This window comes from Streptomyces sp. NBC_01497 (assembly GCF_036250695.1).
GTDB lineage: Bacteria > Actinomycetota > Actinomycetes > Streptomycetales > Streptomycetaceae > Streptomyces.
In genome coordinates, this window is record NZ_CP109428.1 from 403701 (window position 1) to 461371 (window position 57671).

The 57671-nt window shown below is 66.4% G+C and carries 41 protein-coding genes and 11 pseudogenes (2 of these 52 cut by a window edge); 34 read left to right on the forward strand and 18 right to left on the reverse strand.

The genetic code is table 11. From position 1 onward, the window contains the following. Together OG310_RS37805 and OG310_RS38820 are read right to left on the reverse strand one after the other, a co-directional pair. Positions 1–532 carry the 5' portion of an NB-ARC domain-containing protein gene (locus OG310_RS37805; protein WP_329460717.1) on the reverse strand. The gene continues 461 nt to the left of window position 1, outside the view, so 532 of the gene's 993 nt are visible here — the first part of the coding sequence; it begins with the start codon at positions 530–532; the stop codon falls past the left edge of the window. Between the two features lie 210 nt (positions 533–742). Beyond that, positions 743–1468 (reverse strand): annotated as a pseudogene (locus OG310_RS38820) (AfsR/SARP family transcriptional regulator); the annotation flags it as partial. Between the two features lie 548 nt (positions 1469–2016). Here OG310_RS38820 and OG310_RS37810 point away from each other — a divergent pair. The 4 genes and pseudogenes from OG310_RS37810 (at position 2017) to OG310_RS37825 (ending at position 6682) form a co-directional block, all read left to right on the forward strand. Then, positions 2017–2749, forward strand: a pseudogene (locus tag OG310_RS37810) (transposase family protein). Between the two features lie 61 nt (positions 2750–2810). Then, positions 2811–3759 (forward strand): annotated as a pseudogene (locus OG310_RS37815) (IS30 family transposase); the annotation flags it as partial. Between the two features lie 1172 nt (positions 3760–4931). Continuing rightward, positions 4932–5333 carry a DUF1622 domain-containing protein gene (locus OG310_RS37820; protein WP_329460718.1) on the forward strand — a complete coding sequence of 134 codons (402 nt, stop codon included), beginning with the start codon at positions 4932–4934 and terminating at the stop codon, positions 5331–5333. An 809-nt stretch (positions 5334–6142) separates the two neighbouring features. Beyond that, a complete protein-coding gene (locus OG310_RS37825) occupies positions 6143–6682 on the forward strand; it encodes a tautomerase family protein (protein ID WP_329460719.1) in 540 nt (179 codons plus the stop codon). A gap of 697 nt (positions 6683–7379) precedes the next feature. Here the strand turns inward: OG310_RS37825 and OG310_RS37830 are convergent. After that, complete coding sequence (locus tag OG310_RS37830; protein WP_329460720.1) at positions 7380–7760, reverse strand: DUF3152 domain-containing protein; 381 nt, start codon at positions 7758–7760, stop codon at positions 7380–7382. Between OG310_RS37830 and OG310_RS37835 the strand changes: the two are divergent. The 14 genes and pseudogenes from OG310_RS37835 to OG310_RS37895 all read left to right on the forward strand — a co-directional run bounded on the left by OG310_RS37835 (position 7734) and on the right by OG310_RS37895 (position 25677). Next, positions 7734–8653 (forward strand): annotated as a pseudogene (locus OG310_RS37835) (transposase family protein). The gene OG310_RS37830 and the pseudogene OG310_RS37835 overlap by 27 nt on opposite strands. A 688-nt stretch (positions 8654–9341) precedes the next feature. Then, positions 9342–9920 (forward strand): response regulator transcription factor, encoded by a 579-nt coding sequence (locus OG310_RS37840; RefSeq protein ID WP_329460721.1) that lies wholly within the window; start codon positions 9342–9344, stop codon positions 9918–9920. A 65-nt stretch (positions 9921–9985) separates the two neighbouring features. After that, the gene (locus OG310_RS37845; protein ID WP_329460824.1) at positions 9986–11539 is read left to right on the forward strand and encodes a HAMP domain-containing sensor histidine kinase; all 1554 of its coding nucleotides are present in this window, start codon (positions 9986–9988) and stop codon (positions 11537–11539) included. Positions 11540–12547: 1008 nt separating this feature from the next. Continuing rightward, the gene (locus OG310_RS37850; RefSeq protein WP_329460722.1) at positions 12548–13315 is read left to right on the forward strand and encodes a transposase family protein; all 768 of its coding nucleotides are present in this window, start codon (positions 12548–12550) and stop codon (positions 13313–13315) included. A 1000-nt stretch (positions 13316–14315) separates the two neighbouring features. Next, complete coding sequence (locus OG310_RS37855) at positions 14316–14495, forward strand: hypothetical protein (protein ID WP_329460232.1); 180 nt, start codon at positions 14316–14318, stop codon at positions 14493–14495. Next, positions 14492–15133, forward strand: a complete 642-nt coding sequence (locus tag OG310_RS37860) for an aminodeoxychorismate/anthranilate synthase component II (protein WP_329456850.1) — start codon at positions 14492–14494, stop codon at positions 15131–15133. The genes OG310_RS37855 and OG310_RS37860 overlap by 4 nt, the downstream gene beginning before the upstream one ends. Before the next feature lie 494 nt (positions 15134–15627). Then, positions 15628–16806 (forward strand): class E sortase, encoded by a 1179-nt coding sequence (locus tag OG310_RS37865; RefSeq protein WP_329460825.1) that lies wholly within the window; start codon positions 15628–15630, stop codon positions 16804–16806. A 368-nt stretch (positions 16807–17174) separates the two neighbouring features. Next, positions 17175–17648: pseudogene (locus OG310_RS37870) on the forward strand (transposase); the annotation flags it as partial. A 1417-nt stretch (positions 17649–19065) separates the two neighbouring features. Further along, on the forward strand, positions 19066–19197 hold the full coding sequence (locus tag OG310_RS37875; RefSeq protein ID WP_329460831.1) for a hypothetical protein: 132 nt from the start codon (positions 19066–19068) through the stop codon (positions 19195–19197). A 201-nt stretch (positions 19198–19398) separates the two neighbouring features. Beyond that, the gene (gene pknB, locus OG310_RS37880; RefSeq protein ID WP_329460723.1) at positions 19399–21408 is read left to right on the forward strand and encodes a Stk1 family PASTA domain-containing Ser/Thr kinase; all 2010 of its coding nucleotides are present in this window, start codon (positions 19399–19401) and stop codon (positions 21406–21408) included. Between the two features lie 1058 nt (positions 21409–22466). Continuing rightward, a complete protein-coding gene (locus OG310_RS37885) occupies positions 22467–23105 on the forward strand; it encodes an RNA polymerase sigma factor (protein ID WP_329460725.1) in 639 nt (212 codons plus the stop codon). Further along, positions 23102–24169 (forward strand): CU044_5270 family protein, encoded by a 1068-nt coding sequence (locus tag OG310_RS37890; RefSeq protein ID WP_329460726.1) that lies wholly within the window; start codon positions 23102–23104, stop codon positions 24167–24169. The genes OG310_RS37885 and OG310_RS37890 overlap by 4 nt, the downstream gene beginning before the upstream one ends. A gap of 379 nt (positions 24170–24548) precedes the next feature. Continuing rightward, positions 24549–24980 (forward strand): annotated as a pseudogene (locus tag OG310_RS38825) (transposase); the annotation flags it as partial. Beyond that, on the forward strand, positions 24898–25677 hold the full coding sequence (locus OG310_RS37895; protein ID WP_329460826.1) for an RNA-guided endonuclease InsQ/TnpB family protein: 780 nt from the start codon (positions 24898–24900) through the stop codon (positions 25675–25677). The pseudogene OG310_RS38825 and the gene OG310_RS37895, both read left to right, overlap by 83 nt. Here the strand turns inward: OG310_RS37895 and OG310_RS37900 are convergent. Then, on the reverse strand, positions 25559–25960 hold the full coding sequence (locus tag OG310_RS37900; protein WP_329460727.1) for a hypothetical protein: 402 nt from the start codon (positions 25958–25960) through the stop codon (positions 25559–25561). The genes OG310_RS37895 and OG310_RS37900 overlap by 119 nt on opposite strands. On the opposite strand from OG310_RS37900, the gene OG310_RS37905 reads away from it, so the two are divergent. Together OG310_RS37905 and OG310_RS37910 are read left to right on the forward strand one after the other, a co-directional pair. Beyond that, the gene (locus OG310_RS37905) at positions 25953–26051 is read left to right on the forward strand and encodes a hypothetical protein (RefSeq protein WP_329460728.1); all 99 of its coding nucleotides are present in this window, start codon (positions 25953–25955) and stop codon (positions 26049–26051) included. The two genes, OG310_RS37900 and OG310_RS37905, sit on opposite strands and share 8 nt — an antisense overlap. 238 nt (positions 26052–26289) lie before the next feature. Further along, complete coding sequence (locus tag OG310_RS37910; RefSeq protein ID WP_329460729.1) at positions 26290–26874, forward strand: nucleosidase; 585 nt, start codon at positions 26290–26292, stop codon at positions 26872–26874. 183 nt (positions 26875–27057) lie between these two features. Here OG310_RS37910 and OG310_RS37915 read toward each other — a convergent pair whose 3' ends face one another. Beyond that, the gene (locus OG310_RS37915; RefSeq protein WP_329460730.1) at positions 27058–29391 is read right to left on the reverse strand and encodes an ATP-binding SpoIIE family protein phosphatase; all 2334 of its coding nucleotides are present in this window, start codon (positions 29389–29391) and stop codon (positions 27058–27060) included. A gap of 1268 nt (positions 29392–30659) precedes the next feature. Then, positions 30660–31124, reverse strand: coding sequence for a peptide-methionine (R)-S-oxide reductase MsrB (gene msrB, locus OG310_RS37920; RefSeq protein WP_329460827.1), 465 nt, complete (start codon positions 31122–31124; stop codon positions 30660–30662). 943 nt (positions 31125–32067) lie between these two features. Between msrB and OG310_RS37925 the strand changes: the two genes are divergently transcribed. Continuing rightward, positions 32068–32235 carry a hypothetical protein gene (locus OG310_RS37925; RefSeq protein ID WP_329460731.1) on the forward strand — a complete coding sequence of 56 codons (168 nt, stop codon included), beginning with the start codon at positions 32068–32070 and terminating at the stop codon, positions 32233–32235. Positions 32236–32294: 59 nt separating this feature from the next. Then, positions 32295–32636, forward strand: coding sequence for a hypothetical protein (locus OG310_RS37930; RefSeq protein WP_329460732.1), 342 nt, complete (start codon positions 32295–32297; stop codon positions 32634–32636). 1188 nt (positions 32637–33824) lie between these two features. Here the strand turns inward: OG310_RS37930 and OG310_RS37940 are convergent. Further along, positions 33825–34230 (reverse strand): annotated as a pseudogene (locus tag OG310_RS37940) (transposase); the annotation flags it as partial. Between the two features lie 83 nt (positions 34231–34313). Between OG310_RS37940 and OG310_RS37945 the strand changes: the two are divergent. The 3 genes and pseudogenes from OG310_RS37945 to OG310_RS37955 form a co-directional block, all read left to right on the forward strand. After that, a pseudogene (locus OG310_RS37945) lies at positions 34314–34685 on the forward strand (transposase); the annotation flags it as partial. A gap of 153 nt (positions 34686–34838) precedes the next feature. Further along, a complete protein-coding gene (locus OG310_RS37950; RefSeq protein ID WP_443078964.1) occupies positions 34839–36440 on the forward strand; it encodes an ISL3 family transposase in 1602 nt (533 codons plus the stop codon). A 30-nt stretch (positions 36441–36470) separates the two neighbouring features. Continuing rightward, complete coding sequence (locus tag OG310_RS37955) at positions 36471–37052, forward strand: hypothetical protein (RefSeq protein ID WP_329460733.1); 582 nt, start codon at positions 36471–36473, stop codon at positions 37050–37052. Between the two features lie 1398 nt (positions 37053–38450). Here OG310_RS37955 and OG310_RS37960 read toward each other — a convergent pair. Continuing rightward, positions 38451–38528: pseudogene (locus tag OG310_RS37960) on the reverse strand (DUF5131 family protein); the annotation flags it as partial. Positions 38529–39396: 868 nt separating this feature from the next. Between OG310_RS37960 and OG310_RS37965 the strand changes: the two are divergent. Beyond that, positions 39397–40665 carry a hypothetical protein gene (locus OG310_RS37965; protein ID WP_329460734.1) on the forward strand — a complete coding sequence of 423 codons (1269 nt, stop codon included), beginning with the start codon at positions 39397–39399 and terminating at the stop codon, positions 40663–40665. A gap of 375 nt (positions 40666–41040) precedes the next feature. After that, positions 41041–41774: pseudogene (locus tag OG310_RS37970) on the forward strand (transposase); the annotation flags it as partial. Positions 41775–42337: 563 nt separating this feature from the next. On the opposite strand, the gene OG310_RS37975 reads toward OG310_RS37970, so the two are convergent. From OG310_RS37975 to OG310_RS37995, 4 genes and pseudogenes are all read right to left on the reverse strand, one after another. Next, on the reverse strand, positions 42338–43318 hold the full coding sequence (locus OG310_RS37975; RefSeq protein WP_329460735.1) for a DUF4331 family protein: 981 nt from the start codon (positions 43316–43318) through the stop codon (positions 42338–42340). A gap of 827 nt (positions 43319–44145) precedes the next feature. Beyond that, complete coding sequence (locus OG310_RS37980; RefSeq protein ID WP_443078952.1) at positions 44146–45306, reverse strand: IS701 family transposase; 1161 nt, start codon at positions 45304–45306, stop codon at positions 44146–44148. Between the two features lie 63 nt (positions 45307–45369). Beyond that, on the reverse strand, positions 45370–46185 hold the full coding sequence (locus tag OG310_RS37985) for an IS5 family transposase (protein WP_329460736.1): 816 nt from the start codon (positions 46183–46185) through the stop codon (positions 45370–45372). Positions 46186–47845: 1660 nt separating this feature from the next. Continuing rightward, positions 47846–48016: pseudogene (locus OG310_RS37995) on the reverse strand (Imm21 family immunity protein); the annotation flags it as partial. A gap of 438 nt (positions 48017–48454) precedes the next feature. On the opposite strand from OG310_RS37995, the gene OG310_RS38000 reads away from it, so the two are divergent. Both OG310_RS38000 and OG310_RS38005 read left to right on the forward strand, forming a co-directional pair. Then, positions 48455–48718: a hypothetical protein gene (locus tag OG310_RS38000; protein ID WP_329460737.1), complete on the forward strand. Its 264-nt coding sequence runs from the start codon at positions 48455–48457 to the stop codon at positions 48716–48718. Beyond that, entirely contained in the window at positions 48715–49080 is a 366-nt protein-coding gene (locus OG310_RS38005; protein ID WP_329460738.1) for a hypothetical protein, read from the forward strand. Before OG310_RS38000 ends, OG310_RS38005 begins: the two co-directional genes overlap by 4 nt. Positions 49081–49564: 484 nt before the next feature. Here the strand turns inward: OG310_RS38005 and OG310_RS38010 are convergent, their stop codons facing one another. Both OG310_RS38010 and OG310_RS38015 read right to left on the reverse strand, forming a co-directional pair. Then, the gene (locus OG310_RS38010; RefSeq protein WP_329460739.1) at positions 49565–49951 is read right to left on the reverse strand and encodes a hypothetical protein; all 387 of its coding nucleotides are present in this window, start codon (positions 49949–49951) and stop codon (positions 49565–49567) included. Continuing rightward, on the reverse strand, positions 49948–50211 hold the full coding sequence (locus OG310_RS38015; RefSeq protein WP_329460740.1) for a hypothetical protein: 264 nt from the start codon (positions 50209–50211) through the stop codon (positions 49948–49950). Before OG310_RS38015 ends, OG310_RS38010 begins: the two co-directional genes overlap by 4 nt. Before the next feature lie 194 nt (positions 50212–50405). Here OG310_RS38015 and OG310_RS38020 point away from each other — a divergent pair, with 194 nt between their 5' ends. Next, positions 50406–50741 (forward strand): transposase, encoded by a 336-nt coding sequence (locus tag OG310_RS38020; RefSeq protein WP_329460741.1) that lies wholly within the window; start codon positions 50406–50408, stop codon positions 50739–50741. On the opposite strand, the gene OG310_RS38025 is transcribed toward OG310_RS38020, so the two are convergent. Then, positions 50699–51850 (reverse strand): IS30 family transposase, encoded by a 1152-nt coding sequence (locus OG310_RS38025; RefSeq protein ID WP_329460742.1) that lies wholly within the window; start codon positions 51848–51850, stop codon positions 50699–50701. The genes OG310_RS38020 and OG310_RS38025 overlap by 43 nt on opposite strands. A gap of 86 nt (positions 51851–51936) precedes the next feature. Between OG310_RS38025 and OG310_RS38030 the strand changes: the two genes are divergently transcribed. Both OG310_RS38030 and OG310_RS38035 read left to right on the forward strand, forming a co-directional pair. After that, positions 51937–52593, forward strand: coding sequence for an IS3 family transposase (locus OG310_RS38030; RefSeq protein ID WP_329460743.1), 657 nt, complete (start codon positions 51937–51939; stop codon positions 52591–52593). A 3-nt stretch (positions 52594–52596) separates the two neighbouring features. Then, positions 52597–52881, forward strand: coding sequence for an IS3 family transposase (locus OG310_RS38035; RefSeq protein ID WP_329460744.1), 285 nt, complete (start codon positions 52597–52599; stop codon positions 52879–52881). 317 nt (positions 52882–53198) lie between these two features. Here OG310_RS38035 and OG310_RS38040 read toward each other — a convergent pair whose 3' ends face one another. Next, entirely contained in the window at positions 53199–54074 is an 876-nt protein-coding gene (locus OG310_RS38040; RefSeq protein ID WP_329460745.1) for an SAM-dependent methyltransferase, read from the reverse strand. Between the two features lie 567 nt (positions 54075–54641). Next, positions 54642–55187 carry a peptidoglycan-binding domain-containing protein gene (locus OG310_RS38045; protein ID WP_329460746.1) on the reverse strand — a complete coding sequence of 182 codons (546 nt, stop codon included), beginning with the start codon at positions 55185–55187 and terminating at the stop codon, positions 54642–54644. Positions 55188–55535: 348 nt separating this feature from the next. Between OG310_RS38045 and OG310_RS38050 the strand changes: the two genes are divergently transcribed. Both OG310_RS38050 and OG310_RS38055 read left to right on the forward strand, forming a co-directional pair. Next, the gene (locus OG310_RS38050) at positions 55536–56309 is read left to right on the forward strand and encodes a peptidoglycan-binding protein (RefSeq protein ID WP_329460747.1); all 774 of its coding nucleotides are present in this window, start codon (positions 55536–55538) and stop codon (positions 56307–56309) included. Further along, the gene (locus OG310_RS38055; protein ID WP_329460748.1) at positions 56306–57127 is read left to right on the forward strand and encodes a helix-turn-helix domain-containing protein; all 822 of its coding nucleotides are present in this window, start codon (positions 56306–56308) and stop codon (positions 57125–57127) included. The genes OG310_RS38050 and OG310_RS38055 overlap by 4 nt, the downstream gene beginning before the upstream one ends. Before the next feature lie 382 nt (positions 57128–57509). On the opposite strand, the gene OG310_RS38060 is transcribed toward OG310_RS38055, so the two are convergent. Further along, positions 57510–57671: the 3' portion of a hypothetical protein gene (locus OG310_RS38060; RefSeq protein ID WP_329460749.1), read on the reverse strand. It continues 288 nt past the right edge of the window; 162 of the gene's 450 nt are visible here — the last part of the coding sequence; its start codon lies beyond the right edge, outside the window; it ends in the stop codon at positions 57510–57512.

Consider the following 57671-nt stretch of genomic DNA (forward strand, 5'->3'; position numbering starts at 1 on the left):
CTACCGTCGAGAGCGCAAGAGGGAGCTTGTCGCATAGCGAAGCGATCTCGGCCAGAAGTGGGATGTCCTGTCTGTGAACGGCTCGCTCGACGAGTCTCTTCGAAAGGTAATCCTGTGCCTCGCCGTTGGTGAAGGTGCTTAGTGGAAGCGGGAGGGCTTGGTACGTCGTAATCAGCCCTGTCAGACGGTTGCGACTGGTGATGATGGCGAGGCAGGTCTCTTCACCCGGCATGAAGGGGCGCACCTGTTCCAAGGTTTGGACGTTGTCTAGGACAATGATCATTTTTTTATCTGCTATGAGCCCTCGGAACAGCATGGAGCGGGCGTCCAAGCCTTCCGGAACATCATTGCGGTGGACTCCTAGGGTCGCGATTAGGTCGCCAATTACATTTACTGGATCACGAGGTTGACTGACGGCAGAGAAGCCGCCCAAGTCGACGAAGAATTGACCGTCCGGGTAATAAGGGGTCAGGGTCCGTGCCGCGTGAACGGCCAACGCCGTTTTTCCTACACCCGCCTGCCCGCTGACCATGACAACAGGGGGGGTCCCGGCGGTGGATTGGGGTGTCGCGAACACCGCGAGGGAGTCCATCTCCATTTGACGACCGGTAAACCCGCGTACTCCTGGGGGGAGTTGGCGGGGTATGGCTGGAAAGCCGGGGCGCCACACGACCCGCCTCGTGCCAGGCCGCCCATCCTCGACAGCGGAAGCTGATGGGAGACGGTTCGACAGGACAAGCTGGTGAGTTCTCTCTAGGGCCGCGGATGGGTTCACACCCAACGTCTCACGAAGAAGCCGCCGGGTTGATTGGAAAGCCTCGAGTGCCTCGGACTGTCGCCCCGACCCGTAAAGTGCGACCATCCTCAACTCGACCAATCGCTCACGGAGGGGGTATTTGCTCGTAAGTTCACTCAGCCGTGCCGCGGCGTCAGCACACCTGCCTCGATCGATTTCGCATCTGACTTGATCTTCGACAATTGTCAGACGAAGCTCCTCCAGCAGTTCCCTCTGGTGTTGAGCGTGGGGTCCCGGTACTCCAGCCATGGCTGTTCCCTTCCAAAGGTCAAGCGCACGGGAGAAGGTGCTTGAGGCTGCATCGAGGGCGCCTGTTGAGTGCGCGTGCCTGGCCTGGGCGACCAATCGACGGAAAACATTGACGTCGAGATCCCCAGGTGTGAAATGAAGCGCATAGCCACCATCCGTCGACCTAAGGCAGCAAGCGCCACTTTCATCGCGCACTACCTGGCGCAGCCTGTAGATGTATGTCCGAACAGATCCTGCCGCTGAGTTAGGGGCGCTATCTCCCCACACGTCATTCACCAGTTCGGGCACACTGGCAGAGGCCCCGTGCCTCATTAGAAGTGAAACGAGCACCGCGCGTTGTCGAGGCTGGCCCACCTCAATTCGATCCTGGCCGACACGAACACGGAGGGGGCCCAGAACGTCAAATCCAAATTCGGTGGGCATGAGGGGAGTCTTTTCTGTATGTGTAGATTTGGCGACGCAACCTCCTACCCTCCGACTGCATACAGAGGGCTGGTACGCCACTTGTACTTCCTTCGGTCGTCCACGTCAGGGACGTGGACACGTCAACGAGCGCGGTCCCTTCAGGTGACGAGACCTTCCAAGGCACCTCCCTCCTTGCGGGGCAGCGAGTCCATCCCTCGGACATCGGTTGAAACGCCACAGAGGCCGTCTTTTCGACCTGTACCTTCATGCATGCAGATATTGCGCCGTGAAAACATGACGTCTTACGCCGCATGAGGTGACGGAAGGGAATGCCCCTGCCTCGGCATCGCACCCGCCTTTGGGAGTCTCCCCGGGCACTCGCGGCGAGCTCCCCGCTGCGGGTGCGCCGACAGCTGGTGAAGACAAGACGGTGAGCCTTTTCCAACCTGATGGTGTGGACAGGTGGTTGGCGGGCTGTACGAACTGATGAAGCTCCTGGAAGACGGGTTCACGACCAGGATCACCCGTGCTGACCAGGAGCTTCGTGTGCTTGTCTACCCGTCGGCATCGGTCTGTCCAGCACGCACGTGGGTGAGCTGGCCCAGCACCTGACTGTTCGCCGTCGCGAGATCGGCACTCGGTGGCGGCGCATCACGTCGGGCCGCTAGGCCCTGCTGGTCCTGGCCCACCTGCACTGCGTCGACACCTGAGCCCAACTCACCGCCGGGTTCGGCATCGGGATCGCGACGGTCTACCGCTGCATCCGCGAGGCGATAGATGCCCCGGCCGCCATCGCCCCGAGCCCGGCCGAGGTCACGCAGACCGCGCGCCGGCTGGCTTTCGTGATCCTCGACGGAACGCTCCTGCCGTTCGACCGGATCGCCGCAGACACCCCTTACTACTCTGGCAAACACAAACGCCGCGGCATGAATGCCCAGGTCCTGACCGACCCGTTTGATCGGCTGCCGCAGGCCTCGCCCGCGCTTCCAGGTTCCACGCACGATCTGACCTCCGCGCGTATTCGTGGCATCGTCGACGCATTCACCGATGCGGGGCTCAAGTGCCGGGGAGACAAGGTGTACCAAGGAGCCGGCACACCCGTCCGGGTCCCGTTCCGGGGCCGCCGCCTGAAGAGATGGAAGCGCCATCACCACAGAAGCCACGCCAGGATCCGCTGCCTCGGCGAACAGGCCATGGTGACTCCCAAGGGCTGGCGCCCCTGCAGAAACCCCACTGCAGCACCAACCGATCACCGACATCGCGAAGGCCGTCCCCGTCCTTCATCACGCATCAAAATGAGGTTGGAGAAGACTCAGGGCCTCGTGTGTTCAACATCAGGGGTCAAGGCCCGTTCCGCTAGTTCCGGCGCGCTGGCTGCGTGAATCTGTGTCGTCCTGATGAGGCGTCCCGGCGTTACCTGTCGTTTCCCGAACGGGAGAACATCGCTGTCTGGCATGCCCAGGGCGCAGGCGTTTGCGAGATCGCACACAGGCTCGGACGGGCGCCGTCGAAGGCATCCCGTGAGTTGCGGCGAAAAGCCTCTATCCGGACCTACAAGCTGGACCGCGGGGCCTCGACCGCGCGGTGACACGCTGAACGCTGGGCCGGGCACCTGAAGATGGCCAAACTCGTTGACAATCCGAGGCTGCGAGCCTATTTCCAGGCCCGACTGTCGGAGGACGTCACCGATGCCCGAGGCAACCGTGTGGGTCGGAGGGCCCGGCCTGGAAGGGGCGCAGCCAGCCGCACCGCGGTGACAGGGGCTGGGTGACAGCATGGAGCCTGGAGCAGATCGCGCGACGCCTGCCGGTCGAGTTCCCTGACGATGAGGGCATGCGCATCAATCGTGAGGCGGTCTATCAGGCGCTCTATGTCGAGGGAGGTGTGGGCTGAAACGCGAGTTGGCGGCCTGCCTGCGCACCGGAGGGGCGCTGCACGCTCCCCGGGCACGCAGCCGGCACAAGGCGTGGGCCCACGTCCTCATCGAGCGTCCCGCCGAGGCCGAGGACCGCGCTGTTCCCGGGCATTGGGAGGGCGGCGTTGTTATCGGGCTGAAACGCTCGGCGATCGGGACTCTCGTCGAGCGCCGAGGAGGGCTACGGGGTGGTCTCGCGCAGGAAGAACGGACCCGCTCTGGCCGGCTACGGCGCCACCAAGATGAAGGACGCCCTGGCCAGACGATGACCACACGGCCTGAGCAACTTCGGCGGTGTCCCGCCTGGGACCGCGGCAAGGAGTTGTCCGCGCACGCGGCCTTCACTGTCGAGACCGGCATCCATGTGCTGTGGGCTGTGTTGCGCGACAACTGGACCTTCACCTCCGCCCCGCCGGGTTGACTCAATCATTGAGACTCCTTCGCGCAGAAATCTGTAGCCTGCTGGAGGACCTACACGTCCTCGCGCAGTCGGCGGTTCTCCCACCGCGGCGCGGCGAGCCCGTCACGTTCGCTGCTGGTCAAGCCTTCCGCTCGCTGGCGTCGACTTCTGCTTGTCTCACCCAGTCATGCACCCGGGTCTCGACCAGGTCGAAGTCCTTGGCGACCTGGCCGATCGAACGGTCGCCAAGGCGGCACACCTCAACGATCTCGGCCTTGAACTACGGCGTGAATGACCGGCGAGCGCGACGGGGCTTCTTCTCCATGCTCTCCATGATGGACACCCCGGGGACGAACCCCTGATCTCGAATGCCCGCCAAACCCGGGCGAGCTCACTCGCCCGGCAGTGCGGCACCGAAGCCAGTCTGGAAGCGGAAGCGTCCGGCGTCTTGGTGAGGGCGCTTCCTGCCTGGGGGGAAGCGAGCCGGACCTGCGGTCTCGCAGTACAGTCTTCCTCTCAAGTCCACGTCGTTGAAGAGGTCCAGGACTGGGTGACAGAAGCGGCCTGGCCGGCCAAGCTATCGCCAGTAGATGTTTGGTGGATGCGCGTCGTGTTCGCTTAAAACAGGTACTTCCCGAAGCGAGGAGTGACACATGCGTATTCACATGCGGTCCGTGATAGCCAGCCTCGGCGCTGTAGCGATCATGCTCCTCTCAGGCGTCGGCGTCGCGCAAGCGACACCCTGGCAAGCACCACCACTCCCGAGTGTGACAAGTGGTTGCTGCCATGCGGGGTGTGGCTCTAACCCCTGCGACTAATTCTCGGTGGGCCCGTCTGAAGGACGACGCTCTCAGGGCACGCAGCCGCGACGCCCGCAGCTCACGCTCCAACAACATCATCGGATCATCAGATCACCGCTGCGTGTCGGATCGATTCGGGCTGAGAGCCTCAGTCTATAAAAGCGGTCGTCGCCTCGGCGGAAAACATCGTGACGCTCACCTGAGCCCGAGGACAGACAAGTCTCCACGGACAACGGCGCAGCGAAGGGTTCATGCGAGGCCGGCCCCGCGCTCGCGCTGTGTAGGATCGCTGTCCCCCGTTGGCACGGGTAGTCGGTACGGGCGTGGCGTGCAGCAGGCGCCTGGTGCGATGAGTAACAATCGAGCATGAGCGCAGAGGAGACGGTATCCGGCGCAGTCGGTGTGCTGGTTACTGTAGTCGAAGCATGCGGTGCGTCTGTTATTGGCGTTGGCGCTTTGTGGGCATTCTTGCGACTCATCATTGTAAGTTCCCAAAGTCGACGCACCGAGGACATTATTCCCGTGCGTATCGGGCTAGGGCGCGCCCTCACGATAGGTCTTGAGTTTCAGTTGGCTGCTGACGTACTGCGCAGTGCAGTAGCCCCCAGCTTCCGCGACATTGGGCAGCTTGCTGCGATTGCGGCGATCCGAACTGTCCTGAATTACTTCCTGAATCGCGAAATTAAGGAAGAACGCCGACAAGTCGCTGAAGACCGCGGAAAATCGGACACCTCGCCGCCGTCGCGCAATGGACCAACACTGTCGTGAAGGTCTCGTCGCTAGTCGATATAGGAAGCGCTGCGGTGGTAGGACTGGCCATCCTGGCCTCGGGTGCGGTCCTTGCGAGATTCAGACGCCGCGACGTCGCCTTGCCGGTCCTGCTGGATTTCCTCTCAGCCGCAGGGTTGCTCCACCTCGCAGCAGACCCCAACTTCATGCGTGCGGCCTCGGCGGCCGCTGTGTTGGCCGTCCGACGACTTGCCCTATGGAGCCTTGCGGGCAGGGTACGTGGAGTGAGAGCGCGCTAGAGCCCTGGAGCCGGGACAGCCGACGTCTATCCGTCGGGTTGCCGACCACGTCGATGCGCGTTCTACTGAAAGTGAACTCGAGATGATGCTGTCACGGTACAGGAGAAGCGGCCGAGGGCCCGCGCTCGGAGCGGCGTTCTTGGGTTTTGCGGTGGAGTCTCCGAAAGGCTATTCCGTGTAAGTGAAGTTGAGAGCTGCGACCTAACGGGGCGAGCATGCGGGACTTCAGGCGGCCTGTACGGCCTTCAGGTCAATTATAGACTTTTTCCCCTCCAGATTCGGTCCAGCTTCAGCCTCTCCCGCAATACGAGCGGATGCGGGCGTCAGCGGCCCGGCGCACGTCGAGTACAGCGGCACTTTAAAGGACCTTGTGGTCCCGTCCTTCATGCTGCTAGCTTGTTAAGGCGGCCGCTTTCCTGGTCGTCTCGGCCGCCGTCGGCCTGTACCCGTCGGCGGCCAGCTACAACTCTCAACACCCTCACCCCTCCGCATCAACGAGGGAGTGATTAACCCCCATTCCAATAAACGCAGTAGGGAAAGGAAACCAGCATGCCTTTCATCCGCGTCACACACCCCGCCGGCGCCCTCACAGCCGGGCAGAAGAAAGAGCTCGCATCAACGCTCGCGTACGAGGTCATGGCTCAGGAGCTCGATCCCGTGACGGATGACAGCCTGTCCATGGCTCCCGTATTTTTCCAGGAGATTGACCCGGAGAACTACTTTCCGGGCGGAAAGCCCATGTCGGAAAACTTCGGAAAGACCCGATGGATTGTAGAAGTAGTTGTCGCAGCGGCCTTCTTCAACCAGTCCAGGCGTGACGCGCTCCAGGATACGGTCGGCAAGGCGTTCGTCAAGCTCTTCGGCGATGACGGGTCTGAGATTGTCCGCGGAAAGCTGCGGATTAGTCCCGCCTATTTGTTGCAGCTGCACACGGTGATCGTTGAGATCCCTGAGGGGAACTGGGGATCGGGCGGTCGCACAATCGAGATTGACGAAATCGGCGAGATTCTCGGCTCCTACGAGGGGCAGGAGCGGCTTCAGGAAGCCCGTGAGAACTCGGCCAAGCTGAAGGCTGCCCGCGTCTCCTGACGTCCGCCCGTTATTCGCAGGCGAGCTCTCTCCATGCGTTTGAATCCTGCCCAAAGTAAGTTTCTGCCTCCAGGTGATGCCCTAATCGATCACTGAAACGTTTCTTCAACGAGCGCTACGGACTAGGCCGATACTGCGGCAAGGGCTGGCAGGCTGGCATGGCAGGAGCTGTGCCGTACTCAACGTGATAGAGGTAGCTGTTGTCGGCGTTGGTCGACCTCTGCGTCACCAGCGGTTCAAGAGTGCAGCCTGTGCCATATAAATTGTGGCGCAGGCTGCAAGTGGCTTGGTTTGTACGTTCGGGAGTCGTCCGATTCAGGTAGCTATTGGAACGCGACTGTCGGATGACGCCTGGGCCTCCTCAGCCTGGCCGCCGCCCTCTGCTACAGACGGCTCGTCTGCCTGGTCACTTGGGACACGCGCTTTAGTGGCGGCTCTTATGGATCTGCTGCATCATCACGGGGCTGCCCTGGGCCTGGGCGCGACTCATGTTGGTGTCCGAGGAAGTCCCCCATCCCGTGATCGGTGATCTATGCCCGTTAGTCCTGGATCGAACCATTGAACATGGGCGAGCCCTTAATCCAGCGTTTGAGGTTCACCACTACGCCCCTCGGAATTTCGCAGTTGTACTCGCTGCCGGTGTCCTGGTGAATTTCTGCCCAGCACAAGGCGTCCGCCGTTCCTGGTGTCGCGATCTTTACATCGAGGTCGTAAGGCTGGCCCCACTCACCAACTGAAACGACGACACACCGTTGCGGGTCCAGCCCTGGGGAGCGGTGAGTATGTCGGCGATCTGGTCTGTAGCGTCGATGAGTGAGAGATCGATCCCGTTCTCGACCTCCACTCTGTAGCGCAAGACCTTCGTACCGTGACCGACTTTCCAGCCGCTGGCCTGTGCGGTGGAGAAAGTACCCCGGCCTGTCGCGAGGACTTCGGTCGCGGCGGACGGGGGTGACGGAGGCGTCGGCTTGGAGGTAGGTCTTTCGAGTTGGTGGGTGATTGCGCGTGTGGTGTTCTCGCTGGTGGGTGGCGTGATCCGGATGTGGTGATCGTGGTCAGTCGGACGGTTCTCGCGCATCAGGCGTTCGTGGGGGTCTCTCGGGGGCATCTCGCCTCGGTGGTTGAGGAGTTGCCTGGCCCGTGGCAGACCGTGGTCGAGGGGCGTCGTTATGAGGCTCGCGGCGGGGCCAGGTAGCGCGAGGCAGGAGCGGGTGTCCGGCATCGGCTGGTGTTCGTCGACCGGCTCGTGGCCAGGCTGATTCACTGGCGGCACGACGTGCCGCAGGCGGCGTTGGGGCTGCTGTTCGGCGTCGACCGCTCCACCATCACCCGTGCGATCGGCGAGATACGAGGCTGGCTCGCCGAGCGGGGATGCGCGGTCCCAGACCGGCCCGGCCTGCGGCTGCGGCTGCGGCTGCGGATCCTGGCGGATGTGTTCGCCTACGCCCAGGCCGAAGGCGTCCAACTCCGGTTGGACGCCACCGAAGTCCAGGTTCGCCGGCCCCCGGCGGCGGCAGGCGGGCGTTCGTCTCAGGCAAGAAGAAACAGAACACGATGAAGGCCACCGCCGTCGCCGGCCATCAGGGCCGCACGCCCTGGACCGATGCCCTGCGACCAGGGCGAACGCCTGACACTACCGCCGCACGCAACGAAAGCATCCCTCCCTGCCTCCACCACTTTCGCGACGCGGAAGTCCTCTTGGACGACCGCCGCCCCGGACTCCGTCACAATCATCCGGGCCAAGCGGTGACCCCGCCCCGGAAGGCAAACAAGATCAGTCCGCCCGAGGTCCCCGACGCCCGCCCACAACCGCGACACCAGCACCCCTCGAAGCGCATCACCGTCGAACACGCCCCCGCCGATCACAAACGCTGGAAGCAACCGATCCACCAGACCCACCGACGAGAAAACCCGCCCGCCACCTACCGGGCCAACGCCGGCCCCGACTCCAACCGCAACACCACCGACTGACACAAACCCCCAGGTCAGAGACCCACGCCTCCAACACAATCACGCACCGGCTCGTAAGCGTCGAAGGGGCAGTGTGGGGAACCCTGATCTGTGCCGTTGCCGTCGGCGGATGCGGCGCACTGCCCGGCATCTCACCGGGCTCGCCGCCCGGGAGGAAGGCCGTGGAACCGAGCACGCCGGTGATTACCAGGGCACCGAGCAACAAACCCATGTGCCGACGGACCGGGCGGCCGCGCCGGTGTAAAGTCCGCAGGTGAGGGGCATGGCCTTGTAGCGTTACGCGGGTAGCGGCGGGAGGGGCGGGTTGTCGCTGCCGAGCGGAGCACATAGCAGGGCAGGCGGCCTGTAATACGTAATGGACATTAGCCCAATGTGTCACGAAATGATAACTCGTCGCTTCGCGCCAGGGCCCATCGTTGCGGACCGGATCGCTGGGCCTCTCACCCGGTCACGGCTTCCGAGACGCTCAGGCACGTCAGCCAGGACCTAGGTATCCCTCTAGAGTCCCGCCCTTCAAGGGGCTCGAAGGCCGGCCCCCTGGACCGTATACAGGTTTGGCTCACGCATACTGTCGACATGCCTCGAGTCCTACTCGTCGAAGACCACCCCGCTGTCCGCATGAGCGGGCAACCGGCATTGCGCCGCCAAGGCTCACCACGTCCTTGCCGCAGGAACGGGTGACCAGGCAATGGAACAGCTGCAACCCCCCACGCCGACGCCGTCGTGTTCGGCCCCATGCATGCCTCATGCGTCCGGCCTCGACTTGTGCTGTCGAATACAGCATCACGACGATGTACGGATCACCATGGTGACTGCAAAAGATGAAGGCACCGACGTCGGCAAGGAGCTGGAGGCAAGCGCCGACGACTACGTGTTCAAACCTACGCGTGCCTGGGCGCTCGATGCACGGAAACGGGCGATCCTGCGCACACAGGACCGGAAGGTCTCCGATGCCGCCTGCCCCAGGGCAGAGCCCCACGCGGAACTATCCATAGAGCGGGCCCGACGCAGAGTGACCCACCCAGGTGGACGGGCCACAGTGACCTCCTCCGAGCTTCGGCTACTGCAAACCCTGTTGGCCTCGCCCCGCCTGGTGTTCAGCCACCTGCAGCCACTGGAAGCCGTCGGCAAGCACAGCCGCCACGGCGACGTGCGGCTGACGGGCGCCTCCGCCAATCGATTCCGGAGCAAGCTGAGCGGGCTGGGCGAGGGCCTGCAGTGCATCCAGACCCTACGCGGCACCGGTTACCGCTTCTGTTCCCTGTGAGCGCCGCGAGAGCAGTACGGGCTCAGGAAGCCGTACGAGAACACAAGGCCGAGGTGGCTGCAGAGATGCGCGGGGCTGGCGCAGCGGGCCGGGGTCCCGGGCCGATTCGCCTCTTCCGGAAACTCCTGGCGAAGACCCCGCTTCCGCTGCGAGGCCTGCGCGCCCGCCTCGTCACGGCCTTCGCCTTGATTGCCGTGATCAGCGCCCTGAGCACCGGGACCCTCGCCTTCCGGGAGGCGCGTACGGGAGTACTCCAGGAGAGCCAGGACACCGTCATCCAACGGTTCAGGACCAGCGTCGACACCGCCGCCGGAGGCCTCCCCGTGACACCGAGTCGGGCGCAGTTGCAGAATGCAGTGGGCGAAGTAGTCAGCACCAACCAGGCACAGAGCTGGCAGGTGCTGGCCACGTACGGCAACCTCCGCGCGAGCAACGCGCCGAACAACGTCTTCGGCCTGCTGGGCGCGGATCTGCGCCGGTCCGTGCGGACTAAACGCGCCGCCGTGTTCCAGCGAGTGAACGCTGACGGGCGTCCTTACCTTGTTGTTGGTCTGCCGGTCACGTCCAACGGGGGTGAGGGCAAAGAGGCCGAACTTTCCGGCGTCGTAATGTATCTGGTGGTTCCTCAGAACACCGAACAGGCCTACGTCAAGTCGATGGTCAATGCCATCAGGCACGCCACCTTGGTGGCGCTGTGCCTTGCCGTCCTCATGGCGTTGCTCGCCGCAAGCGCAGTACTCCGTCCGGTACGGGCACTGCGCCAGGCCACTCGCCGGATGGCCGAGGGACACCTCGACGTCCGCTTGGCCGTCAACGGATCCGATGAACTAGCCGACCTGTCACGTTCGTTCAATGACACCGCGGCCGCACTGGAGCGGTCCGTAGCCGAACTACGCCGCCTGGAAGCCCAGGCACGCCGCTTCGTCGCAGACGTCTCCCACGAACTGCGGACGCCGCTTGCCGCGATGACCGCAGTCACCGAAATCCTGGACGAGGGTGCCTTGCGTCTCGACCCGGAGACCAGCGAAGTTCTGCGGCTCATCAGCGAGGAAACCAACCGGCTGGGGAGTCTGGTGAATGACTTGATGGAGATCTCCCGCTTCGACGCCGGCGTGGCGGAACTACACCTGGATGAGATTGACTTGGCTGAATCCATACAGCGCACCCTCGCCTCTCGTGGCTGGCAGAGCCGGGTTGATACCCGCCTGACGGCTCCAGACGCGCTTAGAGCACGCGTGGATCCGCGTCGAATCGACGTGGTGGTGGCTAACCTCGTCGGCAACGCTCTGCGGCACGGCGCGCCGCCAGTGCGGCTGGCCGTGAGTATGCGAGAGGAGCCGCCGGGTTTCGCATGGGCCGTCATTGAAGTGACCGACCGAGGATCAGGCATCACCGAAGAGGCAATGCCGCACATTTTCGAACGCTTCTACAAGGCGAATACGACACGGGGCAGGAGCGAGAGCAGCGGACTGGGCCTGGCCATCACCGCGGAGAATGTGTACTTGCACGGAGGACGCATCAGCGCGGCGAACCTGACTGCGGGCGGCGCGGCCTTCACGGTCGAACTCCCACTCATACGCGAGGGGACCTCCGACAACGCTGCCACGGACGCCTGGTGAAGGGCTCGCGCCTGGTAGCGCTCCTGGTGGGCCTCACCATCACGCTCATGCTGGGGGCGTGCGGGGTATCCCCGTCCGGCGTTATCGAAGCCGGCGCCCCCGCGAGCGGCATTGTATCGCCCCCTGCGCTCCTTCCGGCACCGACCAGCATCTCCCTTTACTTTTTGCATGACGGCGAGCCAGCACCGTACACACGCGAGTTCAACGGTGACGTCGCCCTGCGCACTATCCTGGGCATGCTGTTCGACGGGCCGATCGCGAACGAGGCCGAAACGGCCACCACGCAATTGCCCCACTTGGCGGTTGGGCCAGAGGTCAGGATCGGCAGCGACAAGACCATCATCATCCATCTTGGCGAAGGAACACCTCCCCTCAGCCACCTCGCCATGCGGCAGCTGCAGTGCACAGTGGCGGACGTACCCAGGGCGGAGCAATCCCGGTCGCCGGTAGTCACGGGTAACGCTGCGACCGCAAAGGGCAGCCCAACACGTGGTCCGTCCGACGCCGCGCGTGTGACGATCCAAGTTCTCGGTGACGGATGGAAATCGACGCAGGCGGGGGGATCGTGCCCGAGGCCACTCCGACCGTAGTCACCACGAGCCGACTGGCACGAGGTCTCGAGACCTGAGCAAGGATGTCTCAATGCTCCGCTAGCACTTCTCGTTTTGCTTGATAGTCAATGCGACGTAACAATTGACTGGCTTGGCTGACCCTGACGAGTTCGGACGCGTGGGGGGATAGCCTCATCCAGACCACGCGCAATTTACCCGTCGCCGAGCAGAGCGGAGCAACGGCCTCCTGTTCACCCCACTGGTTGGAGATCAGGGAGGAGACAGGGGCGCTCATAGCCGACTGGCAGCAGGGCGCCGTAGGCCCTGCCGCGGTCTCGACCCGACACTGAGCCTTTTCCAACCTGCCTCAGCAGTCTGCCGGTTGGGCTGACAACAGGGTGAAGCCCCTGGTAGATGGGTTTTCGTCCAAGAGAACCGTCTCCACCAGAGGCTTCGCATGCTTGTCTACCCGCCGGGCGTCAACGTGTCCAGCTCCACCCTGCGCTTCCTCGCGCAACAACTGCGACGGCACCGCCGTGCGATCGGGTCCAGATGGCGGCGGCTGAGCGCGGGTCGCCAAGCCCTTCTCGCACTCGCCCACCTGCGCGTGGGACACACCTACGCCCAGCTCGCTGCCGGATTCCGCGTCGGGACCACGACCGCCTACCGCTACGTTGCCGAGGCCGTCGACCTCCTGGCCGACCCCGCGCCCACCCTGGCCGACGCCGCCCGCACCGCGTCGATGAAAGCCTTCGTCCTACTGGACGGCACCCTGCTGCCGATCGACCGCATCGCGGCGGACCGCCCCTACTACTCCGGCAAACACAAGAAACACGGCATGAACGTCCAGGTCCTCACCCATCCCTTCGGCCGACCCCTGCGGGTCTCGCCGACCCTGCCGGGCGCCCTCCACGACGTCCACGCGGCCCGGGAACACGGCATCATCGACGCCCCCGCCCAAGCCGACACCCCCTGCTGGGCGGACAAAGGCTACCCAGGAGCCGCCGGCACCGTCCGCATCCCGTACTGGGGGCGACGGGACAACCTTTCAGCAGGTCAACAGGCAGCGAACCGCTCTCACGCCAAGATTCGCGCACTCGTCGAACACGCCATGGCCACCCTCAAGTCGTGGCGGCTCCTCCGCAAGCTGCGGTGCTCCACCACCCGGATCACCGCCTTCGTGCAAGCCGTCCTCACCCTGCATCTGGCCAGCTCAGAGCGATGATGGAAAAGGCTCACTGGTAGTAGGGCAATTGAATTCCCCCTCAGCGTCCGAGAGCCGGGTGTGATGACGAGTCGCACCCCAATTTCTCGAACACAAGGTTGAACCGAAGGTCATGCATGTATGAACCCGAGGCTTCTGGAGTGGCCTGGCGCCGACAGCGACGCTCCGGCCTGGGTCCTGGGTCCTGGGCTCGGGCGTGAGCAAGGTCCGGCCACGCCCCCAGCGGGCCCGGCCAGCTGCCTGACCCGCCTGCCACCGACTGCTTGTGCGCCTCTCTCTGATGGGAGAAATGCGTTTGGCACACTGACCCTGATGAGAACGGGGCAACATACTTCGGAGGTCACCTTGTTGCTCTGGCCAAGAGTCTGCCGTCGCGTCGCCTCTGCCGGCCGTAACGTCGTGCTGTACACCCACCGCGACACTCTGGCCTGCGACCTGCAGGCCGGTCTGCCGGCTGTGCCCGGCGTCGAGGTCGACCTACTACTACCCCACCGGTGAAGGACTCAGCATCGGCGATACTGGCGACGTTTTCCCCCGGACGACGGCCGAAGACATGCCGGCTTGGCATGCGTTGGCTGGCGCGGCGCCCTCGCAACCACCACCGTCCTCGTCTGCCACACTGCCCTCGCGGGACTCCTCTTTGCCGGGCCCTGAAAGCGCGGTCGGGACCATCAAGTGGGCTCCTGTTCAACTGGCCAGATAGCCACGGCAATGGCTTCGTCACCCTCGTCGGTGGCCAGCTCACACCTACGCCGCCCACCGGACTGGACATCGAACTCGTGCCTGCATCAGCCCCAACCGCATGACGTCAGTGCCTGTGCTGTTTTCACCCTCGACAGGCAATGCTGAAGAGAGCCATTGTGACGAAGCACAAACGCAAACCCCCCGGGCAGCTCACCCATGCGCTGCCCACGCGCCGCCGCCGACGTTTAGTCTGGTGCGAGCGGAACGCGGGCGCTACGCCCGGGGCGGCAGGGACCGAAGGGGCGGCGAGCGCGGCATGTACGGGTGGTTCTGGCGGCATCTGCCGGGCAACACGTGGGTGCGTGCGGCCCTCTCGATCGTTCTCGCACTGATCGTCGTGTATCTGCTGTTCCAGTACGTCTTCCCGTGGGCGGAGCCGCTGTTGCCCTTCAACGACGTCACGGTCGACGGCGGATCGGGAGGTGCGGCCGGATGAGCGCGCGCATTCTTGTCGTCGACAACTACGACAGCTTCGTCTTCAACCTCGTCCAGTACCTCTACCAGCTGGGTGCCGAGTGCGAGGTGCTGCGCAACGACGAGGTGACGACGGCCCACGCGCAGGACGGCTTCGACGGCGTCCTGCTCTCACCGGGCCCCGGCACCCCCGAACAGGCGGGCGTCTGCGTCGAGATGGTGCACCACTGCGCGGCGACGGGCGTGCCCGTCTTCGGCGTCTGCCTCGGCATGCAGTCGATGGCCGTCGCGTACGGCGGTGTCGTCGACCGCGCCCCCGAACTGCTGCACGGCAAGACCTCGCCGGTCCAGCACGGCGGGCAGGGCGTGTTCGCGGGGCTGCCGTCACCGTTCACGGCGACGCGGTACCACTCGCTCGCCGCCGAACCCACGACGGTCCCACCGGAGCTGGAGGTCACCGCCACCACGGCCGACGGCATCGTGATGGGGCTGCGGCACCGCGAACTTCCCGTCGAGGGCGTGCAGTTCCACCCGGAGTCGGTGCTCACGGAACACGGCCACCTGATGCTCGCCAACTGGCTGGCCCAGTGCGGTGACCCGGAGGCGGTGGCCCGGTCGGCGGGGCTGGCGCCGGTGGTGGGGAAGGCTGTCGTCGCGTGACCGCACTGCGCCCCGAGCACGAAGGCGAGATCGGCGCCTCGTACAAGCCACAGGGGACGTACGAGGGACGCGACGACGATGACGACGCGTTCGAGGCGGTCGTCGGCGGCCTCGCCGATCCGCTGACGGACCCGATCCCCGCCACCGCACGCGCGGTCCGGCGCGAGGACGGCGAGGCCCCGCCGCCGCCCGCCCCGACGCGGGCGGGCGACCGGGCCGCGGACACGGCACGGGCACAGAACCGCGACGCGGACCGGCCGCGGGAGGCGCGGAGCACCGCGTCCGGGGAGCGGACCGGCGACGCGGGCACGGGTCGCCGCGCCCGGACCGGGCCACCGGCGTCGGCGATTCCCCCGTCCGGGGCGCAGGATCACGCCGGGATGCCGGACCTGGGCCTTGCGCCCGTGCCGGGCCCCGAGGCCACGGCGTATCTCCGCAGGACCCCGCCCGCACCGGCGCCCAGGCCCGGGCCGGACGCGGACGCGACCGCCTTCCTGCCGAAGACGCCGCCCGCACCGGCGTCCACCGCGCCCGCGTTCTCCGACGCCGAGCAGACGCTCATATCGCTGCCTCTCGGGGCTTCCGGGGGCACCGCCCGGAACCGGCCCCCGGCACCGGCCGGTCCCGTGCGGCAGCCGCCCCAGGCGCAACAGGAGCCGCGCCAGCCGAAACAGCATCCGCGACAACAGGCGCGGCAGCAGCCGCAGCCTCAGGCGCCGCCCGTACCGGACGTCCCGACGGCCGCCGTGCCGACGGGCGTCGGCGCGGTCGATCAGGAGACCGTGGCCCTGCGGACCGCCGACGTACGCCGTGCCGTCGACGGCGACACCGAGGCCGCCACCCCGGCCGGGGGCCGTGCCGAGCGCCGCAAGGCCGCCAAGGCGGGCACCCGTGGCCGCAAGAAGGCCCCGACGGCTCCCGCGGCGGCCCAGCAGCGGCCGCCGGGCCGCCCCCTCACGCGCATCGAGGCGCGCCAGGCGGCGCGCGCCCTCAAGGACAGCCCGGGGGTCGTCGTCAGCCGGGCCGTGGGCGAACTGTTCATCACCTTCGGCGTGCTGATGCTGCTGTTCGTGACGTACCAGCTGTGGTGGACCAACGTCAGGGCCGACAACTTCGCCAACAACGAGGCCAGCAAGATCCAGAGCACCTGGAAGAGCAACAAGGGCCCCGCCGCGGGGGCCTTCGAGCCTGGTCAGGGCTTCGCGATCATCCACATCCCCAAGCTGGACGTGGTCGCGCCGATCGCGCAGGGCGTCAGCAAGGAGAAGGTCCTCGACCACGGTGAGGTCGGCCACTACTCCGAGGGCGGGCTCAAGACGGCCATGCCCGAGGACAAGACCGGCAACTTCGCGCTCGCCGGTCACCGCAACACCCACGGCGAGCCGTTCCGCTACATCAACCAGCTCGTGCCCGGGGACAAGGTCGTCGTCGAGACGCAGGACGAGTACTACACGTACGAGATGACGCGGACCCTCCCGCAGACCTCCCCCTCCAACGTCGGCGTGATCTCGCCGATCCCGCAGGGATCCGGGTTCACCACGCCGGGCCGGTACATCACGCTGACCACGTGCACGCCGGAGTTCAGGAACACCTACCGGCTCATCGTCTGGGGCAAGATGGTCAGCGAACAGCCGCGCAGCCAGGGGCTTCCCGCCGCCCTCCAGCACCACTGACGGGCGCCGCGCACACGCAGGACGAGATCGACAACTGGAACGGGGCGAACAGGGGTGGCATCCACGACCGGCGGACGGGAAACGAACGGTCGTTGCTGTCGTGATTTCGCCTCGCTCTACGTCCCCGCTCGGCGGGACGTAGGGCTAAAGAAGGCGGCAAGTCTGCCTCCGGCCCGCGGTGTCCCGCACTGCCCGCCCGGTGTGGTTGTTCCAGGTAACCGGCCGTCCGCCACGCGATCTGTGGTTCTTGCGGTGGGTAGCCTGATCTTTCTCCCGGACGATGGTCGCTTTGAGCCAGCGTTGGCACGGGTGGGAACCCATCCCTGCTGGGCGAGCATGCCTTACCGTCGGTGACTGCCCGTCGTGGTCCTGGGCACCGCACGCTCGATGTCGTGATCCTATCCGTGGCCCGCTCGCTCGCAGCTGTCCATGAACGGCGACGAGGCCTCGAAGCGCAGATCGGCCGGCTGCTCGAAGCTCACCCTCTCTCCGCGTCCCTGACCTCGATTCCACGAGTTACGGCCAGGACCGCCGCCACCTTGCTGGTCACCGTCGGCGGCGGCACCAGCTTCCCTACTACCGCCCGCCCGACCTCCTACGCAGGCCCCCCATGACCAAGTCACCGGACACCTCGATCCGCAGCGAACACGCCCCCGACCCGAGGCGGAAATCGGTCACTCAAACGCGTTGATGGTCCTCTTCGCATTCGCAGCCCTGCACGATCCCGCCTCCCGAAGCTACCCCAGCCCCGGCGGAAAAATCACACCGAAGCACACCTCCGCCTCGCTCGACAACGTATCAACGTCCTCCGCGACGGCACATGCTACGAACCAAAAACCCCAGGACTGGCTTGTGTAGTCAGGGGGCCATCCTCGCGTGCAGGACTGCGGCTTCTTTCCACGCGTGCCGGAAGCGGTATCTGCTGGCAGAGGTCATGCGAGGCGCGCAATGCTTGTTCTCTGCGCTCATAGGGGTTCCCCGGCCAGTAGATACGCTACAGAGATCGCTAAGCGTTGTCCCGTAACCCAGGGCAGAGGTCGGTAGGTCACCACAAGCAGATCTGATTGTCCGGTTGCGCCCCGTATCGCGGCCTAAACGGGATCCTAACCAGGTAGGTCGAACCGGACATCGGCAAGCGATACCCAGAGTTACGGGACAGCCCTTAGGCTGATCTCATCGTCCCGAGGGCGCCACGCGTTGTTCGAACCGTGAGGCCGCCCAGCGGCCCGTGGTGATGGTCCCGGAAGAAGAGGGAAAGAGGAGTGATCCCCCCGCTTCCCGCGCATGCGGGGATCACCCCACGCGTCGTTTGGACCGTGAAGCGGTTGCTCTCTGCTCCTCGCGCCTGCGGGGATGACCCTGGCCGTCAGTGGACGTGTGCTGTCAACGCACACTGCTCCCCGCACTTGCGGGTTGGTCCCCGAGGTGGCACTGACCTGCCGACGAGCTGCCCCTGCGCCTGACGGCCCCTTCACTTCCTGGGGCGGGCGGGCGCGAAGCTTCGCTTTCCGACTCACTGAACCTGCGGACGCTACGCCCTGCGGGTGGAGGCGAGCGGTCAGCATGTCACGCCGGGACGCGTGGGATACCACCAGTGGTCACTGGACGGAGTGAAGCCGGGGCAGTGAGCAACTTGTTTGAGCTTGTTGAAGATGCATGTATCGTGAGGTGGGGTGAGGCTAGGCCAACTTGGCAGGTCCTTGAGGTGGTTGCAGTGCAGGACGACTGCTGTCTCGGTTACATGTGCACAGGGGAATGCGACCCAGACTGTGAGGGCTTTTTCGAGAGGGATGCCGACTCGCCCATTGACGGCAGTGTTGTGGATCCCTCAATGAATGGGTTCTTGGCTGCAGATTGTCCGATCGTCCCCATGCAACGTCGCTCCGTTCTACCCAACCCTCCTTATGACCAATAACGACCCGTTGCCCACCTATTTATTAAGGTCCAGGCGGTCGTCTCGGGGGGCGCTCTACGAGTCAGTTTTCCTCAGGGCAAGACAAACCGTGCGTGGAGGGGCCCAGGGTGCGGCGTGTCCCGGCGCAGCCACGGCTTGGTTGGCGAGCCAACTCGGTGCATCCCACCCTTCCTCCGAGGCCTGTTGTCGCTGCGATACGTACCAACGTTCCGTTGCTCATATGTCACCGAGACCCTCCCGCCACGCAGGGGTATCCGCACCGCGCCTACGGCTGCCTGCAGCAGGATCGTCAGCGCCGGGAGTTGGGCTCGGCAAGGGCGAGATGGCGGACGAGGCCAAGGATTATGGCTTCAACGAAGGGCAGTTCGTCCCCGGTAGAGGTAGAAGCAGCGACCAGCGACGACATCTCGGGCGGCGGCCTCGCGGGCCCCATCGCGCATGACGTGATGAAGGCCGTGATCGACAGTGGCAAGTGAGCCGCACGGGATCGCGCACAGGGTGCGGTCACAGCCGCGCGTCCGGATACCGAGGGGGGAAGCCTCCTCCGTACCGGTCGTGTATCAGCTCGTCCGCCCCGGCGAATCCGGCTCGGCGAGCTCGGTAGCCTTTGCGCGGGCAGCACACCGCCGGACCACACGCAGGTGCGGTCGGTACTGACGGAGAGGGCCGGAACAGACATGGATGAGCCGCGTCGCCTCGGCGGCCGGTACGAGCTGGGCTCGGTGCTCGGCCGTGGTGGCATGGCCGAGGTCTACCTCGCGCATGACACCAGGCTCGGCCGGACCGTCGCTGTGAAGACGCTTCGCGCGGATCTCGCGCGCGACCCGTCCTTCCAGGCCCGGTTCCGCCGGGAAGCCCAGTCCGCCGCCTCGCTCAACCACCCGGCGATCGTCGCGGTCTACGACACCGGCGAGGACTACGTCGACGGGGTCTCCATCCCGTACATCGTCATGGAGTACGTCGACGGCTCCACGCTGCGTGAGCTGCTGCACTCGGGCCGCAAGCTGCTGCCGGAGCGCACGCTGGAGATGACGGTCGGCATCCTCCAGGCGCTGGAGTACTCGCACCGCAGCAACATCGTCCACCGCGACATCAAGCCGGCGAACGTCATGCTGACGCGCACCGGCCAGGTCAAGGTCATGGACTTCGGCATCGCGCGCAACATGGGCGACGTCGGTATGACGATGACGCAGACGGCGGCCGTGATCGGCACCGCGCAGTACCTCTCCCCCGAGCAGGCCAAGGGCGAGAGCGTCGACGCCCGCTCGGACCTGTACTCCACCGGCTGTCTGCTGTACGAGCTGCTCACCGTCCGTCCGCCGTTCGTGGGCGACTCCCCGGTGGCCGTCGCGTACCAGCACGTACGGGAGGAGCCGCAGACTCCCAGCGTCTTCGACCCGGAGATCACGCCCGACATGGACGCGATCGTCCTCAAGGCGCTGGTCAAGGACCCCGACTACCGCTACCAGTCCGCGGACGAGATGCGCGCCGACATCGAGGCGTGCCTCGACGGCCAGCCCGTCGCGGCGGCGGCCGCCCTCGGCGCCGTCGGATACGGCGGCGGCTACGGCGCGCAGGACCAGCCCACGACGGCCCTGCGCCAGCAGGACCCGGGCGGCCATACGTCGATGCTCCCGCCAATGAACCCCGACGACGGGGGCTACTCCGGTCACGCTGGTTACGACGACCGGTCGGGCGGCCGGCGGCGGCAGCAGAAGAAGTCCAACACCGGCACGATCCTCATCGTGATCGCCGCTGTCTGTGTGCTGGTCGGCGCGATCCTCATCGGCAAGTCCATCTTCACCGGCGGGGGCGCGGGCTCCCAGCAGACGGATGTCCCCTCGCTCGTGGGCCAGACGATGGCACAGGCGAGGCAGCTCGCGACCAACGCGGACGTCAAGGTCTCCCAGTCCGGCACCGGCCGCTGCGCGCAGCCCAAGGGCTCCATCTGCAGCCAGACACCCGCGGACGGCCGGATGGACACCGGCGCCACGATCTCCGTGGTCGTCTCGGCGGGCGCGCCGAAGGTCGACGTGCCGGAGGAGAAGGGCGAGGACCAGGACTCCGCGACCCAGGAACTGCAGGGCAAGGGCTTCAAGGTCGACGTGAAGACCGTCGAGTCCGAGCAGGACGAGGGCACGGTCATCGACCAGAACCCGGCGGGCGGCTCGCAGGCGGCCAAGGGCGCGACGGTCACCTTGAAGATCGCGAAGGCGGCGAAGGTCAACGTTCCGCCGGTGACGGGCCAGCAGCTCCAGCAGGCCCAGGCGCAGCTGGAGAAGAACGGTTTCGTGGTCGACGTCGAGCAGGTCGACAACGACGCGCCGGCCAACACGGTCGTCACGCAGAGCCCTCAGGCCAACGTGTCGGCGGCCCTGCACAGCCACGTGAAGCTCCAGGTCTCCAAGGGCCCGGCGAAGCCGCAGGTCGCGGTTCCTGGTGACCTTGCCGGCAAGAAGCTCGGCGACGCGCAGAACGAACTCCACGGCCTCGGGATCACTCCGGCACTCGCCACTGGATCGCCGAATGACCCGAACAACTCGTTCGTGTCTTCCGTGCAACCGGGCGCCGGCACCGCGGTCGATCAAGGCAGCACCGTCACCCTGACCACGGTCGGCCCGCCGTCCGGCAACGGCGGCAACCAGAACGGCGGCCTCCAGAGCGGCAACTTCAAAGGGCACCACTGACGTTCCGCGGCAAAGACGGCCGGTGCGGCCGCCACTACGGTCAGAGCCGCGCCTTCGGCCACGAGTCTGTAGCGGCTGCGCCATCGTGGTCTCACAGGTCGTCACCTAACTTTCGAATCGATTTTCTGGACGAGACACGGCATCTGGTTGTCCAAGGGGCCCGCCTCCCGAACATGCGGGGCTCGTAGTGTGCGAGGTGCGCGGTCGACGGCGTTATCGCAGGCGCGACCGGCGTCGACGCCTACGAGTTTCCAGGCTCCGAAGGCCTGCTCCGCAATGGGTCGGGTTGAGGCCTGAGACCGGCGTCAACTGGCGTGGGGCTTCTCCGCCCGAGTGCCTGAGCCGGTGGGGTCGTGCCGGGCGGGAGGTTGCACCTGTTTGGCGACCGGGAGGCGGCAGAGCGTTTTTGCGGTGGTGGGCGCGGTCCCTTGTTGCGGCTTGTGATTCACGGCCCTGTCCCCGCTGCGGCGGTGATCCTGACGCACCATCCGTGAACTCCGCCAATTCACACCGGAGTCAGCGGACGTCCCCCAGATAGCAGGGGGCCTCATGCCGATGGGCTCACTTATTGAGCGGTTGCCACGCCGGCCCTGTCCTTGGATGGTGATCCTGGCAGAGGTTCGGGTTCCTCTCCGACCCTCTGTGTCAGCCGTGCCCCCTCACCGGTCGTTGCTACGCGAGACATGGTGCGCACAAAATGTTCACGAACATATAGGGTGTTCGCATAATCGCGCGGTTCTGCACGTGGGACTACAGAGGTGTGCCCTGAAGATCGGCCCCGCCATACCTCTGCAGCAGTGGATCGGTCAGGTGGTGACTGGTGTGATCGCGGTATCGGGGCTCCCAGGTGGGCCCTTCCCCGTGTTGAGCGCACGCCGCTTCGGTAGGCCCGTGACCGTAGTGCGCCGAGAGGGCGGGGGCGAACCACGTGAGGTCGAAGCAAGGAACCCGTTGCTGGAGGACCGAGTGCTCCTGACCGCGACTCGCTGGCACACGATGCGAACGCTGGTGTGGTGTGAATCACGGGAACTGCACGCTGTCGCCCGACAGGTATCTGTGTGACGCAATCTCTGCGAGCCCGCATCAGGGCGAGTGATCCAGAAGCCTTCCGGGAGCTTTACCAGGACATGTCCCAGGCTGTCTACGCCCATGCCTTCCGTGCGACCGCCGACTGGTCGGCTGCCGAAGACGTCGTTTCCTTGACGTTCCTCGAGGTCTGGCGACTGCGGGAGCGCTTGGAGGACAGCGACGAGAGCGTTCGCCCCTGGGTATACGGGATCGCCACCAACGTGCTCCGGAACCGATGGAGAACAGCCCTCAGACACCAGGAGACGTTTAAGAAGCTCCGTCCGCCCCCCGATATCCCCGACTTCTCGGACGACGTGGTGGAGCGCCTGGATGGGACGGACAGGCTGAAGGCCGCGCGTCGGGCGCTCGGGAAACTGCGACGCAGTGATCGCGAGGTCTTCATGCTGTGTGTGTGGTCCGACCTGAGCTACTCCGCCGCAGCGGACGCGTTGGGCATCCCAGTCGGCACGGTGCGCTCACGGCTTTCCCGCGCTCGCGCTCGCCTCCAGAAGCTCACGAAGCAGGAGTTCGAAAACGCGAGAGAAAAACGGGAACCGCGGGACGGCTCCGTACAGATACAGGGTGACCGCACATCAGCGGTCCGGTCCATGGAAGGGAGAGCACGATGAACGCTCCGAATGACGGTGAAGCTGCCGAGCGTCGCGAGCTGTCCGAACTGCTGCCGGCCGCCGGTATCTCAGGTTTCTCTTCCGCCCGATCCCAACGTCTTGAGGACTGTTTGATGCAGGAAATACATCAGGCGAAGAACGATTCGCCGCCGCGAGCAGCGCGTACGACCCGGCCTCGATGGGCGCTGGTTGCCGCGCCGGTAGCCGTCCTCGCGGTCGCTGCAGGCGTCGTCGTCACCGTGTCTGCGAACTCTGGTTCTAAGGCCGACAGCGTCGCTATCGCGCCGACCGTTAAGGTCGAGCCCGCCTCAGCCAAGGGCGCGACGGCCTTCCTCCAGCAGGTCGCCGACGCAGCCGCCAAGCAGAAAGCCCCGACTGCCCAGGCCGATCAGTTCGTCTTCGTGCGCAGCAAGGTCGGTTTCACCCGGCAGGTCAAGCAGCGTACGACGGACGGCCTGGCCAAGCTTGACGCGGTGCACGACCGCGAAGTGTGGCTGGCCCAGAACCCCTCCAAGGATGGACTCATCCGTGAGGGCGGGGACGATATGACCCTGCACGCCCTCGGCGACAACGCACAGGTGGACGGCAAGGCGGTCAAGAACGACGAAGCGGAAGTGGGCACCGAGAGCGCGGCGCGGATCGCCGAGCTTCCCACAGACCCGGGTACGCTCCTGAAGAAGATCTACGCCGACACCAAGGGCGACGCCCCCGGCAAGGACGCCGCCGCCTTCAACTGGATCGGAGAGGCAGTCGGCGAGCAGATCGTTCCGTCGGACGTCGCTGCGGCGATCTGGAAGACGGCTGCCGAGATTCCAGGTGTCGTCCTCGTCAAGGACTCCACGGACGCGGCTGGCCGACACGGCGAGGCTATCGCCTACGTGTCCAACGGCGAGCGGACGGAGTACATCTTCGACGCGACCACCCACCTTTACCTGGGCGAGCGCAGCTACCTCGTGAAGGACACGGCGCAGGGCAAGGCCGGGATGCTCACGGGCACCACCGCCGTCCTCTCGCGCGGTGTGGTCGACAAGATCGGTACCGAGCCGGACGGCAAGACGGCCTAGCGCTTGTCCGCTCGATCTTGTGACTGTCTGACTTCTGACTCGGTGTCCTGGGCATGAGGCAGGGTGACTTGACGGATGCGGAGTGGGAACGGCTGCGGCCGTTCCTGCCGGTCAGCAACAACCGTTGTGGCCGGTGACGGGGTCACCGGCAGGTGATCGACGGGATTCTGCACCGGGTGTGAACCCGCGTCACTGGCGTGACCTTCCGGCAAGGTTCGGGCCGTGGAAGACGGTTTACGAACGTCGTCAGCAGTGGTCGGCGGACAGGACAGGGAACGCCTGTTGCAGCAGGTCCAGGCTGAGGCCGCCGCGGCTGGTGACATCGACTGGGACATTGCGGTCGACTCCACGATCGTGCGCGGGCATCAACACGCGGCTGGTGCCCGCGCGGCTCCGCCGCCGGCCCCTTCAGGGGAGGTCTCGAACAGGCAGAACACCAGGAGGAGACGCCTTGGCAGAGCCTGCACGGCCGGCCGGCCGACCGGCTGGTGGAGGTGAGGGCCCGGGCCGCTCGCGGGGCGGGTTCACCACCAAGCTCCACCTGAGCGCGGACGGCCGCTGCCGCCCGCTGTCCCTGATCGTCACTCCGGGACAGCGGGCGGACTGCCCGCAGTTCAAGCCCGTGCTGGAGAAGATTCGCATCCCTCGGACCGGGCCGGGCAGGCCGCGCAAGAAACCCGACAGCGTCGCGGCGGACAAGGCTTACAGCAACGGCCCGTGCCACGAGTATCTGCGGCGACGGGGCATCCGGCACACGATCCCGGAGAAGACCGACAGCCAGGCCGCCCGCCAGCGTAAAGGCTCACGCGGCGGACGCCCACCCGCCTTCGACACCGAGCGGCACAAGGTGGGCCGAGGCCCGGGTCAGGGTTGCGCGTGCCCACGAACGGACGGCCGATGCGCGGCGTGAGTTCCACCACCAGCTCTCCACCAAACTGATCCGCGAAAACCAAGCGGTCGCCGTGGAAGACCTGGCGGTCAAAGGACTCGCCCGCACCGGCCTGGCCAAGTCCGCACACGACGCCGGATGGCAGGCGTTCACCACGATGCTGGAGTACAAAGCCGCCCTGTGCGGGCGGGCCTTCCACCGCATCGGACGCTTCGAGCCGACGTCCCAGGTGTGCTCGCAGTGCGGCGTCAAGGACAGCCCCAAGCCCCTGCACGTCCGCACGTGGACATGCAGGGCCTGCGGCGCCCACCTGGACCGGGACATCAACGCGGCGGTCAACGTCGCCAAGGCCGCCGGACTGGCCGTATCAGCCTGTCGAGCGCGGGTAAGACCGGTACTCGTACCGGCGCAGCGCGAAGAAACAGGAACCCAGCCGAAGCCCCAGCCGGCGACCACCAGCAGGCAGACGGGAATCTCCCTCCTTCAGGGCGGAGAGGATGTCAATGGCCGAACGATCCGAAGGCGGACAGTCGGCTGTGGTTTTTGCGCCCCCGCCCAGAGAAGCGGACGCACCACATCACCGCCGAGCTCCGGGATGAGGGTGAGCGGCACACCATAAACGGGTCGCCCGTGTGATGCACCAGGCCGGCCTGGCGGGTCTGCGCCAGCGGCGCAGGCAACGCACCGCGGTGGCGGACCCGGACCGGGCCGCGGCGAAGGCCACGGCCTTGATCGGCCGCGACGTCACCGCAAGTGAACCGAACACGAAGTACGTCGTCGACCTCGCCTCGCGCCGCCTCGTCGGCTGGGCGGTCGCGGATCACATGCGAACCGATCTCGCCCAGTGCGATCGGCAGCCCGGCGGACAACGCACTTGCCGAGTCGTTCAACGCGATGTTCATGCGGGAGACGCTTCACGGCCGAAAGAGCCGGCGCAGCGAGCACGAAGCCCGTCTCAACGCGTTCCGCTGGCTGCACCACTACAACACCTGATGCGATCACTCCCGCTTCGGACACCGCAGCCCCGATCGCCTACGAGACCCCGTCCCGAGCAACATCAACTACGCTGACAACAGCCGCATCACCCGCGTCCAAAATTCGAGGTCAAGGCCCGGGCTGTCCTCGCCCGGGCTCCAGTCAGGACAGGCACCTCGGCCGTGACGAGATCCCCGATATCTGGTAGCCAAACCCACAGTCTCACGCGGGCTTCCGGGCCCGTACGCTGAACGCCATGCAACTTACGGGAAAGATCACCAGTACCCGGCCCTTGCTCGTGCTCGCGGTCAAGGAAGAGGCCAAGTTCCTCGACACGGGCCTACCTGTCCTCCTGACGGGAATGGGCAAAGTCAACGCGTCCACCGCACTAGCCTCCGCACTCGCTGGCGGTCCATTGCCGTCGGGCGTCATCAACCTCGGGACCGCCGGGGCCCTGCGTCCAGGGTGGACGGGAACCTTCCCCATTGGGACGGTCATCCAGCACGATCTGGACAGCGAGACCCTGCGTGCCCTGACTGGCGAGACTTATGGCGCACCCCTGATAGTCGGGAGTCCGGATGGCCCCACCCTGGCCACAGGGGACTCCTTCATCGACGACGAGGCCGCTCGTGCCCGCCTGGCAACAACCGCATCCCTAGTCGACATGGAGGGGTATGCGCTCGCGGCGGCTGCGCACCAGTTCGGTATGCCACTGCAGATCGTGAAGCACGTCAGTGATGACGCTGCTGAGGGAGCCGCCGGAACCTGGCGAGAGGGTATTGCCGCATGCGCACGTGCCCTCGCGGACTGGGCCGCCCAAAACATCTCCAGCTATTCCTGAGGGTTCTCACTTCAGGAAGGCCTGCACGACGGCGCTCCTCTGGGGCCCGGCCCCGAGGCCGGTAGCCCAGCTGTCGCAAGCCGACTCCGTAGGCGGGGATGCACTGCGCCGAACCGGGAACAACAGTAGCGAGCCCCACCAACGTAAGCAGTGCTCACAGATAAAGGAGCGCTGCCCGCGAGGTCAGTGGTCGACGAGCTCCTGTTCTGTCCAGATAGTTTTGCCCATCGGCTCGTGTCGCACCCCCCATCGCGAAACCGTCTCCGCGACGATGAGCAAACCCCGTCCCCCCTCGTCGGCGGGCAGAGCGTGCTGCAGGTGAGGGGCCGCCGTACTCCCGTCCGACACCTCGCAGGTCAATGTGTCCTGCCGGATGAGCCGCAGCCCGATCGGGGCCGATGCGTGGCGCACTGCGTTGGTGACGAGCTCACTGACGATCAGCACGGTCACGAACTTAACGTCCTCCGCGAGGCCCCAAGCATCAATCTGTCGCTCCACGAGGGCACGCGCGGTCCCGACGATGGCGATATCCCTCGCGAGAGTCCACATCGCTGTCTGTTCCGCGCCGAGTTGACCAGTGCGCGCAAGGACAAGTGGTGCGGAAGCAGGCCGTGATTGATCTAGGGAGCGCGCTGCAGCCTCAAAGTGCGCGTCCAGGTCCTGATCCGGTCGGCTGAGGGCACTCTGCAGCGTAGTGGGAGACGTACTGGGGGAGGCAAGGCCGACCAAAGCGAGCAAGGTACCCGGTTCGGCGTCGAGCTGGCTCTCGGCGTACTTCTGTTGAGGTTGTCCAAGTCCCGGTCCCTGCGCTCCGTGCAGTGCCTGAGCGTCCGCACCCGGGATAGCGGTGACTGGTAGGCGGTGGCCGGCACTGGCGTAGGTGATGCTGGCTTGGGCCGGGTCATAGACGAGGTACAGACAAGTGCTGCGGCGTGATCCCTCGCCATCCGGGGCTGCCTCAAGGTCCGCGTCGAGGTCAACCGCAAGGTCGTTGAGCCGGGTCAGCAACTCCTGGGGCGGTACTTCTACGCCTGCTAGAGCCCGCACCGCAGTACGCAGACGAGTAGCCACCACGGCGGCGGACGCACCGAAGTCGGTGGCCTCCCCCACAACGAGCGCGGTCCGGGCACTAGGGAGGCGTATGACGTCATACCAACGACCGCCGAGGTCAGCCTGGTCGTAGCCGTGCCGTATCTGGAGCGCGGGGGTCCGCGGAACCGAGCGAGGTGATGTAGCACGACGCAAGGCCACTGCCGTGTTGCGTACGCTCGTAAAGGCACAAGCGTTCTCCATTGCTGTGGCAGCGCGGCTCGCTAGTTCCCGGACAAGACCCACCTCGCCCCCCGCAAAGGGTCGGTGGGGCTGACGCCAGCGGTAGATCGTCAGCAGACCGAAACCAGATACGCTCCCCAGCGGCACCACGGCTGCCGAATAGATACCCAGGTCACTTACGTACTGCGAGTTTCGCACGTCATAACCGAAGATCCGGCTGAACCGCTCGTCCAACGGACTGAAAGTGCGCGCCGTCCCGGTCATCGGCGTATCGGCACTGGGAAGCGGGGGACATCGCAGCCCGTCCCCGTGCCGGCCACCGAACGAGGCGTCAGGCCTCGGCCCTATCGCGGAGGCGACACGGCGCAAGGCCCGTCCAGCCCCCGATTCTGTGTCTCCTGTGACGACCCGGTTGAGGACATCGACAGTAGCGGCGTCGGCCAGATGCGACACCAGTAGGTCGGCTAGGGCCTGCGCTGTGGGCACCAAGTCCAAAGTCGTGCCCAGTACAGCACCTGATTCCGCCAGCAACGTGAGGCGTTCTTGTGCGTCGCGGTCTGTGTGCCGCTGGGATGGCTCCAGCGTCCCGAGATCACGAGAAACCCCGTCCGACCGACGAGCAGCCCTGTGGTCACTCGTCACGTTGATGCGCAACAACCGTGCGCCCTGGGGCAGTTCGTGCTCCTGCTCAAAGGCCTGCGCATCGCGGCGGCTTCGCCATGACAGCACCACGGCGGTTTCGCTGTGATCGCTCACTGCCTCGAAGACCTCCCACGCAAGCAGGCCTGCCGCTTCCGCGTCCAAACCGAGGCTCTCGGCGCGTCGCCGTGCGCTATCGGAACCACTCTGGAGCAGAGACTCCGTTCCGCTCAGCACCGTAACCACCGCGTCGTCCCCATCGACGTCCGCGGCGTGAGCCGGGCCTTCCCTCCCTTCTAGGAAAGATGTGTCGCGGTCGACCTCGCCCGCCCTGAGGCGGTAGTCCAACATCACCGCGTCGACCCCTTCGCGCCTAACGGCATTCGAGGCCCTGGCGCCCACATCCCGCCCGTCAGCCGCCCGAGCGAGGGCTCCGTCCCAGACGGAGAAGGAAAGAAGCCAACCCTCACGGGTCACACTGCGGTACTCAGCGTGCTCGACGGGCTCGCTGCCGCCCCCAATCGCTCGCCGCAGCGAGGTGATATAGCCGCGGTAGTCGATGCACCGGCCCGGTTCCGGGCGCGCCTCGTACAACACCGTGAGCATGTGGGGCTCCATCAGATCGATGCTGCTGCCCGAGCGGGGTAAGAGCCATCGGCGGGCGCCCTCGCCCCGACACTTTTCGGCGTGTCCCCCCCGTGACGGACGGCGCCGTTCCCTCCCAGTTTAGTGCGCCCGCACCCAAACGCACGCTGAAGGTTGTGTCTGAGCACCCCAAAGTGTCCGTGCAAGCACAGTCAGCAGGCCGGTGCAATCGGCGGTGCTGATCTGCCAGCGCCAGCGCCAGAGCCAGGGCCAGGGCAAGCAAGCAAGATGCGGGGCCGACCGCCGTTGGCGGCTCGTCCGGCACGCTGTCGGGATGCGGGGCCAGGGTGTAGCCGTACTCCCACCGGTAACTGGCCGTCCCGCGTTCCGCACGGCGCCGTGGTGCCGTGCGGAACGGCGATGTACAGGGCAGGCCTGTCGCCGCCATGATCGCGCCGGGCTGAACAGGTTCGCGGCGAGGCCTGTGGGGGCGGCGCCTACCCAGGTGCTTCGTGTCACACCGCGGACGACCATCGCCATCGGGCGCGGCCGGCGACCGTGCGTATCGTGGAGGCAGGCTGAGGATTCCGCGGTTTTCCGGGGGTACTCGGACGAGGTCGTTCCGGGAAGCGCGCGACGCGGGGCGGAATCGCCCCGCGTCTCTCATTGGAGGTGACGTGACGCGGCGCCAGTTCTTCCACGGCGGTCTCGACACTGAATAACCCGATCTCCAAGACAAGGTTGTCCGGGTTGGGGTCGACGTCGAGGCTCACGCCCGCAGCATGCAACCAGCGGCTGAGGCCCCGCGCGAGGCCCGGGCCGAGCCGCCCGTGAACCCAGATGGGTTACATCCCCCGCCTCAGCGTCGATCACGATGATCAAGGACTCCGATTGCCGGCGCGAAGCTGAGCTGTCAGCCGCACCACCCGCTCGGCCGAGGCGATGTTGCGGGTAAACAGCACGACCGATGGCGGCCTGTCATGCACCGTGCACAGACTCCACTCCGACGATTGGCTCGCCACGAAGCCCGGCTGGAGGACCGAGAGCGCCAGCTTGGTTACGCTTGCCGAAGCCTCAACCGTGCTATGCGGGGCCAGGGTGTGACACGTCGGGCGGCAGGTGCACCTCGCAATTGCCGGGGCAGGCACGTGGAAGTCCTTCCGGGGGCTTCCGTCCCCTGGTACATCACTCCTCGCGCCGCAACCGCCTCCACGAAGAGCCGAGGCTAGGTAACCAGCCCGGCCTTCGCTCCTACGTTGACGCGCATTGCGGCGTCCTCAGGAAAACCCTCAGGCCCCGACCCCTCCCTCGGAGGCGTCGAACTGGCCCAGAAACTGGCCGTAGCCCTCCTTCTCAAGGTCCTCAACGGGGATGAAGCGCAAGGATGCTGAGTTGATGCAGTACCGAAGGCCGCCCCGGTCGGTGGGCCCGTCGGGGAACAAGTGCCCCAAGTGGCTGTCCCCCGACACCGACCGAACCTCGACGCGGGTCATGCCATGGCTGGTGTCGCGCCTCTCGACGAGGTTGCCGGCCTCGAGGGGTTTTGTGAAACTGGGCCACCCGCTACGGCTGTCGAACTTGTCCGACGAGGCAAACAGGGGCTCCCCCGACACGACATCCACATAGATTCCGGGTGTCTTGTTGTCCCAGTAAGCGTTGTCAAATGCGGACTCTGTCTCATCATTCTGAGTTACGCGGTACTGCTGGTCCGTGAGCTGCGAAAGACGCTCCGGGCTCTTACGGTACTCCGGCATCTCGGCCTCCTCGAAGGTGCTGGCATGCATCGTTCCTTCAGGGCATCTGCGTCGCTGGTCGCCGTATTCTTACCGACCGGGACCCTGTCCTTCCGCCTCGCTGGCAACGCCGTCGCAGGATGGGCGGCGCTTTCCTTAGGCCGCGGGGACCACCGGATATGACTGGCCTTGCGAACGCACCGCCTCAGCCGTCTCAATGAACCACTGAGGCTGCGGCCCCGAGCAACGACAAAGCGGCGCTGGCACGGTCCAGCCACCCCAAGCCCGCTCGGGTCCGGCCCCTACATCCGCAAACAATTCTGCATCCAGTGTGAGGCCTCTCAGGCAGTAGCGCACGTAGGCGTAGCCCCAGCTCGGGTGATCGGGGGTTCGGGGCGCGACAAAACGTTGGTTAGTCGTGCGTGTACCAGCGGATTTGTGCGGTCCAGGTCCGGGTTTGTTCGACGGTCCGGCAAGTGGTCTGCGAGAGGTCCCGTTGTGCCGCTGCCCGCGTTCCAAAGACGATGCACGAGGGTGCGGGTGGTTGCCCGGCTTGCCGGAACCGGACGCGATGATCTGGCCGGAGGGAGGTCACCACTGACAGGGCAGCGACCGGTGTCGGCAACGAGTCGGCGGTAGCCGAGGGCGAGCAGGGCCAGTTCCCGCGGCCAGGGCGCGGTTGCTGCAGACCGAGCATCCAGGCTCAATGGAACGAGTCAGGGGCTTGGTCCAGAAGCCCCGCCACTGCCTTGTCCACCCGCCCGACCGGCGCGTGCCGCCCTCGGCTCGGACAAGCGGCAAGGACGGGCATGACCAGCAAGACGCATGACGGCCCGGAGCTCACCGACGGAGTCGACACCCACGGCGTGACCCACCACGCGGCCATGATCGACTCCATCGATAGGACCTCGCCGACCGGGAGTTTCCCACCACGATCCGCGGCTACCGCGACCTGCTGGACTGGATGCGTGGCCACGGCGCACTAGTCGCGGTCGGTGTCGAGGGCACCGGCGCCTACGGGGCCGAGCTGGCCCAGGTCCTCGCGGCGGCCGGGGTCGCGGTCGTCGACGTCGACCGCTTGGACCGCAAGACCCGCCGGATGAAGGGTAAGTCCGATCCGATCGACGCCTAGGCCGACGCGACGGCCGCGCTCTCGGACGCGCCACCGGCACCCCGAAGAGCCGGGACGGCGTGGTCGAGGCGGTACGCGTGCTGCGGGTCGCACGCCGCAGCGCGGTCAAGGCCCGCACCCAAGCCATGAACCAGATTCGTGGCCTGCTCGTCTCCGCGCCCGCGATGCTGCGCGAGCAGACCGCCGGGTTGGAGCGGGCCACACGATACGGACTCTGGCCCGGCTCCGGCCCGGTGACGACCTATTCCGTCCGCCGCCTGCCGCGCGTGCGGCCCTGCGCCGTCTGGCCCGCCGCCACCAGGCGATGGACGAGGAGGTCAACCGAGCTGGATGCCGAGCTCGGGCTGCTGACCCGGCGGGCAGCCCTGGCACTGCTGGGGACGAAGCCGGATTCTCGATGACGCCCCCGACCTCCCGCACCTGGGGCAGGCGCGGACCCACCTCGGTCATCCGGACCCGAGGCCGTTCCCAGCTCCATAGCAGCCCTGAGCTGCTACAAACCGGGTGAACACTCCCCCCTGATCTACCGTCTCGAACGGCATACCGGCCACAAGAGCCGCGGCCGCGGGAGCTTCGCCTGGACCGAGTACCGCGACCTCCTCATCGCCACCCACGAGCAGCCGGAGGGGCCCATCGTCCTCATCCGGGACAACTCAAACGTCCACAATGACCACCATCCGGGCCCTCATCGACCCGCACGCCCGGCCCACCCCCCACCCCGACCGGACCTGTACCCACGACACCACGCCCACAACGTCAGTAACAGCAGTCTCGACTACCGCAACCCCGTCGACTACGAGCCCGCATTCGCAGCCTGACCAGCGCACCAAAGCTGTCCGTCACAGCGGAACAAGCTCAGACGGCCTGAACCGACCGTACGACGGCGGGCTGTGGTGTCGCCCGCTGTGTTCTCCGGGTGGCCGCATCCATCCCAACCGCCGTCGTATCCGGCGGGGCGGTGTCCCTGCCCGGCGACGCGCTTGTGCGGAAGGGCGCCGGGCTGTCCTGGGCAAGCCCCGGGTGGGCCCGGGTAAGCCCTGGGTGGTGCCGCGTAAACCAACAAGGGTTGCCCTCGCAACTTGCGGCAGCTGGCGCCGTCTGCATAGGCAGGATCCTTTGCTGGCACCCCCGCTGCCGTGCCAGGATCGCTCGATCCGGCCGCAGTAGATTCAGTCCTATAAACAACGTCATGGTTGCATTGTCGGCGGAATTGGCGGACATTCGAGCAGGAAGGAGAATTCAAGCTGATATGCCGCACGGGGAGCCCCCGTCCTCTCGCTAGAATACCCAGAATGCTCCCGTTCAGAGCAGCAAGAGGGCGACGCCTCGCGGCCGTTTACCTCCCTACATACAACCGGGTCTTCAGCGAACCGTCACAAAAGGATAAAACGCTCGACAGCTCGGACCGGACCAGTTCAGCACAGACGGCGTTGATGCAAATGAACAGGGAAGGCCTCCAATGCGATGAAGCGGTCTGGAGACTGCACCGCATGGAGGCCTTCCGCACCAGACTAGGCCCGGCTGACCGTTTGCGCTCGCTGGGCAGCGATCGCGTAGGTTTCCGGATACCCCATCCCCTCAGAGCCACCGTCGTGGCGGTTTCCGCTGGTCAGCGAGACGGCCAAAGGGGTGCGGCGCCGGTCGGTGATCAGGTGGTGCTTGCTGCCCGGACGTGCGCGGTCGACTGGCGACGGTCCGGTGTGAGCCCCCCTTGAGGGCCCGGACGTGAGAGCCGTCGATCGCTGCGTCATCCATGTCCAGCAAGCCCGTCGCCCGCAGTTCTGCCAGCAGGATCTCGTGCAGACGGGGCCACACACCAGCCTCGGTCCAGTCCCGCAAACGCCGGCAGGCCGTCACACCGCTGCAGCCGATCGGCTCCGTGGGCACATCCGCCCATCTCACACCCTTGCGCAGCACGTAAACGATCCCACGCAAGGCAGCCTGGTCATCCGTCGGCAGCCGCCCGGGATACCTCCGGAGCCTCGGAGGACGCGGCGTGTCAGGTCGTCGGGGGCGGTTTCGACCCGTTCGATGAGACGCTGCACGGGGCGGGTCTCCTCCTGGGGGACGTGGCCTAGATGCCCGGTGTCGGCGTCAGGACCGCCGCAGTCCTGCTATCCACCGTCGGTGACGGCACCAGCTTCCCCACTGCCGCCCATCTCGCCTCCTACGCTGGACTCACCCCCACCACCAGACAGTCCGGGACCCTGATCCATGGGGAACACGTACCCCGAGGCGGAAACCGGCAGCTCAAACGCCCTACGCTCCTCTCCGCCTTTGCCTGCATGAACGCTGACACAGCCTCTCGCACCTACTACGGCAAACGACGCGCCGGCGGAAGAACCCACACCCAAGCCCTCCTCCGTCTCGCTCGCCAACGCACCAGCATCCTGTTCGCCAGGCTCCGCGACGGCACCTTCTACCAACCCAGGACCCCACGGCTCGCTTGACGAAGGGCATAGTGGCTCTGTTGATGACAAGGGGTTCTGGCCCGCTTTCCGTGAAGCGCGCACGCTGAGTGACGGCTGGTGCTCCGTTCAGGCTCGGGGAAGTTGCCTGGAAATGACCAGGGCCGATCTTGGTGTGGTCGACACTGCGGCGTCGTGGAAGAGACGTCGCCCCGCCTGGAGGACCTGCTGTTTCCGTCCATCGCGGACGTGTCGGTGCTGTCGCTGGACGTGAGTCACGAGGCGATACGCATCGACGTGTGCAGTGCGACGGCCGGGGCGGCATGCCCGGACTGTGGGAGCGAGTCGACCCGGGTGCACAGCTCCTATCTGCGGTGTCCTGCGGACGTGCCGAGTGGGGGACGTCTGGTGGTCCTACAACTGGGAGTTCGGCGGTTCTTCTGTCCGGAGTCTTCGTGTGCTCGGCGGACGTTCGCTGAGCAGATGCCGGGACTGACCCGGCGGCACAGCAGGTGGACGGAGCGCTTGCGGTCGACTCTCGCCGCGGTGGGTCTGGCCCTCGCCGGCCGGGCTGGCGCCCGGTTGGCACGGGCCTTCGGGGTTTCCATCAGTCGCAGCGCGGTGTTGCGGCTGCTCGATGTGTTGCCCGAACCAGAGGTCCCAGCGCCGCGGGTGGTTGGCGTTGATGAGTACGCCACACGCAAGGGACGGGTCTACGGCACGGTACTCGTCGACGTCGAGACCCGTCGGCCGGTGGATCTGCTGCCTGACCGGGAGGCGTCCAGCTTGGCCGCATGGCTGGCGAAGCGACCCGGGGTCGAGATCGTCTGCCGGGACCGCGCGCCGTTCTTCGCCGAGGGCGCCACAGCCGGGGCACCCCAGGCGACGCAGGTCGCCGACCGCTGGCATTTGTGGCACAACCGCGGGGAGGCTGCTGAGCGGGCTGTCGCCCGACACCGCCAGTGCCTTCGCATCCTGGTCCCTGATCGCGTGGGGAAGGTCAACCTACCGGCGCTGTCCGAGGAGAAGGCTGACTCTCCCTGGCGGAGCGAGCGGTTCGCCAACCGTGTCCGAGCCCGGCACGCCACGGTCCACGCGCTGCTGGAAGCCGGCCACAGCCGCCGCTCCATCGGGCGCCAGCTGAACATGACCCACCGCACGGTCAAGAGCCTCGCCGACGCCGCGAAGCCCGAAGACCTCTTCCGCGGCCAGTGGCAGCACAACAGGACCTCCGTCCTCGACGAGTACAAGCCCTACCTGGACGAACGCTGGGACGAGGGCTGCACCATCGCCTGGAAGCTCTGGGAGGAGATCGTTCCATTGGGCTATCGAGGCAGCTACGGCCGAGTCAGCGCCTACCTGCGAGAGAAACGGACCTCGCCGCGGCCGGTGACCGCGCAGCCGCCGGCACCCCGCGTGGTGACGAGATGGATCCTGAGCCGACCCGAGACGCTGACCGAGATCGAACAGGTCCGGCTCAAGGCCGTCCTGGCCAACTGCCCCGAACTCGATGCCCTGACCGGTCACGTCCGGTTCTTCGCCCAGATGCTCACCGAGCGCCAGGGCGAACGGCTCCCGCAGTGGCTCGACGCCGTCCGCCAGGACGACCTGCCCAGCCTCCACACTCTCGCGGCGGGCATCGACCGAGACCGCGACGCGGTCATCGCCGGCCTGACGCTGCCCTGGAACTCCGGCGTCGTCGAAGGACACGTCAACCGGATCAAGATGCTCAAGCGCCAGATGTTCGGCCGGGCTGGCTTCGCACTGCTCCGCAAGCGAGTCCTGTTGGCTCACTGAGATGTCAGGCGCGCGCGATAGCTTCCCGACATGGGTGTGTATTTGGTGAGCGTCGGCGCGGAGGAATGGTTCGGTGATGAGGAAGATGGATGGGGTGAAGTTGCTTCAGCGCTCAACGCTGAACTCAGGCGGTGGGGCCTGCCGCCCTACGAGGACGTACCCCCGGAGGTGGACTTCGCACCGGGATCAGGGCAAGCCTTCGAGGAGAAGCTGACCCCCTCCATGACCGGGTTCCTCGCCTTGTGCCAGACACACCTGTCACGAGAGGAATCGGAGACCCTGTCCGGCTGGACCGTGCTCGTGCCCTTCTCGCTCGACGAGGAGATCTGGTTGCCCGTCGAATCCCGCGACTACGACTCCATGGTCGCCGGCGCTCCGCAGGTACTACCGCTCGCCGAGAAGCTCGCGGCAGCCATCGATCTGCCACCCGAAACCCCGGCGACATGCGACAACCTCGACCTGAGCATGTGGTTCAGGCACCAAGCAAAGGAACTGGCCACTACTCGAACAGGACCGTGGAGCAAGGACCTGAACACAGCCTTCTACGTCGCGCTGTTCCTGCGCGCTGCCCAGCACTCGATCCGACGCGGCTGCCCCATCGTCTGCACCTGAGACTCATTTTCGGTCCCACTGGTCTCCCAGCGGAGATCACTCATCGTGCACGCGTCACGGAAAGCGAGCCAGAACCTGACAAGGAGCAGCGTTTCTCAGGCAGTTCGGGAGGCGTTTCCCGCGTCGTCTATCGATGGCTTTGGACAGCAGCTCGGTGTCGAGCGGCAAGAGGCCGTCTGCCGCTCCTCTGAGGCCCGGGGCAAAAGCGCTCGCTACGGGCGCAGGTGACGGCCGTCGTCCCGCCGTTGCCGAGTGCCCGCGGGTGACTCCCGCTCTCGTCGACATCGAAATCCGGGCCCGGCGAGCGCCGACCGAGGCCGTCGACAACTGCTGTCGCGTGACGTCGAGAAAACCAGCTGCTGCCCTCGGCAGCTCCAAGATTCCCAGCAGCGTCAAGTTAGGAGGAGGGCTGTAGGGGAGGTGCGGGGGAGAGGCGTGGGTCAGAGACCGTGAATACTCAGAGATCTGCCATGACGATCCGTCCCGCTGACTGCCGCAACGGGCCAGCGTGCCTACAGAGGCGGGTGGGGCCGCCCGGAGCACAGAGCGGAGCGGGAACGATGAAAGCCACGCCCGCCCCCCTTACGCTCCCCCTGTCCAGCAAGGCGGACGGCCCTGGCCGGGCGCACCTCCTTCGTGGCTCCCCGCCCGGCCACCACCACCCGGCCCAGCCCAGCGACGAATCACTGAACCGCCAGCGTCGGCATATCAACCATCGGGCGTCCGGCTCCGAACCCCTGTTGCCTGACGTCTTTGCGTTCCACAGCCTGGGCGCGGGCGACGACGGGCGTTCGGACCCTCCCGCACGGTCGCGAGAGCAACCTTCCGCTGTGGGCCTGCCCAGCATTACGCCCCCTCGGGGGCTCGCTTACCCGGGACAGTAGGCAACCCTCCGCACCGGCACACCTCCGGGCGAGGACACCGCGCTGTCCGCCAGATACGGGCGGGGTGGATGCGGCCACTTGACGGACACAGCGAGCGGCAACACGCCTGCCCTCGTACGGTCGTCTTAGCCGTCGGTGGTGGACGGCTCTGGCCGGGCGGGGCGTCTCCTCTGTGGCCCCCGCCCGGCCGCCACTTGCCGCGCCGGTGATGGCATATTCCCTCCGCGGTCACCCAACTGGGGGTCGGATAGATGCCCAGAAACCTGAGGTCACACCAGCGAAGGGACTGAACCAGCCGCGCGGGCATCCGCGACCTGCTCGTGGGAGTTCTGGTCCCGCACCGCCTCGTCACACATGAAGCCGTGATGAGCCCTGCCCCAGCCAGCGGGGGCGCAGTTCATCGGAGGGAACTGGAGGACGGGCCTGCAACGCGACACACGGGTACGGAAGTCAGTTCCCTCACAGACATCGAGGACCTTGGTTGGTCTCGAAGTCCTGACAGGCCGCTTCCTCAGCCGGGGGAGACCCGGTCGCAGCCGGTCGTGGGGTTCCAGGTGGCCTCGGTCCACTCGATCGTGCTGCGGTCACTCATCGTGCCACCGCTTTGCCATTCGCGAACTCGACTGCGCCGTCATGTCGTCCGCCAATCTAGCTGGAGGCCTCATTTCATCACTAGCTGCCCTTGGGCCACGACCGAAGGCCATGGATAGAACGCGCGTTCAGTTTTTCCGTGCATACTTGTCCGTGGTTCTGCTGTCGGGCAGTCAGACTCGTGGGCGGGCGAGTCGTGGCTGTGGCCCACCGTTTCGATGCCGTCGCGTGGACGCTGGCTGCGGAGCGTGGGTCGGCTCTGGCCCCGGCGTAGAGCGCAGACCGTACCGCGTTCGTTTGTCGTCAGCGTTCGTTGAACGAGTCCGCCGTCGGGCGGGCAGTTCATTGGGAAACGCACGTGGTCGCGGGCAAGGGTGGCCACCCATTTCAGGTAGCCCTACAAGAGTCGCTGTTCGCAAGCTGGCAACGTATCGAGCTGGAATGCCGTTGTGCGTGGGTGGCCGGCCGCTATCCCCGATGATAGAGGCCAGCGGAGCGACAGATCGAGTAAGGCTGGGAGCACATACATGGCAGTGGTGGACCGCACACAGCAGGAGGAGCGTGTTTCAGGCCGGGTGTGGACGGTGCGTCTGGACCCTGACGGCCGTCCCGCCGCTGGTATGGTGAAGCTTTCCTGCTCCCGTTCTGTCTGCGCTGATCAGCGCTTCTCCAATGCTGTCGAAGGACGCAAGGCTGCAGTCGGCCACGTGAACATGCACCTGGCTCGCATCCGTACGGGTGGTGGGCCGCGCGGCGAGGCTAGGTGCGCCTGCCGCGCCGTCGAGTGCGGGTGGCACACTCCCGACCCCGACGCCAGGCGATACGGAGGGCCGCGCCCGGCGGCAGGGGTGGTGCGATGCGCTGGCCAGGTGGTCCTGACGGTGTACGCGGACCGTGCCACACGGCTGTGGCGCATCGCGGAGACCTGCGCGCGGTGCGCTGCTTCCACCTTCAACTGCCGGATCCTGGACACGGCCTCACCGTCGCGCCCCGGCCAGACTGGGCCGGCCCAGCCGGAAAAGACCCCGGCAGGTGAACGAGTGACCGCTCCCTGCGCGGCCGGGCACGCGACGGCGATGTTCTCTGACCGCAGCGCCTATCTCCCTCCTGGCGCCCCCTCTTCCCCGGCCTCCAGCGTCACACCGCTCCCCGATGAGCGCAGCGCCGCACCGACCACGAAATCCGGGCGGTTGAAGCGGTGGGGGAAAATCGCCCAGCGGACCGTGCCACATGACCTTAAGCCCGAGTCCCTGCGCGCAGAACTCGTCGACTTGGGGGACGCCTACCGCGCCTACCAGCAGCTCCCCGAGTCCGACCTCGCCTTCTTGGCCGACCTCCACGCACGCAAGGCCCGCGCCTTTCGCCTGTGGGCCGACGTCACCGGCGACGACTCCCTGCGCCAGGAGGCGAGGCGCGCCGAGAAGGCCGTGGACACCACCCACGGCATGCACGTTAGTCGCGGAGACGGTCCTGTTGGGGAACGGGTGCTGACTGCAAGTCAGGCCGACCATGCCCGCGCCATACTCGACTACGTAGCCTCCCACGCCCCACACTCCGAAGCTGAAGTCCACCTTGCCGTTCTCATGCTCACTTTGCGGGCCGCACGTGCCGGCACTGGACACGTCACCGGCCAGGACCTCATCGGCTGGCTCCAAGGCGATACTGAACAGGTACTTGAGCGCTTGGTCGCCGTGGACTGGCTGCGGCTGCCGGACACCGTCGCCGCGCTGATGGCTTCCAGCCCGGAGGATCCCACTGCCATCACCGTCCCCGCACTACTAGCCGAGCAGTCCCGCCCCTTCGGTTTCGGCAAGACGACACGCGCCAGAATCTCCGGCTGGGCCCAGAAGACCGTGGGCGACCGCAAGATTCGTAGGAAGAAACTGGGGGCTGCTATCCCCCTCCTGGCCTTGTACACCGCTGCCCACAGTCGCCCCGATGGCTGCCTCGGACACCCCGAGGACGACGGACTGGACCTACGCAAGGTCGCGGCGTTCTGCGCCCTACGTCCGGAGCAGATTGCCGAACATGCTGAAGTGCTCATGAGCGCCGATTGGCTCACCGAAGCTGACATCAGCGCAGGAAGAATGCGAGGGCAGCTCGCTGAGCGGGTCTTGCCCCTAGGAGCACCACTGTAATAGGCCGGACCAGGCCAGGCGGCGCAGCCAGGACTGCGGTGCTCCCTTTCCCAATCGCCGTTGTCAGAGGGCGGTTTGTGATTCTTAGATGCGTTCTGTCGTCGCCTGATGGTGTGGGTGCGAGAGGAATCTGCTGGTCCGCGGCTGGTGGTCTGCTGGGGTGTCGGAGTGAGTGAACGCACGCCTTACCCAAGCGACGTGCCGGACTAAGGGTTGTCCCGTAACTGGTTCGACGTCTTGCGCGCGTCCGGTTCGACCTGATTCGCGGCGATGTCGTCGAGCCTCGAAACTCAGGCCAGAAGCGGACAACCCGTCCGAGTGACGATGACCGTCCGCCCCTCCAGTGACTTACGGGACAGCCCTTAGCAGTGGTCATTGGTCGAGCCGCTGATCACGGCCGGGAAGGACCGGCACCGTTCGCTCAGCGGCCACTAGGGCTCCTGCGCGACGCGAGAGATCGTGAACGCGACCCGCTACCAGGGCCGGACCGGCTGCCAGCAGACGTACCTCCCGCACGATCTGCCGCGGAAGAGCGCGACGTACTACTGCTACTACGCGTGGCGCGACGACGGAACCGACCAGGTCATCCATGAACTCCTGCGCTGCCAGGTCCGCGAGAAGGCCCACCGATTAGAGAACCCGACCCTGTTGGTGCTGGACACGCAGAGTGTCCACGTCACCGCCGGGGTCCCCGCCTCCACGACCGGCCGAGACGCCGGAAACGGATGCCGGGCCGCAAGCGGGGCGTGGCCGTGGACGTGCTCGGCCCGGTGATCGCCGTCAGCGTCCTTGCCGCGAGCGCGCACGACAACGCCGCGGTTATCCCTATGCTGGACCAGGCTGCCCACCACGCCGGCGGCAGCGTCCGCAAGGCTCTGGTCGACCGCGGCTTCAAGAACCAGGTCGTCCTGCACGGCGTCGGCCTGGGGATCGAGATCGAGATGGTCCAACGCAACGCGCAGGACAAGGGGTTCGTCCCGCGGCCGATCCGCTGGAGGGTCGAGCAGACCTACGGAATCCTGATAGTGCATCGGCGCCTGGTCCGTGACTACGAACACCACCCGTCCTCATCCCGCGTCTTCTGGGCGATGTCCCACTCCGCAACCCGCTACACTCCAGCCGCCCAGCGAAACCCACAGGTCAGACACCGAAATCCTGCTGGAGTACTAGGGGGTCCGGATGACTGGCCTGCCAAGCACCGAATTGCGCCGGTTGCCCCCTCACGAGGCGATGTACGGCCGCGCGCCGTGCAGCCCCAGCCCCACCACCGACAGCCCAGGAGCAGTCCACAGGATCAAGTGCGCTTTTAGAGGGGCTCGACTAGAACGCCACGTCCGAGCAGACTTACCTGGCCTATGGCCGCACCACGAGAGCGGGTCTCTGAATTGGGCTTTCGCCCGTCAGAGACCTGTCGCTCGTACCTTTTGGCACCGGCACCGGCACCGGCACCGGCACCGGCACCGGCACCGGCACCGGCACCGGCACCGACACCGGCACCGGCTGTGGTGCCAGTCGACGAGGGACGCCCCGCACGCTTGTGGGCGGGGCGGACCGCACCTCGCGGTCCATGCCCCGCCGTCAGGACGCCCATCTCCTCACCGCTGCTGGGCACAGTCGCCGACCTGATCGCACCGGGCCGTCCGTTGAACCGTGAAGGGAGGCCGCGTGGTGATCACCGGTTCGGCGGCCCGAGGTGGGGAAACTCGGGCAGCAGATCGTCATGCGGCGACAGACCATCCGGGGTGGCGCCTCCATTGGTCAGGAAGGCCATGCGGGTGCTGAAGACGTCATCGGTGGGGGTCCGGCCGTTGGGGTAAGTGGCTGGCAGGCCTCGGTCGTAGCGCAGGATGTCAGGCAGCACGGTGGAGGCGGCCGCGGTCGCCTCGGCCGCCGCGTAGCCGTTCTGCATCAGGAGCTGCGACCACGGCTCCAGGTATGTCGCCACGTCGTCGACCGGATGGCCCGCGTTGTACTCGTCCTTCGCGTACTCGGGGTTGATAAAGGGGTTGAGGCTCGGATGCCCGGCACGGTCCACCTGGACGAGTTCCCCGTCACGGCGCACACTGGCGGTTGCCCACACGCCGATGAGCGGCTCCGCGCTGAGCATCTCGTCAGGGACCTCAAGAGCGATGCACTGCACGTCCTTGCCGGCGAAAGCATCCTCTCCTGTCCATTCGAAGCCGTGCAGCGCGCCCTCGGCGTCGGCGAAGAACGGATCGCTGCGCGCGCCGATGAACACCCTGCATGGGCCCACTTGCACCGGTTGCGCGGAGGCGTCGAAGCCCACCGGTACGGCAGAGGCGAGCACCTCGCCGGCTGGCCCTGGCTGCCGGGCGTCCTCGTCGGTGGCGTAGTGCACCGAGCCGGTCTGCTTGCTGCCCTTCGCCGCGGTGAATACGAAGGAGAAGGCGGCGTCCGCCCGGAAGTCTCCGTTGTTGTCGATGTTGATGCGGTAGACGGCCTCGGGGTGGAATTCTGGCTTCATTACGAAGGACGGGGTCGCGTTCAGACCCATGGTGAAGGGATTTGCGTCGAGGATCAGCACTGTCCTGCCCGGAGCCCCGGGAGCGGGGAAGACATACAGGTCAGTAAGGTCCAGACGGGCATCGTCGCCTGGGAACTTGAGATAGGCCGCGCTGAAGTGGTTGGACACGTTGACTCCCTCGGTCGGGACGGATGATGGAGGCAGGGGTTCACGATCCGGGCAGGGATATGAAACTAAGCAGGCGCCGACGGAGCAACTCACCTCTCGAGCCCGCTCGCCGCTGGGCGCGCAGCGCCTGTAGTAACCGGAACTAGATCGCCGAGACCGTCAGGTAGCTGGGCACGACGTGCCACAAGGTAGAGAGAGGGATTCGACCTACGATGGCTGTGGTGGCGAGGTTCACGAATTCGGTGGATCCTGGCAACCAAGGTGGCTCCCACTACGGTATCGTCGATGGGATCGATGGGGATCTTGGCGTGGCCCCGATAATTCGAGCTCGTGACATGAGTTCTGCCGAGGACGTTGGGGTCGTACTCCACAACCCCAACGTTCACACCGGAATCCCGTGCACGGCGTTCCGCCACGCTGGCGCTTACGACTTCCGGAGCAGTGAACGCGACCTATGAATGGCTTACGCCATGGCCCTGCTCAGGTGCAAGAGCGGATGACGGACGCCCGTGACGGTACCTTCGGAGGTAAGAGGCAAGTCCCCAAGGGGTGCCGTCACCCGAACTGGATTCGGCAGGACGAGTCCCGCATGAATCTATGACGCACACATCCCCGCCGCCCGAAAGAGGGCCCAGACTCCCCTGAGTAGTAACGGGAGATCTCTTAGTACTGCAACGACACTCCGTGATGTCCTCTGCGTCTGTAGTGGCTGATGCGGGCCCGGGCTTGGCTTCTTCTTCGCCATAGAGACTAGGCGAGCATGTGCTGGATGCTGTGGCGAATAGGAGAAGAGATGCGATTGAAGATTCGTCGGGCCTCGTTCATGGTCACGGGGATGAGGGATTGATCGCGGCCGGTATGCGGCCCTCCTTTTTTGCCTCTGCCCGCAGGATGGCGAGAAAGGCAAGGGCGGCCATGGAGAGGGTTATGTGCCGATACCACGCGATGTAGCCGCGGACTTGGTAGTGATCGAGTCCCGTTTCGTTCTTCGCGCTCTGGAAGCACTCCTCGATCATCCACCTCGATCCCGCGACTCGGACGGGCTCTTCCAGCGAAGTCCCGGCCGGGCAGAAGCAGATGTAGTAGGCGATGTCCGTGGGATCCGTGAGGCTGCGCCGTGCCAGCAGCCAGTGGTCCCAGCCTTCTCGCCGCCAGGGCCTGATGGGTACCGCTGCCCAGTCGTACTCGCGCGGGCCGTGGGCGCCCCCGCCGCAGCTCAGGCGTGTCCACGCACCGTCACAAAGCTCGCTGACCAGCTGGTGGGCGCGGGCCTGGCCGAAGAGTCCCATGGTCATGACCATCTGTGATTTCGGGACCGCGAGAACATGAGGGATATCGTGTTCCTCCAGCCAGATCCGCAGGCGGCTCGTCTGGCCGTATACCTCGTCCGCGGTCACCCACCCGAAGGGAATACCGGAATCAACGGCACGCTGCAGCATGCGTAAGCCCATATCCGGCTTGGTGGCGAACTCGACCTCGTCACTGATACCCGCCGCCCGGCAGCGCTCACGATCCGATGTCCAGTCCTTCGGCAGGTACAGCTCCCGGTCGATCAACGCCCGCCCCCGGTCGGAGCCATAGGCCAGGAACACCCCGATCTGCGAATTCTCGATCCGGCCGGCAGTCCCCGAGTACTGCCGGCCCACCCCCGCGGACCGGACCCCCTTCTTCAGGAATCCCGTCTCGTCAAGAATCAGCACACCCCGCACGGGATCCCCGATGTGCTCCACCACCGCGTCACGGACGTCGTCGCGCAGGGCATCCGCGTCCCACAGGTAGTGGTTCAACAGCCGCTGCATCCCCTGGGGACCCGTGTCCCCGGCGCCCTCAGCCAGCGTCCAGCCGTTCTTGCGCTCCGCCTCACTCAGCGGTCCCCGCAGGTAGGACACCATCCGTCGCCTCGGCTCCACCGGCCCGAAGCGCCCCGCGAACCGCGCCACGAAGTCACCGAACGCACCTGACCAACCGTCAGCTATATCCTCCTGCATGAAGAGTTCAACGACGAGGAACGTACCGCGTCACGGAGTGTCGTTGCAGTATTAGACCGCGTCCTACATGGTGAGTTTAATGAGTCGTTTGTAGCAGCAGAGGGCTGCGGCGAGGCCGAGAAAAGGCCAGGTAGTTGCCGGTTGGCGTTCGTATCGGGGGCTGAGTCTGCGGTAACCCGTCAGCCATGACATCGTCCGCTCGATCACCCACCTGCGGCGCCCTAATCGTTCGCTGGACTCGGTTCCTTTGCGGGCGATACGGATGCCGATGTGTTTGCCCCACAACCATTTCCGCGGGTGGGGGATGTCGGACGCTTTGTCGGCATGGAGACGCTGAGGCTTGGACTGGGCTGCGTGGGATTCGTGTCCCATGTGGAAATGGGACAGCATCGGCTTCAGGCCGAGGCTGTCGTGGGTGTTGGCCGCGGAGAGCCCGACGCGTAGGGGCACTCCGTTCGCGTCGGACAGGACGTGCATTGTGGAACCCGGCTTACCTCGGTCCACGGGGCTCGGACCTGCAAGTTCGCCCCCTTTTTTAGCCCTCACATGCGCGGAGTCCAAGACCGCGTGGGAGAGGTCGATCAGGGCTTGTTCGTCCAGGAGTTGGAGGATTCTCTGGTGCAGTCGGCCCCAGACCCCGGCACGGGACCAGATGACGAAGCGGCGGTGCACAGTCGACTTCGACGCCCCGAAGCACGGCGGCAGCGCACGCCAGGCACAGCCACTGACCAGCACGTAGATGATCGCGGCGAAGACCGCCTCATCATCGATGTTCGCGACCCCGCCGCCCTGCGGCCGCACCCTCGCCGCGGGCAACAACGGCCGCGCTATCTCCCACAACCCGGCCGGCACAACCCAGTCCCAACGAGCCCTGTCCATAGAAAGCGATCTACCCCGACTGGCCATGCAGGACACGGTCTTAGACCGGGTGCCACACGGTGAGGTTGCGGAGGCGTTTGCAGCAGCGGACTGTGGCTGCTGGCCGAGGAAGGGCGGGGCAGTTGCGTGGGTGGCGTTCGTGGCGGTGGTGGAGTCGGCGGTAGCCGGTGAGCCAGGACGTGGTGCGTTCGATGACTCAGTGTCGATGCCCCCATCGTTGGCTGGGCTCTATGCCCCTGCGGGCGATGCGGACGCCGATGGGTTTACCCCATAGCCATTGCCGCAGGTGAGGGACGCCGTGTCGGCGTGGAGACGTTGCGGCGTGGAGTCGGTCGTGTAGGACTCGTGTCCCATGTGGAAATGGGACCATCGGCTTCAGCCCAAGGCTGTCGTGAGTGTTGGCCGCGCAGAGCCCGACGCGTAGGGGCAGTCCGTCCGCGTCGGACAGGACCTGCATGGTGGAACCCGGGTTGCCCCGATCCACGGGGCTCGGACCTGCAAGATCTCTCCTTTTTAGCGCGGACATGGGCGGAGTCGATGACCGCACGCGAGAGTTCGGACAGGTCCCGCTCATCCAGGTACCGGAGGGTCTTCTGGTGTAGCAGCCGGATTTCGAAGCCCATCGCACCCTTGAACGCAAGCATCTTCGGCGTCCAGGGGCTTCGGTGCCTGTGCCTGCGCAAAGGCCGCGTTGCTCTGTACCGGCCGGATATCCCGGCCAGCGTCATGGTGCAGGTGCCTGCGAACGAGGCCGACGAGGCGCGGCCGTGGGTCATCGAGCTGGGTTGGGACGGGGACTCGATGCACTCAGCGCCGACGTGGGGGGCTCCCGAACGCGTGCAGCCGCCAGCGAGGGGAGGAGTGGCCCGATCTGCGAAAGGGGGCAGCCGGCTGCTGCGCCGGCGGTTCGCGTCAAAGACCTGCTCGCGTTCTCCCTCATCGACGCCAGCGGCCAGATGCCGGGCGGTTCCTTGCAGCGAGTGGGGCTGCGGGACGCCTTGCTCCTGCGGCGTACCGGGCCCGGCCCTGGCGAGGCCGGAAGGAGATCAACACGAGGAGCCAGACGAGGGGGAGCGGGAAGAAGAGGCGCCTGAACCTACCTTGCCTTCACGTCACCGTGCCACTGATAGGGCCGGGAAGTGCATCGATCGCAAATCGGAAAGCTTTCCCGCCAAGAAGGGGATAGCCATAATCGCGGCGGACAGCAAATCTGCCAGCGTAGTCCTAGCCGATTGCCGAGGCCGGGGTGAGGGCCACCCAATGCTACGTCGGCAGCCTTGACAAGTACCTTGCCGCCGTCGGCACACGTCACCCGAGCAGGAACCCCCGGGGTAAAACCGCCTTTGGGATAACCAGCGTGCGTGATGAGTGAGGCAGGCTGCCTGCTGTCGGATGTCCGTCGACCGCGACAAGGAAGGACGGCCCGGACGCCGTCGGCGCTTCGTCATCATGGCGAACCGTGGCCCAGTCACTTTGTAGGCCCGCCAGGCCAAAGTGAGAGGGCCTCAACCGCGCCCGAGTCAGAAACCCGGGTACCCAACGGCGCCACCTCAAACACAGGAGGGGGCACTGGATTGACGCAGGACCCGGGGCTATGAGGAGGTGGCCGGGCGGGGATCCGCAAAGGAGGTGCCGCCCGGCCGGACGGCCCGAGGCAACCCTACGAGGTCTGACGGACAAGGAGGTCGTGCTCGGGGAGGAACGTCGTGGCTGCAGGGTCGTCGCCGAGCACGAGTGCCTGTGTGGGGCCTACTTCGATGATGCCATTGAGGTCCTCGACTGGGCAGGCGCGACCGTAGTCGCCTTCGTCAGCGGGGTATTTGCGCGGGGAGCCGGTCCAGTGCTGTCATGCCCGATTCTGAGATCATGATCAGGGGTCCGCCCATCGAGGTGACCCGGGGGCGTGTCACTGAGTTCTCCGATCAACTCGCGCGGATGAGGGCAGGGGTCATGACCGGTGGCTGATCTCAGCTATGTAGGCGGCCCAATCTCCGGCGGAAGCGCGCTGCCATGTGACGGCGACGGTGATGTCGATGCCGGGGGCCCGGGGCGTCGTCGACGACCTCCATCCGGCGGTCTTCGGCGGGCGGCTCGTTGACTCCATTGGCCCGGCGTCACGGTATGTAGGTCGCATGCCACACGACTGCCGACGCCGGAGCGAGCCTTGGACCTGGCGCCCAGCATCGACCAGGCACCCGGTGAGCGATTCTGCCGCGTGTTCAGCCAGACTGCTAGCCATCGGTATCAGTGGCTAGCTATTGTGGTCGGCATGGCAAAGCAGACAAATATCCGACTAAACGACGAGGTAAGGGCGGCTGCCGAGGACCGGGCTGCACGCCGCGGCCTGAGCCTCCAGGGGTACGTGGCAGACCTGATCGAAGCCGATGTGAGCCGGTCACGCGCAACCTTCATGGCCGGCGCTGCGACATTTCTGGCGGGGTACGCGGATGCCTTCGAGGCGGAGGTCGGTGAGGACCGGTACCCCGGCCTCCGAGATGGGCTGGAACAGCCGGCGCCGAGGGACGCCGCGTGAATCTCCGCATCGACCTCGCGTGGATCTTGGCAGTGGCACAGCAGATCCCTGGCGATCCACAGGTCGTCGACTACGGCGTCCCGGTTGCGGCGGAAGCACGTCATCGGGCGGAGATCCTGGACCACGAGGTCTACCCCGAGCCCCATCACAAGGCTGCGGCACTGCTGTGCGAGCTGGCGAGAACCCCTAGCTTGGAGATGCGAAACCTGCTGTTCGCGGCTGCGGTTACGGCGGCCTACCTGTCAGCGTGCGGCATGCCGGTAAGCCCCGGCCTGGACAGCGTTCTCCCGCTGGCCCGCGCCGCCCGGGATGGGCTCCCGGTGCGGGAGGTCGCCGCCCAGATCAAGACCTGGACGAGCTGACCCACTCGTCGCATGGGGCCCCTCCCGAGGCCGGCGCAACCCGCCGAAATCGCACCGTCCTACGTCATCCTTGCCTCGGAGCACGCGAGCTTCCTGACGGCGGAGATCGTCAACGCCGCAGGCGGCGCCCCGTTGCCGTAGAACGCCAAGATCAACGACGCCCAGACCATCCCGCGGGCCGAAGTGCGGCGTCCCGTCTGCCTCCGCTTCGACGACGGCGGCCAGGGGGATGCCTGGTGTCGGCGTCTGGCCGGCATCCGGATGTCCAATGGGCAACCTGGCGGATCGGCAACCGCAACTGGTCACATGATCATTGGGGTATCGAGCGGCTCACCGGCCGGGACCTCAAACGCCTCACCCGTGAGCCACTCATGAAACTGAGCAGGGCAGAGGAACGGATGTGCCGTGACTCGATCTTCTCGGGGAATCGAGCCTCCATCAGATCCGCAGCGGTTCAGGCTGCCGAAACTGCGGGGCCCGGTCCTCAGCGGTTGAGGTCCAGGACGGGCACCCCATGGCCTGCGTAGGCCTTGGGAGCCACCGTCGCCACGAGGGCATCCGCATCCCACTTCGGCAGATGGCGGGCGGCATGGATGGCGGCCCCGACCCCTGGGGGGACGCCATCGTGAAACAGTTGGGCGACAGTCAGCGTCGCCGAATAGTCCAAGTCCAGGGTATGGATGACCTCCAGCTGCCCGACGTGCTCAGTGGTCCCCATGTGCTCGCGGTCAGCCTCCAGGACGGACAGAGTTGGCACCCACAGGCGTGTTTCGGTTTCGAAGTAGGCACGGTGGATCAGGGCGGACACCTGTCGGCTGCCTGACAACGCCACCAGGGTCGGGGTGTCCAGGACGAGGTGGTGCAGGATCACGCGGCCGCGCCCTGCTGTCGGCCGAACGCCTCCCGGAGCCTGTGGCCCATCGCCGAGCTTTCTTCGCCCGACACCTCGACACTGAAGTGCTCGGCCAGATACGCACGGGCCCGCTCGGCTCGCTCTTGCCGCTCTTCGTCGGTCAGGGTCGACTCGGCGAACTCCTGCATGAGGGAGCGGATCGACGTTCCCCGGGACTCGGCAATCACTGCCAGACGGTCCCGCACCTCGGCGGGTACCCGAATCATCGCGTCAGCCATGACCCGAGTATACGCCGGCGTATACTCATAGGGCCCCTGCCACCGCCGCGCTCGGTGGCGCACGGACCTGGCAACCGACCTCGTGGCGTTCCTCGGGCTGCTCGAAGATCCGGGGTGGTATGAGTGGTGAAGCGTCCCCTTGATCACGGACACCTGGAGACTGGGATCTGAGGTTCCAGAGGAAGTAGTGCCAGGTGGGAAGCAAGTACACGAATCGGTACTCGGACGAGTACAAGCGGGACGCGATCGAGCTCGTGCGGTCGTCGGGCCGGACGGTGACCGAAGTCGCCCGGGAACTCGGGATCAGCTCGGAGTCCCTGCGGGGCTGGGCGAAGAAGGCCCGCGCCGCCCAGGACAACGGATCGGGGCCCGGTGTCGTGCGGGCCGCCGACGATAGGGACGAGGAACTGAAGCGGCTGCGGAAGCTGACGGCTGAGCAGGCGAAGACGATCGAGATCCTGAAAAAAGCGACGGTGAACTCAACCCGTCAGCGCAACAGGGCTGCAATTCTAGCGGCGGGAGTGTCGTAGCCGAGGGTCTTGCGGGGTCTGTCGTTGAGTTTCGCTGCGAGGGCGTCGAGGTCGGCTTGCGTGACGTCGGCCATCGAGGTGCCCTTCGGGAAGTACTGCCGCAGGAGGCGGTTGGTGTTTTCGTTGGTGCCGCGCTGCCAGGGGCTTCGGGGGTCGGCGAAGAAGACGTCCATGCCGGTCCTCGCCGTGACGGTCTTGTGGTCGGCGAGCTCCATGCCTCGATCCCAGGTCAGCGTCCTGCGGATCTGCTGCGGCAGCTGCAGCATGGTCTGCGACAGGCGGCGGGTCACGGTGTGCTTGTCGCGGCCGTCCAGCTGCACCAGGACCGTGAACCGGGTGGCCCGGTCCACCACGGTGGCGATCTGCGTGACACCGCGGCCCACAATGAGATCGCCCTCCCAGTGGCCGGGGACGGTTCGGTCATTGGCCTCTGCGGGACGCTCCCGGATCGAGACGGCATCCTTGATCTGCGAACGCCACTGTCCGGAGACGGTGTTGTGGACGCTGCGACGGGTCGGCCGTCGGGTGCGCAGATGCTGCTGCAGCTTCTTGGCGAGAACGCCGCGGGCCTGGATAAACAGCGACTTGTAGATCGTCTCGTGGCTGACCCTCATGCCGGATGCGGAAGCATGATGCCTGCGCAGGTGGCCGGCGATCTGTTCAGGAGACCAGTCTTCGGCGAGCCGGCCCGCGACGAAGTCCCGGAGCTGGGTGTTCTGCGCCAACAGACACGGCTTTCGTCGCCGGGCGCGGTCCCAGGCCCGGTCCTCCGCGTCCGCGGCCCGGTACTTCGCCCTCCCCTTGTTCCGGGCGATCTCACGGCTGATCGTCGAGGCGGATCGGCCCAGGTCGCGGGCGATCTGCCGCATGGAATCCCCGCAGGCTAGACCGCGTGAGATCTCCTCGCGCTCAGCCCGCGTCAGCGTGCCAGGACGCCGCTTGCGGACCGCAGGCACGTAGCCACCATTGGCCTTGAGGATCGTGAAGATCGAACCCGGCGGACGCGCGAGGGCACGACCGATCTCGCTGATCGACTCGCCCGCCTTCCACCGATTCCACAACTCCCGCTTCTGCTCGTCCGACATCCCCGGACGGCCCAACCGTGCCATGCAATACCTCCATCAAGATGATCTCTTGGGGTGTTGCGCTGACGGGTTGAGTTCACCACCGCCTTCTTCGTGAAGGAGAGCGACCGGTGAGCGAGATATGCCGGTTCATCCACGCGGAGAAGGCGAATTACACGATCACGCTGCTCTGCAAGGTGATGAAGACCGCCCGCTCGACGTACTACGCGTGGGTTGCCGGAGCCGAGGCCCGCGAAGCGAGGCGACGGGCGGACGGGGTTCTGGCGCACGAGATCACGGTGATCCACATCGCGTCCCGGCGAAACTACGGTGTCCCGCGCGTCACCGCCCAACTGCGCCGGCAGGGACGGGTGGTCAGCCGCAAACGGGTGGAGCGGGTCATGCGGGAGAACGGCATCGCCGGCAACAGCCGGCGCACTGGACGCCGCAGCCTGACCAAGGCCGACACCAAGGCCGCCCCGTCGCCCGACCTGGTCGGCCGGGACTTCACCGCAGGCCGCCCCGGAACGAAGATCGTCGGGGACATCACCTACATCCCCACCGCCGAGGGCTGGCTCTACCTCGCCTCGTGGTTGGACCTGGCCACCCGCGAGGTGATCGGGTACTCGATGGCCGACCACCACCGCGCCGACCTCGTCATCGACGCCCTCGACGTGGCCGCCGCGCTCGGCCGCCTGGAGCCCGGCTGCGTGATCCACAGCGACCGCGGATCCGAATACACCTCCAGTCAACTGCGCCACAGAATTGGCGCGTTGGGGCACCAGTAAAGCATGGGCCGGACCGGAAGCTGCTTCGACAACGCCGCCGCGGAGAGCTTCTGGGCTGTCCTGAAAGAAGAGATCGGCACCCGCTTCTGGCCCGACCGGGCCACCGCCCGCGCCGACATCTTCGACTTCATCGAAACCTTCTACAACAGACACCGCCTGCGCAAGCACATCGACTGGGGATACCTCACGCCCCACGAGACACGCCTGCGCTACCGGCAGACCAAGCCCTCGCGGCATAACAAAGACGTGTCCATGATCACGGGGAAACTTCAATTCGGTGCTGTGTAGTCGCAGTGCGTCGGCCGTTTGCTGAGGTCAGGCCGATGGTTTCAGTCGACGACCTCGCTGACGGCGGCGCGGACGCCTACCTGGTATCACCACCAGTGGACGCCGCCGCGGCATACGGCCACGCATCCCCGGCACGTGCACCACCGCCGGGCCCGCGCGCCCGCCCGCATTCCTCACCGCCAGGTGACACCGGCCTACGACATGCGGTGCCTGTGCAAGGCGCGGACACCGTCGTCCCGCAGGCCGCGTCAATGTGCCACGACACCCACGGCCGCTGAGCTGCGCAGCAGTGCGTGGGTCCAGCAGGAGCCCCGCTACTACGATTTGCGGGCGACTCCCGCGTACAGCGGCACGATCTCGTCGGCCGCGTCGGCCGCAGTCGAGGAGGCGATGGACAGCGCGGGCGTGTCAGCGAGCGGGGCAGAGGGGCGCCACCGTTCGATGACCTCCAACCCCGGTTCCACCAGGTCGAGCCCGTCGAAGAACGCCGCGACCTGCTCCTGCGTGCGGGAGGTGACATTGGAGCCTTCCTGATTGAGCCCCTCAGCCGCCGCGCCGACAGACGGAGCGTCGAAGTCGCGCGTGAGATGCGTGATGACCAGCGCGCTCCCCGCCGGCACGGCGTCCATCAGGCGCCGCACGATGTCGTACGGGTCGGCGTCGGCCGGCAGCCAGTGCAGGACCGTCAGCAGCATCACGGCGACGGGTTCGTCAAAGTCCAAGGTCCTGCGTGCCTCGGCGAGGATGGTGTCAGGCTCGCACAGGTCACCGTGCACGTAGGCGGTGCGGCCCTCCGCGGTGCCCTGGTGCAGGGCGCGGGAGTGGGCTAGCACGATCGGATCGTTGTCGGCGTAGACGACACGGGCGGCCGGATCCACGTCCTGGACCACCTGGTGGAGATTCGGCTCGGTCGGGATGCCCGTGCCGATGTCGAGGAACTGCCGAATCCCCGCCTCGGCCGCCACGTAGTGCGCGGCCCGGTGCATGAACGCCCGATTCTCCACCGCGGTCGGACGCGCGATCGGCATGACCTCCAGCAGCCGCGCGACGGCATCCCGGTCCGGCTGGTAGTTCGTCTTGCCACCCAGCAGGAAGTTGTAGACACGGGCGGAGTGCGGCCGGTCCGTTCGCAGGTCCAGCGGCGGCCGCCAGGACTCGAATGCTGACCCGCTCAGACCGTTCTGTGATGTCATGCCAAATCCGTTCCTACGCCGGAGCCTGCCGCAGCACGCGCTTGAACCCGCAATCGTAGTACTCCAGTTGCGGGTCCACGGCCCCGCAGCAGCTCAGCTCTTCCCGAGGTTCGGTGGAGGGCAGCGCGTGAGTGAACGCCGCGGCCACGCGGCCCTTCACCAGGTCCGCGGGTTCGGTGAAGGGCCGCGTGTACTTCGGCGTGACGGAGCGTGTCGCGCCGTCTGTATCCGCTCGTGGGCAGACGGCGCGCAGGTGCCCATCCACAGCCGCCGGGTTGCCGTCCAGGTGCGTCGGCCGCCCGCAGGTGCGCACCGCAGGATGTGGCCGGTGCGGTCACTGGTGCGTTCCCGAAGTCGCCCCCGCAGTGCCGCGTGCGGCGGTGCGCACCATCCGCATCGGGGTGCGTGTGGTGGTGCGCCCACCGGCCGCACCGGGGTGCGCTTGCCGGAGTGGAGGTCAGGAGCCGCCACGGTCCCGAAGCCCCGCCCCAGCGCCGGCCCGACCTGACAGCGCCGCAAGCCTGCCCGGTCTGCTGGCCGGCCCGACCCCACCCCAGGACTGGTGGGTCAGGCGCAGTTGTTGAAATTGGCGTACGAATACGACAGCAGGTGGTGGTCGCTGCCGATGTACATGCCCCAGATCCCGTCCGTGTTGCGGGTGAAGGTCACGTACCGGCCGGTGAAGATCGAGTCTGCGGTTTCACCGTTGTAGGTGAGCGTGAGATAGCTGGATGTGCTGTCGTCCCTGATGTGAGTGAGCATCGCCTCCTCAAGGGTCGCCGGGCCTACGACGCCGTCGGCGGTGGTGCGGGGAAAGTCACTCTGCCAGTTCAAGGTGGCCGATCTGGTCCCGCTGCCGAAGACGCAGTCGATCTTCGAGGTGGACGTGAGGTATCCGTCCGCCCAGAGGATGGCTTGCCACATCGCCGCGGCGTTGCTGTGGGAGTGCGACGAGGTGGAGATCGGGCCCTCGTCGTTCATGTCGTCGGTCCAGGTCCCGGAGCCAGAGACGTAGCCGCTGCTGGTGCCGGCGGACGCGGGGCTGATCGTGCCGGCGAGGGCGCCGAACGCGAGGAGCGCGGCGACCGCGACGGACTTCGTGCGTAGGTTCATGGATCACCTCGGGTAGGGGCTTCTTCAGAAGCCGTATCTGGGGGCGGCGCGGGGTGGACCGCGCCGCCCGGCTTGCACCACTGACATTGCCGGGCATTCCTGGCCTCTCACAGCGACCGCCGCCGGTTGACGTACTTGTGGACCGTCCTACCCTCTGACCTGTGCAGATGCCGCCGTGCATGACGAAGCCGTGGGACGCGGCGGGCACGTCGGGCGGCGGGAGGGCTGGCCGAAATGCGCGCTGCGCAGCGGGCGGATCACCTGCCATGGCGCGGGAGGGCGGTATATAACAACTGCCCAGGAGGCGAGTAGCACGCCTCCGCGGGCATAACGGGTGTGGGGTGGAACATGCCGCGGTGGAAGGAATTACCGAGTTCGCTCGACGAACGGGTGCGGAACTTGATCGTCCAGATGCGCCGGCTGAAGGACCGTAGCGGGCTGAGTCTGGCGTCGCTCCAGACCAAGACCAGTTACAGCAGTTCGTCCTGGGAGCGCTACCTCAGCGGGCGGGCCCTGCCGCCGCGGAAGGTGCTGGAGGAACTGGCGCGGGTGAGCGGCGTCGACCCGACACGGCTCCTGGTCCTCCACGAACTCGCCGAGGAGGCGTGGAACCAGGAAACCACCGGAGCACCGGCGCCGGAGACACCGGAACCGGTCGTGGACACAGCGGAACCGGAGAATGCGCGGCGGCCAGTGGTGCTGATCGGTGTCTGCGTGGCCGTCGTTCTCGGCGTGATCCTCGCCGGCGTGCTGATCGCGGCGCCGTGGAAGGGCGGCGGACACGGGAGGAACGGCGCGGCTTCGGCCCGGCACAACTCGGCACCGGCGTCCCGCGGCGCTTTCGCTTACAAGGCGGGGAAGACCTATCCGTGCACGGTGCGCCGGGAGAACGGCCGGCTGTCCGCGGGCTACAGCGATACCAGCACCGCGCTGCTGTCCGGTCCGGCCTGGGACGTCGTGGAGGCACAGTGCCTGCTGGGCTACCACGGTTTCAACCCGGGTGGTGTCGACGGCGTCATCGGGCCCAGGACCACGCGGGCCGTCAAGCGCCTGCAGCAGAAGGCCGGCGTGGCGCCCGACGGCGTCGTGGGCCCGCAGACATGGCCGGCACTGCGGAAATGACGGACACCGCACCCCCGCCCGCATGCAAGCGGCTGGCCGAGGCGCTGCAGGACCTCAGATCCCGGACCGGCCTGACCCTGACCGCGCTGGCCGAGTGCACCGCATACAGCAAGTCCTCCTGGGCGCGCTACCTCAACGGCAGGCAGCTCGCGCCCCGCGAGGCCGTCGAAGTGCTGTGCACCATGGCAGGACACCCACCGGGACGCCTGGTGGCGCTGTGGGAACTGGCCGAGCTGGAGTGGAGCGGCCGCCACAGGACGTCGGCCGCACCGCCGCTACCGCCCCCCGACCAGCCTGTCGGCGGCGAGGCGCCCGCACACCGCTGGAACACCCGGCGGCGGCGGGTGCTCGCCGCGGCGGCATGCGCGGTCACGCTGGCGGCTGCCACCTGGCTTGCGACCTTCCACGTTACGCACACTGGAGACACCGCGGGGCGAACCGCATCCTCTGCCGGGCCCGCACCGGGGTGCCGCGCCCAGAAGTGCACAGGCGAGGACCCGGAGACGATGGGCTGCGCGGCGCCGGAGCAGACCCGGCGACTGGGCCCGCCGTACCGGACCCGCACCGGGGCGCGCCTGGTAGTTGTCCTCAGCACGCGGTGCCACGCCGCGTGGGCGCTGGCGTGGAACACCCGCACTGGTGACGCATTCGAGCTGTCGGTCCCCGGCGGCACGGTGGAACAGGTCAAGGTGGCCGACTCCCTCGACGCGCAGGACCCCCTCTTCACGCCCATGACCGACTCCGGTGACCTGACCGGCCTGCGAGCCTGTTTCACACCGACGGCCAGCAGGCAGGAATGCGTCCACGTCCACGGCTGACCGGCGCTTTGGGGTCCGGTGCCGCCTGGCAGAAGCTGTCTCCTTTGAGTGGGTGTTTCGGGCAGGCGACAGCCAATCTGCCGACCGGCGGTTTGAAAACGATCAGTCGCGGGCGGCTTCGCGGGAGTCGGGCTGCCGGGCCCGGCGGGACTGGCGCTTGGTGATTCGCCTGGTCATTAGGGTGATTGCGGCCCTGATGACGCGCGCCGCCGTCAGACCGACGGCACCTGCCTCGGACCAGGGTCATTGAACGCGCTGATGGCTGCGTGAGGGGGCGTCGGGGCGAGCGGCGTGGTGCCGCTCATGTCGGCATCTTGCGTATGGGCCGCTTCGACGGTCGCGGCGGCTGTGGAGCCCACGAACCCTCACGACCGGCGCATTGCTATGCGGGTGGGTCGGTGAGTCGGCGGAGTGCGGCGTCGCGCAGCGTGGTGAGGAGGGCGGGGACGTCGTCGGGGGTGGCGCTGGTGATGGTGAGGAGGCAGCTGAGGAGGGCGCGGGCGATCGTCTCGGTCTGCTCGGCTGTGGCGGCGGGTGCGAGGGT

Bases quoted from the DNA above. Each gene is read 5' to 3' on its own strand.
- OG310_RS37905 (WP_329460728.1), top strand. From the start codon at position 25,953: ATGTTCATGCGGGAGACGCTTCACGGCCGAAAGAGCCGGCGCAGCGAG.
- OG310_RS37910 (WP_329460729.1), top strand. From the start codon at position 26,290: ATGCAACTTACGGGAAAGATCACCAGTACCCGGCCCTTGCTCGTGCTC.
- msrB (WP_329460827.1), bottom strand. From the start codon at position 31,124: ATGCCGGAGTACCGTAAGAGCCCGGAGCGTCTTTCGCAGCTCACGGAC.
- OG310_RS37845 (WP_329460824.1), top strand. From the start codon at position 9,986: ATGCGCGGGGCTGGCGCAGCGGGCCGGGGTCCCGGGCCGATTCGCCTC.
- OG310_RS37840 (WP_329460721.1), top strand. From the start codon at position 9,342: ATGGAACAGCTGCAACCCCCCACGCCGACGCCGTCGTGTTCGGCCCCA.
- OG310_RS37890 (WP_329460726.1), top strand. From the start codon at position 23,102: ATGAACGCTCCGAATGACGGTGAAGCTGCCGAGCGTCGCGAGCTGTCC.
- OG310_RS37860 (WP_329456850.1), top strand. From the start codon at position 14,492: ATGAGCGCGCGCATTCTTGTCGTCGACAACTACGACAGCTTCGTCTTC.
- OG310_RS38035 (WP_329460744.1), top strand. From the start codon at position 52,597: ATGGGCCGGACCGGAAGCTGCTTCGACAACGCCGCCGCGGAGAGCTTC.
- OG310_RS37980 (WP_443078952.1), bottom strand. From the start codon at position 45,306: ATGCAGGAGGATATAGCTGACGGTTGGTCAGGTGCGTTCGGTGACTTC.
- OG310_RS37855 (WP_329460232.1), top strand. From the start codon at position 14,316: ATGTACGGGTGGTTCTGGCGGCATCTGCCGGGCAACACGTGGGTGCGT.
- OG310_RS37955 (WP_329460733.1), top strand. From the start codon at position 36,471: ATGGGTGTGTATTTGGTGAGCGTCGGCGCGGAGGAATGGTTCGGTGAT.
- OG310_RS37830 (WP_329460720.1), bottom strand. From the start codon at position 7,760: ATGCGCGAGAACCGTCCGACTGACCACGATCACCACATCCGGATCACG.
- OG310_RS37850 (WP_329460722.1), top strand. From the start codon at position 12,548: ATGCTTGTCTACCCGCCGGGCGTCAACGTGTCCAGCTCCACCCTGCGC.
- OG310_RS38015 (WP_329460740.1), bottom strand. From the start codon at position 50,211: ATGGCTGACGCGATGATTCGGGTACCCGCCGAGGTGCGGGACCGTCTG.
- OG310_RS38040 (WP_329460745.1), bottom strand. From the start codon at position 54,074: ATGACATCACAGAACGGTCTGAGCGGGTCAGCATTCGAGTCCTGGCGG.
- OG310_RS37985 (WP_329460736.1), bottom strand. From the start codon at position 46,185: ATGGACAGGGCTCGTTGGGACTGGGTTGTGCCGGCCGGGTTGTGGGAG.
- OG310_RS38025 (WP_329460742.1), bottom strand. From the start codon at position 51,850: ATGGCACGGTTGGGCCGTCCGGGGATGTCGGACGAGCAGAAGCGGGAG.
- pknB (WP_329460723.1), top strand. From the start codon at position 19,399: ATGGATGAGCCGCGTCGCCTCGGCGGCCGGTACGAGCTGGGCTCGGTG.
- OG310_RS38050 (WP_329460747.1), top strand. From the start codon at position 55,536: ATGCCGCGGTGGAAGGAATTACCGAGTTCGCTCGACGAACGGGTGCGG.
- OG310_RS37915 (WP_329460730.1), bottom strand. From the start codon at position 29,391: ATGCTCACGGTGTTGTACGAGGCGCGCCCGGAACCGGGCCGGTGCATC.
- OG310_RS37900 (WP_329460727.1), bottom strand. From the start codon at position 25,960: ATGAACATCGCGTTGAACGACTCGGCAAGTGCGTTGTCCGCCGGGCTG.
- OG310_RS37875 (WP_329460831.1), top strand. From the start codon at position 19,066: ATGGCTTCAACGAAGGGCAGTTCGTCCCCGGTAGAGGTAGAAGCAGCG.
- OG310_RS37925 (WP_329460731.1), top strand. From the start codon at position 32,068: ATGCGTGGCCACGGCGCACTAGTCGCGGTCGGTGTCGAGGGCACCGGC.
- OG310_RS38000 (WP_329460737.1), top strand. From the start codon at position 48,455: ATGGCAAAGCAGACAAATATCCGACTAAACGACGAGGTAAGGGCGGCT.
- OG310_RS38055 (WP_329460748.1), top strand. From the start codon at position 56,306: ATGACGGACACCGCACCCCCGCCCGCATGCAAGCGGCTGGCCGAGGCG.
- OG310_RS37820 (WP_329460718.1), top strand. From the start codon at position 4,932: ATGAGCGCAGAGGAGACGGTATCCGGCGCAGTCGGTGTGCTGGTTACT.
- OG310_RS37825 (WP_329460719.1), top strand. From the start codon at position 6,143: ATGCCTTTCATCCGCGTCACACACCCCGCCGGCGCCCTCACAGCCGGG.
- OG310_RS38045 (WP_329460746.1), bottom strand. From the start codon at position 55,187: ATGAACCTACGCACGAAGTCCGTCGCGGTCGCCGCGCTCCTCGCGTTC.